Source organism: Butyrivibrio sp. VCB2006 (assembly GCF_000420945.1).
Lineage (GTDB): Bacteria > Bacillota > Clostridia > Lachnospirales > Lachnospiraceae > Butyrivibrio.
This window is the reverse complement of sequence record NZ_ATVX01000004.1, coordinates 173,015-230,685: the sequence shown is the minus strand read 5'-3', so window position 1 is coordinate 230,685 and position 57,671 is coordinate 173,015. Positions and strand designations below refer to the sequence as shown.

The 57,671-nt window shown below is 40.6% G+C and carries 49 protein-coding genes (1 of these 49 cut by a window edge); 43 read left to right on the top strand and 6 right to left on the bottom strand.

Going from position 1 to position 57,671, the window contains the following annotated elements; all coding sequences use genetic code 11:
• On the bottom strand, nucleotides 1-539 hold the 5' portion of the coding sequence (locus tag G613_RS0105295) for an ArsR/SmtB family transcription factor (RefSeq protein ID WP_029231667.1). It extends 379 nt beyond the left edge of the window; 539 of the gene's 918 nt are visible here — the first part of the coding sequence; the start codon lies at nucleotides 537-539; its stop codon lies beyond the left edge, outside the window.
• 214 nt (nucleotides 540-753) lie between these two features.
• Here G613_RS0105295 and G613_RS0105290 point away from each other — a divergent pair, with 214 nt between their 5' ends.
• Nucleotides 754-1,623: a hypothetical protein gene (locus G613_RS0105290; RefSeq protein WP_029231666.1), complete on the top strand. Its 870-nt coding sequence runs from the start codon at nucleotides 754-756 to the stop codon at nucleotides 1,621-1,623.
• 650 nt (nucleotides 1,624-2,273) lie between these two features.
• Here the strand turns inward: G613_RS0105290 and G613_RS0105285 are convergent.
• The gene (locus G613_RS0105285) at nucleotides 2,274-3,569 is read right to left on the bottom strand and encodes an adenylosuccinate synthase (protein WP_029231665.1); all 1,296 of its coding nucleotides are present in this window, start codon (nucleotides 3,567-3,569) and stop codon (nucleotides 2,274-2,276) included.
• Between the two features lie 280 nt (nucleotides 3,570-3,849).
• Here G613_RS0105285 and G613_RS0105280 point away from each other — a divergent pair, with 280 nt between their 5' ends.
• From G613_RS0105280 to G613_RS0105160, 25 genes are all read left to right on the top strand, one after another.
• Nucleotides 3,850-5,565 carry a methyl-accepting chemotaxis protein gene (locus tag G613_RS0105280; RefSeq protein ID WP_029231664.1) on the top strand — a complete coding sequence of 572 codons (1,716 nt, stop codon included), beginning with the start codon at nucleotides 3,850-3,852 and terminating at the stop codon, nucleotides 5,563-5,565.
• Between the two features lie 143 nt (nucleotides 5,566-5,708).
• Nucleotides 5,709-7,820, top strand: coding sequence for a SpoIIE family protein phosphatase (locus G613_RS18500; protein ID WP_029231663.1), 2,112 nt, complete (start codon nucleotides 5,709-5,711; stop codon nucleotides 7,818-7,820).
• Between the two features lie 146 nt (nucleotides 7,821-7,966).
• Nucleotides 7,967-8,191, top strand: a complete 225-nt coding sequence (locus tag G613_RS0105270; protein ID WP_029231662.1) for a hypothetical protein — start codon at nucleotides 7,967-7,969, stop codon at nucleotides 8,189-8,191.
• Between the two features lie 47 nt (nucleotides 8,192-8,238).
• Complete coding sequence (locus G613_RS0105265) at nucleotides 8,239-8,427, top strand: hypothetical protein (protein ID WP_196805037.1); 189 nt, start codon at nucleotides 8,239-8,241, stop codon at nucleotides 8,425-8,427.
• Nucleotides 8,428-8,551: 124 nt separating this feature from the next.
• Entirely contained in the window at nucleotides 8,552-8,956 is a 405-nt protein-coding gene (locus G613_RS0105260) for an ATP-binding protein (protein WP_029231660.1), read from the top strand.
• Nucleotides 8,957-8,976: 20 nt separating this feature from the next.
• A complete protein-coding gene (locus tag G613_RS0105255) occupies nucleotides 8,977-9,453 on the top strand; it encodes a hypothetical protein (RefSeq protein WP_029231659.1) in 477 nt (158 codons plus the stop codon).
• Nucleotides 9,454-9,475: 22 nt separating this feature from the next.
• Nucleotides 9,476-9,844 (top strand): hypothetical protein, encoded by a 369-nt coding sequence (locus tag G613_RS0105250; RefSeq protein WP_029231658.1) that lies wholly within the window; start codon nucleotides 9,476-9,478, stop codon nucleotides 9,842-9,844.
• 98 nt (nucleotides 9,845-9,942) lie between these two features.
• The gene (locus tag G613_RS0105245; protein WP_029231657.1) at nucleotides 9,943-10,242 is read left to right on the top strand and encodes an STAS domain-containing protein; all 300 of its coding nucleotides are present in this window, start codon (nucleotides 9,943-9,945) and stop codon (nucleotides 10,240-10,242) included.
• Between the two features lie 41 nt (nucleotides 10,243-10,283).
• Nucleotides 10,284-10,907, top strand: coding sequence for a hypothetical protein (locus G613_RS0105240; protein WP_029231656.1), 624 nt, complete (start codon nucleotides 10,284-10,286; stop codon nucleotides 10,905-10,907).
• 6 nt (nucleotides 10,908-10,913) lie between these two features.
• Entirely contained in the window at nucleotides 10,914-11,330 is a 417-nt protein-coding gene (locus G613_RS0105235; protein ID WP_029231655.1) for a hypothetical protein, read from the top strand.
• Nucleotides 11,331-11,349: 19 nt separating this feature from the next.
• Nucleotides 11,350-13,527, top strand: a complete 2,178-nt coding sequence (locus tag G613_RS0105230) for an NHLP family bacteriocin export ABC transporter peptidase/permease/ATPase subunit (protein ID WP_196805036.1) — start codon at nucleotides 11,350-11,352, stop codon at nucleotides 13,525-13,527.
• Nucleotides 13,528-13,540: 13 nt separating this feature from the next.
• Entirely contained in the window at nucleotides 13,541-15,718 is a 2,178-nt protein-coding gene (locus G613_RS0105225) for an ATP-binding cassette domain-containing protein (RefSeq protein ID WP_029231653.1), read from the top strand.
• A gap of 400 nt (nucleotides 15,719-16,118) precedes the next feature.
• Nucleotides 16,119-16,877, top strand: a complete 759-nt coding sequence (locus G613_RS0105220) for a YveK family protein (protein ID WP_029231652.1) — start codon at nucleotides 16,119-16,121, stop codon at nucleotides 16,875-16,877.
• Entirely contained in the window at nucleotides 16,874-17,704 is an 831-nt protein-coding gene (locus G613_RS0105215; RefSeq protein WP_029231651.1) for a class B sortase, read from the top strand. Before G613_RS0105220 ends, G613_RS0105215 begins: the two co-directional genes overlap by 4 nt.
• Before the next feature lie 7 nt (nucleotides 17,705-17,711).
• Nucleotides 17,712-18,725: an LCP family protein gene (locus G613_RS0105210; RefSeq protein WP_196805035.1), complete on the top strand. Its 1,014-nt coding sequence runs from the start codon at nucleotides 17,712-17,714 to the stop codon at nucleotides 18,723-18,725.
• Nucleotides 18,726-18,791: 66 nt separating this feature from the next.
• Nucleotides 18,792-19,529 (top strand): hypothetical protein, encoded by a 738-nt coding sequence (locus G613_RS0105205; RefSeq protein WP_029231649.1) that lies wholly within the window; start codon nucleotides 18,792-18,794, stop codon nucleotides 19,527-19,529.
• Nucleotides 19,522-20,370, top strand: coding sequence for a tyrosine-protein phosphatase (locus G613_RS0105200; RefSeq protein ID WP_029231648.1), 849 nt, complete (start codon nucleotides 19,522-19,524; stop codon nucleotides 20,368-20,370). Before G613_RS0105205 ends, G613_RS0105200 begins: the two co-directional genes overlap by 8 nt.
• Nucleotides 20,351-21,079 carry a CpsD/CapB family tyrosine-protein kinase gene (locus G613_RS0105195; RefSeq protein ID WP_029231647.1) on the top strand — a complete coding sequence of 243 codons (729 nt, stop codon included), beginning with the start codon at nucleotides 20,351-20,353 and terminating at the stop codon, nucleotides 21,077-21,079. Before G613_RS0105200 ends, G613_RS0105195 begins: the two co-directional genes overlap by 20 nt.
• A gap of 32 nt (nucleotides 21,080-21,111) precedes the next feature.
• Nucleotides 21,112-21,573: a PssD/Cps14F family polysaccharide biosynthesis glycosyltransferase gene (gene pssD / locus G613_RS0105190; protein WP_330361444.1), complete on the top strand. Its 462-nt coding sequence runs from the start codon at nucleotides 21,112-21,114 to the stop codon at nucleotides 21,571-21,573.
• 19 nt (nucleotides 21,574-21,592) lie between these two features.
• On the top strand, nucleotides 21,593-22,084 hold the full coding sequence (locus tag G613_RS0105185) for a glycosyltransferase (RefSeq protein ID WP_029231645.1): 492 nt from the start codon (nucleotides 21,593-21,595) through the stop codon (nucleotides 22,082-22,084).
• A gap of 32 nt (nucleotides 22,085-22,116) precedes the next feature.
• On the top strand, nucleotides 22,117-23,223 hold the full coding sequence (locus tag G613_RS0105180; RefSeq protein WP_029231644.1) for a glycosyltransferase family 1 protein: 1,107 nt from the start codon (nucleotides 22,117-22,119) through the stop codon (nucleotides 23,221-23,223).
• 32 nt (nucleotides 23,224-23,255) lie between these two features.
• Nucleotides 23,256-24,569 (top strand): O-antigen ligase family protein, encoded by a 1,314-nt coding sequence (locus G613_RS0105175; protein WP_029231643.1) that lies wholly within the window; start codon nucleotides 23,256-23,258, stop codon nucleotides 24,567-24,569.
• Nucleotides 24,570-24,588: 19 nt separating this feature from the next.
• Nucleotides 24,589-25,722, top strand: coding sequence for a Coenzyme F420 hydrogenase/dehydrogenase, beta subunit C-terminal domain (locus G613_RS0105170; RefSeq protein ID WP_029231642.1), 1,134 nt, complete (start codon nucleotides 24,589-24,591; stop codon nucleotides 25,720-25,722).
• Complete coding sequence (locus tag G613_RS0105165; protein WP_029231641.1) at nucleotides 25,707-26,801, top strand: polysaccharide pyruvyl transferase family protein; 1,095 nt, start codon at nucleotides 25,707-25,709, stop codon at nucleotides 26,799-26,801. Before G613_RS0105170 ends, G613_RS0105165 begins: the two co-directional genes overlap by 16 nt.
• Nucleotides 26,802-26,825: 24 nt before the next feature.
• Entirely contained in the window at nucleotides 26,826-28,304 is a 1,479-nt protein-coding gene (locus G613_RS0105160; protein WP_029231640.1) for a flippase, read from the top strand.
• A gap of 70 nt (nucleotides 28,305-28,374) precedes the next feature.
• Here G613_RS0105160 and G613_RS0105155 read toward each other — a convergent pair whose 3' ends face one another.
• A complete protein-coding gene (locus G613_RS0105155) occupies nucleotides 28,375-28,647 on the bottom strand; it encodes a hypothetical protein (protein ID WP_155828037.1) in 273 nt (90 codons plus the stop codon).
• 224 nt (nucleotides 28,648-28,871) lie between these two features.
• Between G613_RS0105155 and G613_RS0105150 the strand changes: the two genes are divergently transcribed.
• On the top strand, nucleotides 28,872-29,360 hold the full coding sequence (locus tag G613_RS0105150; protein ID WP_029231638.1) for an RNA polymerase sigma factor: 489 nt from the start codon (nucleotides 28,872-28,874) through the stop codon (nucleotides 29,358-29,360).
• Nucleotides 29,361-29,492: 132 nt separating this feature from the next.
• Here the strand turns inward: G613_RS0105150 and G613_RS0105145 are convergent, their stop codons facing one another.
• Nucleotides 29,493-30,386 carry an HAD family hydrolase gene (locus tag G613_RS0105145; protein WP_029231637.1) on the bottom strand — a complete coding sequence of 298 codons (894 nt, stop codon included), beginning with the start codon at nucleotides 30,384-30,386 and terminating at the stop codon, nucleotides 29,493-29,495.
• 164 nt (nucleotides 30,387-30,550) lie between these two features.
• Here G613_RS0105145 and G613_RS0105140 point away from each other — a divergent pair, with 164 nt between their 5' ends.
• Nucleotides 30,551-32,137 (top strand): hypothetical protein, encoded by a 1,587-nt coding sequence (locus G613_RS0105140; RefSeq protein WP_029231636.1) that lies wholly within the window; start codon nucleotides 30,551-30,553, stop codon nucleotides 32,135-32,137.
• On the opposite strand, the gene G613_RS0105135 is transcribed toward G613_RS0105140, so the two are convergent.
• A complete protein-coding gene (locus tag G613_RS0105135; RefSeq protein WP_029231635.1) occupies nucleotides 32,134-33,021 on the bottom strand; it encodes a LysR family transcriptional regulator in 888 nt (295 codons plus the stop codon). The two genes, G613_RS0105140 and G613_RS0105135, sit on opposite strands and share 4 nt — an antisense overlap.
• Nucleotides 33,022-33,221: 200 nt before the next feature.
• On the opposite strand from G613_RS0105135, the gene G613_RS0105130 reads away from it, so the two are divergent.
• The 6 genes from G613_RS0105130 to G613_RS0105105 all read left to right on the top strand — a co-directional run bounded on the left by G613_RS0105130 (nucleotide 33,222) and on the right by G613_RS0105105 (nucleotide 47,242).
• The gene (locus tag G613_RS0105130; protein ID WP_029231634.1) at nucleotides 33,222-33,707 is read left to right on the top strand and encodes a hypothetical protein; all 486 of its coding nucleotides are present in this window, start codon (nucleotides 33,222-33,224) and stop codon (nucleotides 33,705-33,707) included.
• 35 nt (nucleotides 33,708-33,742) lie between these two features.
• Nucleotides 33,743-34,330: a TetR/AcrR family transcriptional regulator gene (locus tag G613_RS0105125; protein WP_029231633.1), complete on the top strand. Its 588-nt coding sequence runs from the start codon at nucleotides 33,743-33,745 to the stop codon at nucleotides 34,328-34,330.
• Between the two features lie 106 nt (nucleotides 34,331-34,436).
• Nucleotides 34,437-38,243 carry a phosphoribosylformylglycinamidine synthase gene (locus tag G613_RS0105120; protein ID WP_029231632.1) on the top strand — a complete coding sequence of 1,269 codons (3,807 nt, stop codon included), beginning with the start codon at nucleotides 34,437-34,439 and terminating at the stop codon, nucleotides 38,241-38,243.
• Between the two features lie 191 nt (nucleotides 38,244-38,434).
• A complete protein-coding gene (locus G613_RS0105115; RefSeq protein ID WP_029231631.1) occupies nucleotides 38,435-39,640 on the top strand; it encodes a carbamoyl phosphate synthase small subunit in 1,206 nt (401 codons plus the stop codon).
• 3 nt (nucleotides 39,641-39,643) lie between these two features.
• Entirely contained in the window at nucleotides 39,644-42,985 is a 3,342-nt protein-coding gene (gene carB, locus G613_RS0105110) for a carbamoyl-phosphate synthase large subunit (RefSeq protein ID WP_029231630.1), read from the top strand.
• Nucleotides 42,986-44,092: 1,107 nt separating this feature from the next.
• Nucleotides 44,093-47,242: a hypothetical protein gene (locus tag G613_RS0105105; protein WP_029231629.1), complete on the top strand. Its 3,150-nt coding sequence runs from the start codon at nucleotides 44,093-44,095 to the stop codon at nucleotides 47,240-47,242.
• A 59-nt stretch (nucleotides 47,243-47,301) separates the two neighbouring features.
• On the opposite strand, the gene G613_RS0105100 is transcribed toward G613_RS0105105, so the two are convergent.
• Entirely contained in the window at nucleotides 47,302-47,730 is a 429-nt protein-coding gene (locus G613_RS0105100; protein ID WP_029231628.1) for a hypothetical protein, read from the bottom strand.
• 175 nt (nucleotides 47,731-47,905) lie between these two features.
• Between G613_RS0105100 and G613_RS0105095 the strand changes: the two genes are divergently transcribed.
• From G613_RS0105095 to G613_RS0105055, 9 genes are all read left to right on the top strand, one after another.
• Complete coding sequence (locus tag G613_RS0105095) at nucleotides 47,906-48,577, top strand: hypothetical protein (protein ID WP_029231627.1); 672 nt, start codon at nucleotides 47,906-47,908, stop codon at nucleotides 48,575-48,577.
• Nucleotides 48,578-48,607: 30 nt separating this feature from the next.
• On the top strand, nucleotides 48,608-49,267 hold the full coding sequence (locus tag G613_RS0105090; protein WP_029231626.1) for a DUF1961 family protein: 660 nt from the start codon (nucleotides 48,608-48,610) through the stop codon (nucleotides 49,265-49,267).
• A gap of 49 nt (nucleotides 49,268-49,316) precedes the next feature.
• Nucleotides 49,317-49,751, top strand: a complete 435-nt coding sequence (locus G613_RS0105085) for a type II 3-dehydroquinate dehydratase (RefSeq protein ID WP_029231625.1) — start codon at nucleotides 49,317-49,319, stop codon at nucleotides 49,749-49,751.
• Between the two features lie 109 nt (nucleotides 49,752-49,860).
• Entirely contained in the window at nucleotides 49,861-51,228 is a 1,368-nt protein-coding gene (locus G613_RS0105080) for a sensor domain-containing diguanylate cyclase (RefSeq protein ID WP_029231624.1), read from the top strand.
• A 39-nt stretch (nucleotides 51,229-51,267) separates the two neighbouring features.
• On the top strand, nucleotides 51,268-52,926 hold the full coding sequence (locus G613_RS0105075) for a sensor domain-containing phosphodiesterase (protein ID WP_029231623.1): 1,659 nt from the start codon (nucleotides 51,268-51,270) through the stop codon (nucleotides 52,924-52,926).
• A 12-nt stretch (nucleotides 52,927-52,938) separates the two neighbouring features.
• Nucleotides 52,939-53,679 (top strand): hypothetical protein, encoded by a 741-nt coding sequence (locus tag G613_RS0105070; RefSeq protein ID WP_029231622.1) that lies wholly within the window; start codon nucleotides 52,939-52,941, stop codon nucleotides 53,677-53,679.
• A 301-nt stretch (nucleotides 53,680-53,980) separates the two neighbouring features.
• Nucleotides 53,981-56,794 (top strand): glycoside hydrolase family 3 protein, encoded by a 2,814-nt coding sequence (locus G613_RS0105065; protein ID WP_029231621.1) that lies wholly within the window; start codon nucleotides 53,981-53,983, stop codon nucleotides 56,792-56,794.
• A gap of 146 nt (nucleotides 56,795-56,940) precedes the next feature.
• Nucleotides 56,941-57,063 (top strand): hypothetical protein, encoded by a 123-nt coding sequence (locus tag G613_RS19985; RefSeq protein ID WP_278246495.1) that lies wholly within the window; start codon nucleotides 56,941-56,943, stop codon nucleotides 57,061-57,063.
• A 320-nt stretch (nucleotides 57,064-57,383) separates the two neighbouring features.
• Entirely contained in the window at nucleotides 57,384-57,629 is a 246-nt protein-coding gene (locus tag G613_RS0105055; protein ID WP_029231620.1) for a hypothetical protein, read from the top strand.
• The last annotated feature ends 42 nt before the right edge of the window (nucleotides 57,630-57,671 follow it).

Sequence of the window (57,671 nt, the reverse complement as noted above, 5' to 3'; positions counted from 1 at the left end):
TCGCTGCTAAGCTCAGCTGAAATGCAGATTTCATCAATGGTCTGGCCGGCAGGAATGAAGTTTGGAATTCCATATTCCACAAATCCCTTGGTGAACCAGAGAATATCAGCATCAAAACGATCCTGATGAGCAAAATACCTTGTGTCATCAACTTCGCCGATCAGTTTTTTGTTGGAGGCAAGTCCGCAGGTTGGATAAACCTCATAGTCACTAAAGTGACCAACTTTGATCTCTGTACTGAATACATTTGTATTGACCGGAGCATCCTGAATGTCGATCAGGATCTTATCCAGATTAACAGAGCAGAACTTCTGATTGCCATGTCCTGCACCTTCAGCGGAAACAGTAACTATGCCGCATTCCTCAAGCTTACGGATATGACTTGTGAGAGCACCGTTAGTAATCTTGAGCTTTTTGGCAAGCTCGTTCATATTCATACCGCTTTCATTAAGGAGAATATTGATGATTTCGATTCTTATGTCTGATCCTAAAGCTTTGAAGAGCTCCAGACCTTCGTCCAGGCTTTTGATATGAAGCATAGCGTGACCTCTTTTCGGTTGAAGTAAGATAAGAATGTTTATAATAATTTAAATTATTTCATGTATTATTATAATATTCATGCCATGACTGTGCAATTAGGTTTAACGTAAAACTGCATCATTTTATGGGCTTCTGATGTATAATAGTTAGCGGCGCCTGCGATAAGGCATGCTAACTATTTGTGAAGCGATAGTCTGTTGGAGGAGAAAGAACGTGTATAAGAAGTATGAAGCTTTATCACCTGAGGAATTTGCGAAAGTTTTTAAAAAGAAATATTTTAGTTGCGTTATCATTTACGCTCTTGTTATGTTTGCATTCATAGCTGCGGGGCTTGCGATAGTCTTTTCCAATCCATATTCCTGGCTGGTAGAGCACTTTACAGGGACCCTGGTGACTATACTTCTGATTTGTACTTTTGTGCTTATTATCAGGATAAGCTTGGTGGCATATAGTCTTCAGAACATAATTGTTTCTCAGTGTGATCCACAGAAATTCATAGATGTGATTGAAATACTTGAGAAGAACTTCACGTTCAGAAATATCAGAAAGTCTCACTATATTTTTTACATCCCGGCTTTGATAGATTTGGAAAAGTATGATGAGGCCACGGATTATATTACGAAAATAACTACCCATAAAGATAGTGCATATAGGAGACTTACGCTTGTCTATTTTAAGGCGGTTATCGCATACAGGCTGGAGAAGTTCGATGAATTTAAGGCCTACCATCAGGAGTTTAAAGATATATATGGTGTTGGAAAAATGGCTGGTTTTCAGCAGAAAAATGCCAATATGTATCTGGAACTGTTGGAATGCATGCAGAATATTCTCGATGAGAATTATGACAAGCCTGTGACTGTTTATCAGAAATACATGGAAAAAGATAAAACAAAGCGCGCACAGATCACATATAGCAATGGAATTGCCAAGATCATGGATAAAAAGGGCGACCTTGCCGGTGCGCTTATCTACTATGATAAGGTTGTGACTCTTGGTGCTGATGCTAAGCTTCCTATTATCTCAAGAGCAAAGGAAAGACATCAGGAACTGGTGGAAATTGTGAACGGTAAGAAAGAAGGATAATGTCCCAGGAACAGCAGAATTTGCAGCTATGAATCTGCCTATATCAAAAGGTTTTGGATGGAGGTATAGTAGGATGCTTAAAACACACTACCTAAATTGAGAAAACTACAGTATAGGTAGAGCAGTACCGAAAATTATGTTGGTATAAGAATATAGTTCTGGTAACATAATGAAATTGAGCTGAGATTATGCTCATATGAGAAAAAATCGTAGCTAACATAAAGAAATTGCGTTGAAATTATGTTAAAAACAAGGAAGTCTCTCAGCTAGCATAAAATGCTTATTAAGTATTTATGCTAGCTGGATAAAAAGATGTATCTAACATAAATAGTCTAACAAAGTCTTATGTTAGCAGAAGAGAAGGCTCCAATTAACATAAATGAACTTACAAATTATTATGCTGGCGAGGCAAAAATCGAAAACCAACATAAAATGTTCCACTCGCCATGCGTGCCAAATCGAATTTTCTCGGAATAATGCGTGTGTGAAAATGCGCAGTTCTCGGACGAGGAGATAATTTACAAAAAGAAAAAACTAAGGATGGTCGACTGTTTTGAACAACGCTGAAAGGAGACCATCCTTAGTTTTTGATTTTTTAGTAAATTACGACGTAGACGAAAACAAGCATTTTCATGCGCATATTATCTAAGTTACTTAGAAAGCTTGCTCTCTCTGTAGATGATATCGCTACGGGCAGGACCGTTACTTACCATTGTGATAGGGTACCCAATCTGTTCCTCGATGAACTCGATATAGTTACGGCACTTCTCAGGAAGATCTTCGTACTTCTTGATGCCGCGGATCTCGCACTTCCATCCCGGAAGAGTCTTGTAAACCGGCTTAGCCTTGTCAAGAAGGTGTGTTACAGGGAACTCTGTTGTAACTTCACCGTCGATGTCATAACCAACACATACAGGAATCTCATCAAGGTAGCCCAGGACGTCAAGTACTGTGAAAGCTACATCTGTTGTGCCCTGAAGTCTGCAGCCGTACTTACTGGCTACGCAGTCATACCAGCCAACACGTCTTGGTCTACCTGTGGTTGCGCCATACTCACCACCATCGCCACCGCGTCTACGAAGCTCCTCAGCTTCATCTCCAAACAGCTCAGATACAAATGCACCAGCTCCAACAGCAGAAGAATAAGCCTTGGATACTGTAACAACCTGCTTGATCTCATAAGGAGGAATTCCTGCACCGATTGCACCATAAGCTGCCAGGGGTGAAGAAGATGTAACCATAGGATAGATTCCGTGGTCAGGATCCTTCATGGTTCCAAGCTGACCCTCAAGGAGAATTGTCTTGCCTTCCTTGATAGCCTGATCAAGATAAAGAGCTACATTGCCGATGTAAGGCTTAACCTGCTCTCTCCATTCAACGATCTGGTTGAAAAGAGCGTCCTGATCGATAGGATCTGAGTGATATAAGTTTACAAGGAGAACGTCCTTGATTTCTGCAACACGTGCAATCTTCTCCTTGATAGCTGCATCATCCTGAAAGAACTCGTTGATCTGCCAGCCAATCTTGGAGTATTTGTCTGAATAGAAAGGAGCGATACCTGACTTGGTAGAACCAAAGCTCTTACCAGCAAGTCTTGCTTCCTCAAGTGTATCGAAGAGTACGTGATAAGGCATCATAACCTGTACTCTGTCAGAGATCATGATCTGTGGAGCAGGAACTCCCTTAGATGTGATCTCGTTAAGCTCGTTCATGAACTTAGTAATATCGAATGCTACTCCGTTACCAATGATATTCATAATGTTCTGATGGAATACACCAGATGGCATTGTGTGGAGTGCAAATTTGCCATAATCATTAACTATTGTGTGGCCTGCATTGGCACCACCCTGAAAGCGGATAACAACGTCTGCCTGATCGGACAGAGTATCTGTGATCTTACCCTTTCCTTCATCTCCCCAGTTAGCACCTACTACTGCTTTTACCATTTTTCATTCCCTCTCTGAATCTAATATTGATACCTTAAACATGATATCAATTAATTATCCATAAGTAAAATCAATATTTTTTATATTTGGCATAAGTGCGGCTTATTTCTCGAAATTTTATATAAATTTATACATATTTATGACATTTTGTTGAAAAATTGCATAAAATATAATGTATAAGTAGTCGATATAACATTTGCGATGACGCTAGATTTCATAAAAGATTGCTATAGGGAAACTTAATCCTGTGGCTGATAATTTTATGTCTAAGGAGGATAATATGGCAGACGCAGCAAAGAAAAAAGACTCTTTTAGCAAGGAGTCATTTAGAAAACTACCGGTAGCTGACAAGTTCAAAAAAGTATTTGGTAATTTCAGGACTAATCTTATTATGATTTTTGCTGCGATTGTCCTGATTGATATTCTGGCTCTTTTCAATCTGTACAATATTTATAACGTTTATTATGAGCAGAATACTCAGCAGGGTGAGGTCAGAATCACAATTCAGGCTCTTGCCAAGTACTATTTGTGGGCTCTGGCTGCTACTGATGCAGATGACAGAAACGAGCAGTTCGCAGGAGTAGAGGAAAAACTCCAGGAACTTAATGATGGTCTCGGAACCCTCAGTAAGGTTTATAAGGGTGACCTGACAACTGTATATCAGCATATCGAGGATATAGATGATGCAGATGAGGAGTTAAAAGAGCTGGCAATGGCCGGGGCTACCAATGCCGAACTCTATCCTGTTTATGTAAATAAGATAAACGAAGCCATCAAGGTAGTAGTTAAGGACTTCAAGGAGATTGGTATTGAAGCCAAGGCTCAGGCGAAGAAAGCTTATACATTTGCTATTATTACTGTACTCTTAATGACAGTTATCTCCATGTTGATCGTTATCAACGCTATTCTTTATATGGTCAAGGCAAGAGAAGCGCTTGTAAACAGTATCCTTGGACCTATTCAGGAAATTTCCAAGGCTGCTGGTGATATGGCAAAGGGTAAGATTGAAGTTAAAGTTCATACTGATTCAGAGGATGAGCTTGGAAAACTTGCTGATGATATTACTTATTCTACAGATGTTATAGAAAACATCGTAAAAGATATTGATGAGACCCTTAAGCGTATGTCCGGCGGTGATTTCTCCACAGGAACCAAGAACGACAAGCTGTATATTGGAGATTATGCGGCAATAAAGAGTGCTCTTTCAGATATTTCAGATAATCTTTCAAGCACATTGGCTGAGGTAAGAAATTCTTCACAGCAGGTATCACAGGGTGCCATCAATATGTCTCAGGGAGCTAATGACCTGGCTGAAGGCTCCACAGATCAGGCAGCAGCAGTTCAGGAACTTACAGCTTCCGTAAACTCAGTTACAGAGCAGACCAAGCAGCTTGCTGAGGTTGCTGAAAAGAGTAAACAGATGGCCGTATCTGTACGCGACAACGCAGAGACCAGTGCAAGAAAGATGCATCTTGTTACTGATGCTATGACAAGAATCACAGAAGCTTCCGCAGAGATTGAGCAGGTTACAAACTCCATCGAAGCTATTGCCAAGCAGACATCCCTACTTGCTCTTAATGCTTCTATTGAGGCTGCAAGAGCAGGCGAAACAGGAAAAGGCTTTGCGGTTGTTGCTGATCAGATTGGTAAGCTTGCAGATCAGAGTAGCGAGGCAGCCAAAAATACTCATCAGCTCATTGCAGACACTATGGATGAGATCAATAATGGTAACTCTGTTGTGGCAGAGACTACAGAAGCTCTCGATGAAATGCAGCATAGCGTAGAAGAAATCACAGAGATGATCATTCAGACAGGTGATCTTGCAGCACAGCAGTCAGAGAGCATGGATGAGATTGATAAGGGTATCGAGATGATATCCAATGTTGTTCAGAACAACTCCGCAACAGCTGAAGAATCAAGCGCTGTATCTCAGGAACTATCAGAACAGTCAGAGTCCCTGAATAACCTGATTGGACAGTTCACAATCAGCGAATAATTTCGCTAATAACGTATAAAAAGTCCTTTGCGTAGGCATTAGCCCTGCGTGAGGGGCTTTTTTCATTGTAAAAGTGCATATTATTCGATAAAATTATAGATAACATATGTGTTTCTGCTTAAATGGTATGAGGGGACTATTTAATGAAGAAAAAAATAATGAAGATAATGCTGGCCATTTCTTCAATTCTTTTGATTCTATTTGGAGTGGTAACTCTAAGGCTGCTACTTGGCATCAGAGATATCACCATAAACAATTCTGAAAAGACAGGCAGTCAGGTGGAAGAGTACTCTGATAAGGCAATGCGGGATCAGATAACTGAACGCCTTCAGACTACAACTCTTGGATGTGCCTATGTGCTGGATGAAATGTTTGGAGATTTCCAAGGCACTATATCTATGGTAGCTCAGTCAGCTACAGATATTTACACAAACCCGGATAAATATGGAAAAGCCACTGTGGTTATACCGGATAAATCGGATATTGGAACAATGATGGGACAGTTTGTTTATGCTGAGGGCGTTGATCCTGAGGATGAGGATATACAGGCTGAACTATCAATGATAGGGAATCTCCAATGGGTGCTGGTTTCCATGTACAGTCAGTATTCTGAACTTGGAGCTTCTTATATAGGAACGGAGACCGGCATAGTTCTTTTAGCAGGAAATGTCATACCGGAGAGGTGGGATAAAGACGGAAACTACGTTTATCTGGATCCTCGGACAAGACCCTGGTATATAGACACCAAGGCTTCCAGAGAGCCAACTTTTACCGATATTCAACAGGACTACGACACAGGCAAACTGGCTATTATGTGTGGAGCCCCGGTTTATAAGGGAAAAGAGCTGGTGGCCATAGCGGGAGCCGGCATATATCTTGAAGGCGTTGAGGATATGATGATGAATGCCAGGATCAGTGATGAAGGTAGTTCCTGTATCATAGACAGATACGGCAAGATCATTTTTTCCTCCATGGATGAAGGACAGCTTAAGAACCAGACGGATCTTAATGATTCCGCTGATAAAGACCTGGTATCTCTAGCCCAAAAGGCAACAGAGGGAGAAAGCGGGTTAGAGCTTATAACTATAGACGGGGAAAGCTGCTATCTTGCATATTCTCCGATAGAAAAAGTTGGCTGGTCTCTTATCTCTATTATTCCCGAAAAAACTGTACTGGAACCCTCCGATAGCCTTATGTCAGCTTTACAGGATAGCAGAAACTCTGAAAGTGCGCAGATACAGAAATTGATGGCATACGCAATGATAATGCTACTGGCAACAATCATTGTCCTGGCAATCATTGCGGTTATTACTTCAAATATACTAAGCAAACAGATTGTTAAGCCAATAGCTCTTTTAACGGAGAAGGTTCATAAGCTTGAAGGAGATCAACTGGACTTTCAGTGGAATGAGAGCACCGGAGATGAAGTTCAGGAGCTGGCAACCAGTTTTGGCATGATGACTGACAGAATGAAGCAGTACATAAGTGATATTCAGACTGCTACAGCGGAAAAAGAGAGAATCGGAGCCGAACTTAATCTTGCAACGCAGATTCAGGCAAGTATGCTTCCACACAATTTTCCTCCTTTCCCGGATAGGAATGAGTTTGATTTATATGCAATTATGGATCCTGCCAGAGAAGTAGGCGGCGATTTCTATGATTTCTTCCTTATAGATGAAGATCATCTGGGACTGGTTATGGCAGATGTTTCCGGTAAGGGAATTCCGGCAGCTCTTTTCATGATGGCATCCAAGATCATTCTTCAGAGCTGCGCGATGCTGGGTAAATCCGCTGCTGAAACTTTAAATAAGACCAATGAGGCTCTTACTTACGATAATCAGACGGAAATGTTTGTGACGGTATGGTTTGGAATTTTGGAGATTTCTACTGGTAAGTTATCCTGTGCCAACGCAGGACATGAGTACCCTGCGATTATGCGTGCCGGTGGAGAGTTTGAACTATACAAGGACAAACACGGCTTTGTAATTGGCGGAATGGAAGGCATTAAGTACAAGGAGTATGAGATTACTCTTGGCCACGGCGACAAACTGTTTCTGTACACGGATGGAGTTCCGGAAGCTACCAATGCCCAGGTTAAGATGTATGGAACTGAACGCATGATAGCGGCTCTTAACAAGGTCAGCAGTGCTTCTCCGGAGCAGATACTTAGCAGCGTTCGGGAAGATGTAAATGCCTTTGTGGGAGATGCTGAGCAGTTTGATGACCTTACAATGCTGTGCTTTGAGTATAAGTAAGGCTCTAATTTAGATAAAAAATTAGAATAATTTAAGAAATTGACTGACAAATATAACGTATAATTGTTGTGTAATATTTTTGCCATAGGAGAATCAGCTTCGTATAAATACATATAAAGAATTTCAAGACAGGAGGTACGAAGATCATGATGGATGAAAGAGATCTCGAGATGGTAGTTGGTGGGACCAAAGCTCATTCGGATGAAAAAGCCATCTTTACTACTAAAAAGGAAGAGTTTGAGGCAGCCTGGGATGGCCTTGGAATGGAGAAAAAAGGCTATACAGGAAATATGAGAGCTGAAATATTCGATGACTGGGAAGCTGCTGAATACAAGCCTTCTGCAGTTAAGTTCCTTGCAAAGTACAAGTAATAGAGACCTTTTTATTAGAGGTGTTGCCTATGGAAGAGATGAATATTATGAATGATAAAGATCTTGAAAATGTAACCGGTGGCGTTGGAGCTACAAGACGGGGAAAAGAAAACGCAAATGACGCTGAACGTACAACAACAGCACACTGCCCGTTTTGCAATAAGAATACAACATTTATAGTGTATTCCGGATCACGAGGAAAGTGCAAAGAGTGCGGTAACGTATCGCAAATATGACATAAATCTTGGGGGCATAATTGAAAAGGGATAAGTTAAGTAGTAGAGATGAAAGCTAAAGTCTGACACTTGCAGGCGAAAATATCTGCAAGTGTCATCTTCGCATGCTGATAAGGGAAAAACAATGGAAAAACTGTTTTTGGAAGCGACAAAAGAAAACTTGCTGCAGGTAAATGCGTTTATCGAGGAAAACCTTGAGAAAATTGGTTGCCCTATGAAAGCCATGATGCAGATAAACGTTGCGGTGGAGGAGATTTATATTAATATTGCAAGCTATGCTTATGGTGACAAGACAGGAAACGCAGAGATTATCTTTGATAAGGTGGAAGAGGGCACGGTTTCCATAACCTTCATAGATAGTGGCGTTCCCTATGATCCGCTTGCCAAGGACGATCCAGATATTACCTTATCTGCGGAGGAACGCGGAATTGGCGGACTTGGAATTTTTATGGTCAAAAAGAGCATGGATGATGTGCAGTACAAATACGAGGATGGAAAAAATATCCTGACATTGATCAAAAAGATCTGATCATTATCGAGGTTTACGAAATGAGAGTGTCCTTTGACCTGGACGAGGTTCTGTTTGTCAGCCCTGACTATATGGAGACGGAACCGGAGCTGAGATTTCCTCTAAACAGAATGTTTCCGGAAAGACTCAGAAAAGGAACTGTATATTTGATAAATGAGCTTCAAAGGCGAGGCTTTGAAGTATGGGTATACACTTCCTCTTTTCGCACGGATGTGTACATCAGGTCATTGTTTAGAAGATATGGAATTCATTTTGATGACATAGTAAATGGCTACAGACATAAGGCCGAGGTGCAGAAGGATAGGGCTATCACACTTCCGCAGAAGATGCCAAGCCATTATCACATATCGCTACATATAGATGATGAGGATGCCATCATAGCAAATGGCAAGACTTATGGATTTAAGGTTTTGAGAATCTGCGAGCCTGACGAACACTGGACTGACAAGATTTTGGAAGAAGCAGAGCGAATCAGGAAACTGGAAGAATCAAAGTGACAGTTATTAAGGAGCTCTTTTGATGGAAAATACAAATGAACTGACACCTGAATATTTGGAGCAAAGGCTTTTATATGTGGAGTCTATATTTGAAAAATACGGTGCCAAACCACTTGACATAAATGCCAAGAATCGTGCAAAGTTCGACCAGAGAAGAGCATTTTTATATGAGGGAAATTACTATCGTACAGGACTCATGGAGTTTGATGAGGGCACCATCCCATATATAGTTATCAGTTGTATTGATGACGAGAAGTTCGCAGATGTGGGTGCGATGGAGGATATCGATGCCTTTTCCGCTGTTCTAAGTGATGAAGAGATAGAAAAACAGGTACGATACGCCTTTGGAATTGAGCCATATCCGGAAGAATACGGAATGGAGAATGAATAAATTGCGAATTATATAGTATTTTAGGGGCTTACGGTTTTAAGTCATCTAAAATATGTTATATAATATAATTATTAACAGTGCTACAGGAGGGAAAACACATGTTAAACATTACAAAAACATTAGCAGAAAAAGATCTTAATATCAGCCTTGAAGGAAGACTTGATACAATGACAGCTCCGGATCTTGAGACTCAGCTCACAGCTAGCCTTGGCGGCGTTGAAAATCTTGTATTTGATCTTGCTAAGCTCGAGTACATTTCATCTGCAGGACTTCGTGTTCTTTTGTCTGCACAGAAGACAATGAACAAGCAGGGCACCATGGTTGTAAGAAACGCAACAGAAGAAGTTAAGGAAATCTTTGAGGTTACCGGTTTTTCTGACATTCTTACTATCGAGTAATGTGTCGGTACAATTAAATAAAATATGCGGGGAGATTTATTATGGAATCTGAAAAGATGCTGATTACTAACAAGAATTTCAAGCTTTATGATGCGCTTGGAAAGATTGATAATTACCTGGATGATTTTGAGCTGGGACCTAAGGATACTCTTCACATGAGACTTCTTATGGAAGAGACTCTTGGAATGCTCGGAGCAATGACAGGAGATTATCATGCTCTTTTGTGGATGGAAAAAGAGGGCAATTCATGCGAGATCAAGCTTGTGGCCAAGACAGAGATGGATGTGGACAAGAAGAAAGAACTTCTTTCTGTTTCAAAATCCGGAGAAAATGCTCTGGCAAAGGGCTTCATGGGCAAGATCGGTGAGATTATTGAAAACGGAATTTTGAACTATGAGAACATTATGAAGCTGCAGCAGGTTTATGGCGGTGGCTATGTTGACTATGCTGCGCTTGGTGGAAATCCATCAGATTCAATGTTTGTTTGGAGTCTTGATCAGTACAGAGATGCTCTGGACGAGGCAAGAGTAGATGATATTGCAGCCGGACATGCATGGGATGAACTTGAGAAGTCCATTGTGGCAAGTGTTGCAAAGGATGTTGTTGTCGGGGTCAAGATGGATCAGGTAGAACTTACCATCAAGGCAGATCTGGCCGGAAGATAAAAGTCTATGAACAACAAATTATTTAGAGAAAAGAGCGTGCAGAAGTTATCTTCACCGGAGAATCTCAGTGAATATCTTCGAGTGACTACACCGTCCATGTGGGTTATCCTTATGGGAACCATGGTATGCATTCTGGGGCTCTATATCTGGAGCTATTTCATGACCATTGACAGCTATGCCTATGGTGATGGAATGGTTAAGAATGGCGTTTTGACCGTTACTTACCGGGATGATAAGACTGCCTCCTATGTCAGAGATGATATGGATGTGATTGTTGGTGGTGTGAGTCTGCCGATAGACAGTGTGGGCAAGAATGATAAAGGGGAGACCATTACCATTTCTCATACTGATTTTCCGGACGGAGAATATGAAGCTAAGGCAAGCTTTAGGCAGACCAAAATAATAAGTATGCTCTTTAACTAAAGAAACTGAGGTGGCGTACATGAACGCCAAAGCTACATTAAAGAAGCCTTCCGTGGGGAAAATGGTTAAGGTCCCTGTTGTGATGCAGATGGAAGCTCTGGAGTGCGGAGCTGCATGTCTGGACATGATCCTTGCCTATTACGGAAAGTGGATACCCCTTGAAAAGGTTAGATATGACTGCGGGGTATCCAGAGATGGCTCCAATGCCAAAAACATATTACAAGCCGCCAGAGCCTACGGGCTTACGGCCAGTGGATACCGCTTTGAACCGGAAAACCTGGTTAAAAGCGGCTCTTTTCCGTGCATAATACATTGGGAGTTTAACCATTTTGTTGTATTAAACGGATTCAAGAATGGATATGCCTACATCAACGATCCTGCAAGAGGCACCGTTAAGATGTCTATGAAGGAGTTTGATGAAGGTTTTACAGGAATTGTCCTGTGCTTCGAACCGGGTGAGAACTTTGAACCAAGCGGCAAGAAGCTTCGGACAATCGATTATGTGCGCTTAAGACTTAAAGGCGCATCTTTAGCAATTGTCTTTGTATTATTCTCAACTTTTGTAGCATATCTTTTTAATACGCTAAATCCGGCATTTAGCAGGTTCTTTATGGACAGGTTACTGACTGGCGAAAATAGGGAACTTCTAATGCCGTTCATTGTGCTGCTGGCATTTGTCACAGCGCTGAATATCATAAGTAGTGCCATATCTGAAATCTATTCTCTTAAAATCGACGGTAAGCTTTCAATTCTGACTAACAGTACCTATATATGGAAGGTACTTCATCTTCCCATGAACTTTTTTAGCCAGAGGTTATCGGGAGATATTCTGCAGAGAAAAAACTCTCAGATTTCTAAGACCCTGGTAGATACGGTAGCTCCGCTTCTTCTTAATGTGGTCATGATGGTCTTTTACCTTGTGTTCATGATAAGGTACAGCCCGGTCCTGACTTTGATTGGTATTGCCACAATACTTATCAACAGCTTCCTTGGAAAAATTATTTCGCAAAAGAGACTTAATATCACAAGGCTGAGTCTTCGTGATGCTGCAAAGCTTGAATCCACAACACTCTCCGGAGTTATGATGATTGAAACCATCAAAAGTAGCGGAGCAGAAGCGGGATTTTTTAAGAAGTGGGCAGGCTATCAGGCAGCAGTTAATAAAGAAAAGATAGAGTATTCTCATATAAATATCTGGCTTGGAAGTATTCCGAATTTTATTAACACCATAGCAGGATACCTGGTGCTCATCATAGGCGTTGGCCTTGTTATGAAGGGACAGTTTACACTTGGTATGGTCCTTAGCTTCCAGATGTACCTGAATTATTTCACAGCACCGGCCATGGGAATTATCGGTGCCGGCCAGGCCATCGAGGAAATGCGTTCCAAGATGGAAAGGTATGAGGACGTAATGCAGTATCCTGACGATGAAATCTTTGATGTGGCCAGAATAGGTGAGAATGAAGAATATGAAAAGCTAAGGGGAGATATCCATATTAAGGACGTGACCTTTGGCTATAGCAGACTGGCTAAGCCAGTAATTGAGAACTTCAATCTGGATATAAAAGAGGGCAGCAAGGTTGCCATAGTAGGTGCATCAGGCTGCGGTAAGAGTACCTTTGCCAAGCTCCTTTCAGGTCTTTATAAGCCCTGGAGCGGCGAGATTTTGTTCGGGGATAAGACATTGAAGGAAATAGACAGAAATGTTTTCACCGGATCAGTTGCGGTAGTAGACCAGGATATCACTCTTTTCGAGGATACCATTGACCAGAACATCAAGCTTTGGGACAACAGCATTGAGGATTTTGAGGTTATTTTGGCAGCAAGAGATGCCGGAATACACGATGAGATTATTGAAAGAAGCGAAGGCTATAAAGCCCATGTTGCAGAAAACGGAGGAAATTTCTCCGGTGGACAGAAACAGCGTCTTGAAATAGCAAGAGTACTGGCCCAGGATCCATCTATCATCATATTGGATGAGGCAACCAGTGCTTTGGATGCAGTAACGGAGATGAAAGTTATTGAAGCAATCAAGAAAAGAGGTATCACCTGCATTGTTATTGCTCACAGGCTTTCAACAATAAGGGACTGTGACAATATTATAGTTCTTGATAATGGCGTTATTGTAGAGCAGGGGACGCATGAAGAGTTGATGGAAAAGGGTAGTTACTATAAAGAACTTGTTACTAATGAGTAAAAGAGGTTTGTAAGTGGGCTGGTTTGATGAACAGATTAGGCAGAGAATAAAGACTGATCAGGATGTTTTCGAAGATGCTATCTTTGGCATGGCTTCTTCTGTTATTGGTGTGAAAGCTGCCAAGGAAATAAATGACAGTCGTATAGTTACCAAAGCTGCCATCGAAGAGATAATTAAATACTTCGGCTTTAAACCAAATGCAGATTCTTTTAACGAACTTTCTGAGAATCTGGATATCGCAGCCATTTTGCGTCCTTACGGCATTATGTACCGGGAAGCAACCCTTGATCATGAATGGATAAAAGAGGCCTATGGACCCATGATTGCAAGGTTAAAGTCCGATGGCTCAGTAGTAGCTCTTTTGCCAAGCTGTTATAAGGGCTATTACTACTATGATTATAAGCTGGGAAAAAAGGTAAAGATAAACAGGCAGAATATTAAGGATATAACATCTGAGGTGGTCTGCTTTTATAAGCCCCTCCCTAATAAGAAACTGGGGATTCATGATCTTATAGTATATATGCATAGCTGTATTGATTTATCAGACGTGATAGGCTATGCGCTTCTTATGCTTTTTGTTACCTTTATAGGCCTTATCACTACGGCTTTGGTGGAATTCGTTTCGGGATTTGTGGTTGAGACAAAGAGCTTTACGATGCTGATTGGAACTGCTGTATTTATGGTGGCTCTTGAGTTTTCTCTTTTGCTGATAACGGCCTGCGCTGATTTGTACATGGAACGAATAGAGATAAAAACAGGAATAAGCGTAGAGTCGGCGGTAATGAACAGGGTTCTTAATCTTCCGGCCGTATTCTTTAGGCAGTATTCCTCCGGAGAATTGTCTTCAAGGATAAACTCTGTCACGGAGCTATGCGACCTTATAATAAGTAACCTTGTTACATCTCCGATAACACTGGTATTTTCACTTATATACCTTCTGGAAATCAGGACGTTTGCTCCGGGGCTAGTTGTGCCGGCGCTGGTGATAAGTTTGTTTTCACTTGTATTTTCTATTATTACTATTTTTATTCAGGCAGGTCTTACTCAGAAAATATTGCAGCATTCAGCCAAAGAAGATGGCGTGACCTATGCCTTCATTAATGGCATTCAGAAGATTAAGCTTGCAGGAGCTGAGAAAAGAGCTTTTGCAAAATGGGCAAATTCCTATAATAAGAGCGCAAATCTACTCTACAGTCCGCCTACTATAATAAAGCTTAACAAGACTATAAATATGGCCATAAGCCTTATCGGAACTATGGTAGTTTATATTGTCGCTGTAAATACCGGTGTCACCGAATCAGAGTACATGGCATTTAGCACAGCCTTCGGACTTCTAAGCGGTGCCTTTGCTGCTATTTCATCTGTGGCTCTTCAGACTGCCAATATAAAGCCAATCCTCAAACTGGCAGAGCCGATTCTTAACGAGATTCCTGAGTCCAGCGAAGGAAAGGTTGTTGTTAATAAGGTAACCGGAAACATTGAACTTTCCAATATATGGTTTAAGTATGATGATAACGGCCCTGAGATATTGAAGGGAATATCCACTAGAATCAAGGCTGGCGAATATGTAGCAATTGTAGGTAAGACCGGCTGCGGAAAGAGTACGCTCCTTAGACTCCTTCTTGGTTTTGAAAAGCCAAACAAAGGTGCAATCTATTACGATGGAAGAGATACCTCCAAGATTGATATGACGAGCCTACGTAGGAAGATTGGAACCGTCACTCAGAACGGAGCTCTTTTCCAGGGTGACCTGTATTCAAATATAGTAATAACAAATCCGCTTCTGACTGTGGATGATGCCTGGGAGGCCGCTGAAATTGCAGGTATAGCCGACGATATCAGAGATATGCCTATGGGTATGAATACTTATGTATCGGAAGGTCAGGGCGGTATTTCCGGAGGACAGAAGCAGCGCATTATGATTGCAAGAGCTGTCGCTCCAAAGCCCAAGATTCTCATGCTGGACGAGGCTACAAGTGCTCTTGATAACATCACTCAAAAGAAGGTATCGGAGTCACTGGATAAGCTTAAATGTACCAGGATTGTTATAGCCCACAGACTTTCTACTATTAAGAACTGCGACAGGATTCTTGTTATTGATGACGGAAGGATAGTAGAAGAGGGCAAATATGAGGATTTGATCTCCAGAAATGGACATTTTGCAGAGCTTGTTAAGAGACAACAGCTATAATTTAAAAACTTTAACGCTAATTGTCAGACTATAATATGGTTTTCACAACTATATTTGTAAAAAAATACAATATTGAGTCATCTAATAGTTCGAAAAACTGTTAGATGACTCTTTTTTGTTACTGTAAAGTGTTAGCTTTTAGGCTTAATTATGGGAAAATTTAAGATTTTACTGTGGTGAAATTGTATAAATATAATTGGCTAAAAAACATAAACAATGCTGTGATAATGGGACTACAAATACGAAATAATATCAATATTTACAAAAAAGTGATGAATATATATACAGAAAAAAGAAAATAAGAATAAACAAATTATAAAAAAACTATAAATTATCACTTGAAAATATTAATTTTCATATTATCATTAGGATGTTGAAATTTTGAATTGGAGAAAAAAGTATGTCTGAAAATAGCGTTGTTAGCGTATTCGAAGAGGAAGAAGATATAGACCTTATTGAATTGTTCTTTGTACTTTGGAGAAAAATATGGGTGATACTTGCCTGTGGATTGGCAGGGGCAGCTGTTGCATTATTATGCACGATATTTTTAATTAAGCCTTTATATCAATCTTCTTCTATGATTTATATTTTTTCTAAAACTACTACCCTTACATCTGCAATAGATCTTCAGCTAGGCAAACAGCTGACTGTGGATTTTGAAATTTTGGGAAAAAGTAGACCTGTTTTAGAAAAAGTTATTTCTGATCTTAAGTTGGATACTGATTATGAATCACTTCTTAAAACCATTACAGTGGAGAATCCAACAGATTCAAGAATCCTTAAGATTACTGTTAAAAATCAGGATCCACAACTCGCATGTGATATAGCAAATAGTATGGCAGAGAATCTTGCTGCACGAGTTGCAGAGGTAACTAACACTGATAAGCCTTCTTCTGTAGAAGAAGCAGTTACATCGCCTAATCCTGTAAGCCCAAGCAAAGTAAAGAATACCGTTTTAGGTGGAGCTTGTGGTTGTATTTTTGCTATTGCTGTAATTCTTGTATTTTATTTTAGTGATATGTCAGTGAACAATGAGGATGATGTTAGAAAATACCTTGGACTTGGAACACTTGCTGCAGTTCCATACGAAAAGAGTATTTCAGAAGGTCATGAATCAAAATCCTCTAAAAAGAAAAAAGAAAAGAAGAGAAAAACATGAGCAGCAGAAAAAAATATATATTTTTCTTAACTACACTTGTTTTAGTTGTTGGTGTTGGAATTGGTAGTTATGCAGTTACTGATTCCAGAAACAGTAAAAAAGAGATGGAAGAACTTGCCAGCATTGCTTATAGCACTGAAAAAAATGCTAAGGAGTATATTGCTGAGAATGATTCAACGGTTACGACAAAGGTTTCATCGGGAACTGTTACCAAAGATAATGCCAGTGCTTACAAAACTTCTCTTGATGTAGAAGGTTTGCAGAAGGCTAATCCTGATATTGCTGCCTGGATTACAGTTCCGGGAACTTTAATTGATTATCCCATAGCACAGCACCCAACAGATGACCTTTATTATCTGAGCCATGGCCCGGAGGGACTGAAATCTTCTCATGGGTGTCCATATATAGAAATATGTGATTCGAATTCTTTTCAAGATAACATCACTGTTGTATATGGCCACAATATGAATGATGGTTCCATGTTTGCAGGGCTTCATAAATTTGAGGATAGCAAGTTTTTAAAAGACCATAGGGAAATAACAGTAACTACTGTTGATCATGTAATGACTTATAAGATTTTTGCTGCGGTCATGTACAGTGATGCATATATACCATATTATTTCGATGACACCAAGAAGGCAGACAGAACAGCTTTTGTTAAGTCACTAGAAACGGATATTGTAAAAAAGCGAAGCATTATCTTAAACGATGAAAAGGTTACGGATGCTAACAAGATTATTGTATTAAGTACTTGTGACAAGAAGCTTCGCAGTAATAGATTCCTTGTCGTAGCGGTTTTAAAACAAATCGATGGGGTGGATGTTTGAAATAAATATGGGAAGTAATAAACATGCGGTTAAATATGTTGTTTTGCTAGTAGCGTCTCTGCTTATTGCATTGATGGCAGGTGAGACAATAGCTAACAATAAAAAAGCTAATGGTGTAAAAAGAGCTGCAGAAAGCTCTGGCGTAGAAGCCTCTGTGGCAGGTGTAAGTCGAGAATTTGCTAAAGATAGCTTTGATGGAAGTGTTTTTTATGAAGGCTTCAGATATGAAGTGAATACACATGTAGACACAATACTTTTTCTTGGAATAGATAGTAGCAAACAGGAGAGAGACGGCGTTGGAATTACAGAGGGTGGTAGAAGTGATACCATAATCCTTTTTTTATTAGATAATGACAACAATACGGTTACACCTCTTGAAATCAATAGAGACACCATGGTTGATGTAGACATTTACGACAATGATGGAAAGTTTCTTGCAAGAGGAAGCGAGCAGTTAACTATGCAGTATTCTTATGGCGATACTCCAGCGAAAGCCTGCAACCTTACCAAGGAAAAAGTGTCCGATCTGTTGGGACGAACTCGAATAGATGGTGTTATTTCGCTGACTATGGACGGAATTGAACCGATAGTAGATTCTATTGGAGGCGTGACACTTCAGCTGCAGACGGATGAAACTGATCTTGATCCTTCCTATACAGAAGGAGCGGTTATTCATTTAGATGGAGTTGCAGCTAAGGCGTTTGTACATAACCGTGATATTGAGGTTAGAGGAAGTAACATTTCCAGAATGACGAGACAGACGCAATTCATGCTTGCATTGTTCCAGACAATAAAGGGACAGGGAGATTCCATAGTAGAAATTATGGAAAATGCCGCAGGAGATTATCTGTATGAAGATGTTGATGCAGATAGCGTCAGCCGACTTACAAATTATGAGTATTCAGGAGAAGTAATTACTTTACCTGGAGAAAATGTGACAGATGGGATTCACGACGAATTCTATGTTGATGATAAAAAACTCACAGAAACGGTGCTAAAGCTATTCTATTTGAAAGAATAAGGAATTGTTTAGTGGGTTCGGATTTATCCTATATAACAATATGTATCTTACAACAAGGAGAGGGATATGAAAAAGAAAGTATTAGCAAGTGCTGCGGCAGCAGTAGTAATTATGGCAAATGCATTATTTACTGTAGAAGCATTTGCGCAAAGTGTTACAACAACAATTGAAATTGCAGGTGTTGGACGATCTGCAGAAGAAGCTGAGACAGCTGGGGCACAGGTCCTTGGTGCAACTAGAAATGCTGTGTCTGGAGAGGGAATTACTACCAGTAAGATTAAGGATAAGGCGATAGTTAATACTCTTAGCAAGACTGAGACTGTAGTACAGATTATCAACAACGTTTTGGCGTCTGCTACAAATAATGAGACTAGTTCAAAGGTTTCATCAGGAAATACAACTAAGACTGCTACAGCCCTTAAAGCGGAAGAGGTTTCTGTTATTCAGAGTATGGACTTAAATGTGGCTACCGGAACAGATGTATCTGAAGAAAAGCCATTGTATGTAGCATTTAGTTTCGCAGGATTGAATTCTAAATCTGAAGTATATGTACTTCATTTTCATAATGGATTATGGGAAGTTGTAGAATCAACAGTTACAGATGGAAAGATAGTTGCCAAGTTTACAAGCTTTTCACCAGTAGCCATTGTTGCAAAGACAAATACTTTAAATGGAGCTGTTCTTGGAACTGAGAGAAAGACATCTCCAAGAACTGGTGATAGTATTTGGCTTTTAGTTATTGCTGGAGCAGCACTAGTTGCAATTGCTGCAGCTGCTCTTCAAAAAAAGTTTTTCCATGATTGACTGGAAAAGCACAGCCATTCAAACGGCTGATATCCATTGTCATATCATTCCTTTTGTTGATGATGGGGCTGAAGACTATGAGGATGCAGAGAACCTGATTAGAGAAGAGTATTCCCAAGGCGTAAGGGTTATCGTTTTAACTGCTCATTATAGAAACGGGGCCTTTGATACACCCATAAATAAGGTGGCAAAGAAATATAAGGATTTGAAAAAGTGGATTTCAACAACTGATATGAGTGATATGGTTCTTTTACTTAGCCGCGAATATCATTGTGATGAGAGACTAGAAGCGCTGCTTGATGGCTATTCTAGTGGACAAGAAGAAATAGTATTTGAAAATAAAAGATATGTTCCAAAAGAAGAAATAGTTCCTTTTGGTAAACATAAGTGCATTTTATTGGAATTTTCATCTAATAAAATGCAGGATAGTGAGTTTGAAATATTTATCAAAAAAGCTTCGCAGGCAGGACTTATACCTATAGTAGCGCATGTTGAGCGCTATCCTGCCGTGCAGGACAGGCCTACAATTGTTTACAGGATGAAAAAACATGGAGCTTTGGTTCAGGTAAATTGCGAGTCACTTTTATCAAAAGCAAAAACCAAGGAATGCGAGATCGCTCAAGGACTTGTTAGACATAAGATGGTGGATTTGATTTCTTCAGATTGTCATGATTTGGAGAATCGTCCTCCTAAAATGAAAAAATGCTACTTGTTTCTGAAAAAGAAATATGGAGTAAGTACTGCAGATGAGCTTATGCGTAATAAAGCAATTTCGCTTATCTATGGTGAAGAAGTAGGCAATTGTAAGGAGTTAGTTTTAAATGTTAGAAATAAAGCTTGAAAAAATGGAACTTCCTTTTGCTATGGCGGAGGAAATTAAGAACTTAAGATCTAGTATCAGGTTTAGCGGTGAAAACATAAAGTCACTGTTATTTACAAGCAGTACACCCAATGAAGGAAAGAGCACTATCGCGCTTGAAACAGTAAGAGCCTTTGCTGATCTTGGAAAAAAAGCACTTTATATCGATTGCGACCTTCGTAAGTCGATTCTTAAAGTTAAGATTACAAAGGGCTCTATAAGAAGTGGTCTTACACATTATTTGACAGGACAATGTGGACTTGAAGATATCATTTACAGGAATGTAGCCAAGGATGATGATGTAGAGTTTGATATTATTCCTGCAGGCCCATTGAGCAGTAGCCCTACAGAGTTAATCGCATCCGGAAAATTTGAAGAAATGTTAAAAAAACTTCGAGATGAATATGATGTGATTATTATTGATTCTCCGCCACTTGCATCGGTTGGAGATGCGGCAATTATAGGTTCATTTGTGGATGGCTCTATTCTTGTGGTTGAAGCTGGAAGTGTTGATTATAGACTTATTCAGAAAACAAGGGATAAGCTTTTTGCTTCCGGATCAAGGATTCTTGGGGTAGTACTGAATAAGGTTGATAACTCCAAAAAGAAATATGGATATTATAAACACGGCTATGGCTATGGATATGGCTATTCTAATAGGTATGGATCTCAGGATTCATATAGAAACTGATTAGTAAAGATTTGCGTGGGAGGAGTGCAAGGATGGAAAAAAAGTTGAAAATTTGTTTTGTTGGTTCGTCAGGTGGTCATTTGGCACATCTTTATATGCTAAAGCAGTACTGGCAGGATAAGGATCGCTTCTGGGTTACTTTTGACAAAGAAGATGCTAGAAGTCTTTTAAAAGGTGAAAAGATGTATTCGGCATATTTCCCTTCAAACAGAAGCATCAAGGCATTGGTTATAAATACTATTAGAGCAATAAAGATATTACGTAAAGAACGACCAACATTAATTGTCACTTCCGGAGCAGCACCTGCAATCCCATTTTTCTGGATTGGTAAACTGTATGGAGCGAGGACTATCTACATAGAAGTCTTCGATAGAATTGATAAACCAACAATCTCTGGAAGATTGTGTTATCCGGTAACAGATAAATTCCTGGTTGAGTGGGAAGAAATGAAGCAGGTTTATCCCAAGGCTATAAATTTGGGAAGCATATTTTAATTAGTTGTGAGGCAAACAGATGATATTTGTAACAGTAGGTACACATGAACAGCAGTTTAACAGACTTGTAGAATATATGGATAAGTGGGCAGAGAGCCATGGCGAGGAAGTGGTGATCCAAACTGGCTTTAGTACATATATACCCAAGAAAGCTACATGGAAAAAGCTTTTTAGCTATAGCGAAATGAAAGAAAATGTTGCAAAAGCACGTATAGTCGTAACTCATGGTGGACCTTCAAGCTTTATTATGCCTCTTCAGACTGGCAAAATTCCGGTGGTTGTGCCTAGAAGAAAATCATTTGGCGAGCACGTTAATGATCACCAATTTGATTTTTGCAAACAGGTAGCAAAAAGACAAGGAAATATTATTTTTGTTGAGAATATCAAAGAATTGGATAAAACCTTGGCTAACTATGATGAAATTGTTGCTGGATTAAAGAATGGAATTAAAAGCAATAATGATGCTTTTTGCTCAGAGTTTGAGAGAATTGTTCAGGAAATAATAGCCTGAATCATCTTTCGTAGAAAGTGGATAAGTGAAATATGTCAAATGAAACAAAAAAAGTAAAGGTTGTCCATATCACCAAAGATTTAATAGTAAGTGGTATCGGAACTGTACTGATGAATTATACCTGTAATTTAGATAAAGAACGTTTTAAAACAACTATTATTGCAGGCACTCCTATTGCAGATTCTTATAGAGATTTGTGCCGTGAGAACGGGATAGAAATCAAAGAAATACCTGCCAAAGGTAGTTCGTCCTTGAAATGTTATATGGCTATGTGGAAAATCCTTAAAAAAGGAAAATATGATATAGTTCATATTCATGGTAATAGCGCAACAATAACAATAGAGTTGCTTTTAGCAAAAGCAGCAGGAATCAAGGTAAGAATTGCTCATTGTCACAATAGTACATGTGATCATGTAAAGGTACATGAGATTTTATCGCCGATTTTTAAAAGGGTGTACACAAAAGGATATGCTTGTAGCGATTTGGCAGGCAAATGGATGTTTGGAAATAGTTCCTACCAGGTTCTTACGAATGGATTTGAAATAAACAAGTTTTTATTCAATCAGGAAATGAGAAAATCTATAAGGCGTGAGCTAAATATAGAGGATAAGTTCGTAATTGGTAATGTGGCTAGATTTAATAATCAAAAAAACCACATTTTTTTATTGGATATTTTTAAAGAGGTAGCAAAAAAGAATCCGGATGCATTCCTGTTTCTTGTGGGAGCGGGGCCATTACTTGAACAGATTCAGCAATTAATACAGGAGCATCCTTACAAGGATAGAATATTGTATTATGGTGAATCAGATTATGTAGAAATTTTATATAATGCTATGGATATGTTTGTGTTACCTAGCAAATATGAAGGACTTGGGATTGTTTTCGTAGAAGCTCAGATTAATGGACTTAGGTGTGTTACATCAGATCAGGTTCCTAGTGAGGTTAATATAAATAATCAGACTAAATTTATTTCATTTGATAAGGATGCTGAGTCCTGGGCTTCAGAGGTGGTTCCATACCCGGATGATGATAGACAGAAGATGTCTGAACTGGCATATTCTAGTGCTAAAAATTATGATATAGCTGATCGTGTAGAAAAGCTAGAGAGAGATTATCTGGAACTAACAAGCCTGGCGTGAGTTGTTTTTTTGTGTTTTAGTGAGGAAGTATTGTGACAATATTTGGCGTTATATGGGCATTAATTATGCTGTATTGTTTCAAAAAGGCGGATATTAAGTATATGTTTTTTGCCACATTGATTTTTATGACATTTCAATGTGCAAATGTATTGTACCTTCATGGTAGCTCCGGAGTAGGGCCACAAGTATTAACTTCAATTTGTTTTATAGCGAAGTTTTTTATTTCTTCGAAGTTTAAATTTACAAGAATTCGTAAAGATAAGTCTCTTCTAGCTAGTTTATCACTAGTAGCTCTAGCTATTTTGATTATAGTAAGCGGATATAAAAATAGTAATCTTAGTGAAACATTATTAGTTATTTTTCAGCTTTTCGTTTATATGATTGCCTTTCTGTTAATGAGAAGGACAGCGAAAAGTATTGGAAAAGAGAATTTATATAAGCTAGTAAGAACAATAATAATTTTCGTTGTTGCTGTTGGAGTGATTCAATGGTCAATTACAAGGTTTGTGCCAGCAGCCAAAATCCTCTTGAAGTATATTTTTTACAGTGATAACTCTACTGACGTATATTTCAACCATAATGATGCATATCATAATGGCAGAATATATTCTACATTTATGGAACCGTCATATATGGCAGCATTTGCTGTTGGGGCATTTTATTACTTGGTTTGCTTTTGGAACAGGCTTAAAGAAAACATCGCTCTATTAATTATGCTTGTTATAATAATTGTTGCTTCGCTAAGCTCAACGGCGTATGGAGCATTTATAATTACAGGGCTTATTTTTATTGTCAGTACAAAAGAGCTTAAGCTTAAATGGAAAGTTTTGATTGTTTCCTTTGCTGCAGTATTGGCATTTGTTTTCTTTACTATGTTTTATGATGTCTTAGATGTTGTTATTTTTTCGAAGGCTTCATCTGCTTCCGGAGTTACACGTGCAAGATGGAATCTGGAGGCACTTGATGCATATAATACGTCACCTATTTTCGGCGTTGGTTATAAGGCCATTAGAGGAAGCAGTATTATTTACACAATAATGGGAGAATTGGGAATACTTGGACTGATTTCATTTGTTTCTTTTAACATTGCTTCTGTTTGGAGAGTAGTGTTTAGAGGAATACGGGCTAAGAAGTATTCTTTGGGGTATTACGGCGTATTATATGCTGCAATTTCTTCTGTAACTTGCTTGGTTATTGCTTGCCCTGATTTGGATTTATGTTCCTATTGGTTTTGGCTGTATTTGGTATCTTGCTATAACGGCCTTGAATTGATCAAGTACAGGACTAATAAAATAGTGATGTTTGATTCGTTTAGTCAAAGCAACGCTTCATTAAGTTTACAATGATGTTTTAAGTAGAGGTTATATGAAAGGTTCTATTATTTGCGAAACAACATGTTGCGGTTGTGCTGCATGCATGTCGATTTGTCCAAAATCAGCTATTTCTATGGCAGAGAATGAAAAAGGATTTTTAAATCCTGTAGTTGATGAAACGCTATGTGTAGATTGTGGTTTATGTCAGAAAGTATGCAATAGCAAGATTGAAAAAGAAAACGTTAGTAATGCATATATATTAAAAATAAAAGATTCTGTGCAGCATTTGATGAGCCAGTCAGGTGGTGCGTTTACTGCAGTTTCCAATGCGATTCTTGATGATGATGGAATGGTATTTGGTGTTGTTGCAGATGAGAATTTTGAAGGTGTGTATGGTTGCGCCAAGAGTAGAGAAGAGAGAGAGGCAATGCATGGCTCTAAATACATGCAGGCCAGAGTTAATTATACATACAGAGAGGTAGAAAAAGCTCTGGAAAGTCATAAAGTTCTTTTTTCGGGTACGCCTTGTCAGGTTGGGGCTCTAAAAAAGTATCTTAAGAATAAAAAAGTATGTACAGACAATTTGTATACAGTTGATATTGTTTGTCATGGTGTTCCTTCTGTGCTGATATTCCGCGGAATATTGAATGAAGCCCGAAAGAAAGTTGGAAAAATACATCAGGTAATTTGGAGAGACAAATTATACTCCGGATGGGGGGCTAATACCAGCAGTTTTTATGGTATTGATAAGTATTCTACTGGACATTTTTATAAGATATTTTGGTCAAATTTATGCCTTAGAGATTCTTGCTTTCAGTGTCAGTATGCTTCACTAGGTAGGTGCTCTGATATAACAATAGGTGATGCCTGGGGAGTAAAAAAGCAGGATCCGAGTTTTGCTGACAGTAGAGGAGTGTCACTAGTGCTTATAAATTCTGCTAAGGGTGTGGAATTATTCGAGAAGTTTAAAGAAAATGTCGTTTTTAAGAGTGTTGATATAAATGATTACATTCAGCCCAATATGAAGGGGCCTTCAAAAGCCAATAGAAGTGTAACAGAATTTTGGAATGATTATTTTAGTAAGGACTTCTCGTTTATTCTCAAAAAGTACGGAGAGAATAATCTTCTATTGAATTATAAATATGTGTTAAAAAAAGGGATTAATGCTATATGCAAAAGAAAATAGGTATTATTACTTTTCACAATAGTGTTAACTATGGTGCTGCGCTTCAGACATACGCATTATATAAGACATTATCTAATGATGGGTATGATGTTGAGGTTATAGACTATGTTAATGAGAAAATTGACGGAGAGCTTAAGTCAAAGGGTGAAGTAATTAATAAGAGTATAAAAGGGTATGTAAAAGCCGCTATTAAAAAATATCACGGTAAGCGTAAATTTATCGCCTTTTCAGATTTTAATGAATCAAGGATAAAACTTTCTGATGAAAGGAACATACCAAGAAGCAATGTAGAATTGATTGCCAATAAATATGATGTATTTATTACTGGCAGTGATCAGGTATGGAACTTAGGGATAACAGGTGGAGACTTATCTTATTACCTTGATTTTGTGCCTGAAAAAGCATCGCGTATAGCGTATGCAGCATCTGCAGGAGATACCATTGGAACAGAAATATCAAAAGTGCTTCCGATAATTAGTAAGTTTAATGCTATATCAGTCAGAGAAAAGTCATTAAAGGATTATCTGGGTGAAAATTTTAATCTAGATACAACTGTATGCTGTGATCCGACTTTGTTGGCCGAGAAATCCATCTTTTCCGAAATAAAAAGCAAAAGACTAATTAAGAAAAAGTATGTGTTCTGTTTCTTGATGGCGGACAAACCTGGAATAATGGATGCCGCAAGGGCTATAGCGAAAGAAAAGGGGCTGGTTTTAATTGATAACAAAAAGAGTTTTGAATTCTTTTTGCATAGTAGCCCTGAAGATTATCTTTCGTGGATTTGCAACGCAGAATATGTTTTAACAGATTCTTTCCATGGCACAGTTTTTTCACTTATATTTAATAAGCAGTTTATTTCAGATAAATATGATGCTGATGGAAATGTTAAAAAAAGAATTCAGGATTTGCTTGGTGATTTATCATTAGAGGATCATTTTAAGAATATCAACTTGGAAAATATAGAATGTATTAAGAAAATTCTGTATGCGCCAATTGATTACGAAAAAGTTGAAAAAGAAAGAAAAGAACTTGCAAGTAAGTCTCATGACTGGCTGATGGATTCTATTAAGAATTGTTAAACTAGCAAGTTTGAGTGATTTTTTATGAGTCAAAAAAAGAGTATTAAAAAGAATTTTGTATGGCAGGTAGGTATAGAAATTACCAATATGCTACTTCCACTGGTTACATCGCCTATTCTGGCTAGAAGAATGGGAGCTGAGACGCTTGGTATCTATTCTTATGTATATACTGTCTCATATTATTTTTTGACATTTGCATTGCTGGGAATGTTTCAGTATGGAACCAGAGAAATTGCTACAGTCAGGGATAATAGAGAATTACTAAACAAAAAGTTTAGTGAGTTGTTTTGCTTTCAGTTTCTTCATGCTGGGATGGTGATTATAGCTTATCTTGCGTATTCTTTTTTGTTCTCAAAATATATTGGGCTTATGCTGATACAGACTATTTATTTGGTAGGAGCCTCACTTATTCTTATTAACTATGTTTTTACGGGATTAGAAGAGTTTAATATTATTGCAGTAAAAACAATGATAATAAGAATCATCGGTGTAGTACTTATTTTTGCATTTGTACGAACCAAAGAAGATTTACCACTATATACACTTATTATGGCGGGTGAACCTTTAGCAGGTGCACTTGTATACATTGCACTTGCCAGAAACAGGGTAAAACTTGTAAAGGTGAATATCAAAGATGTCTTTAAGCATACAAAAGGCTTGTACATGATATTCATTCCTATTATGGCAACATTCCTGTATACTACCATGGACAAACTTATGCTTGGACATATGAGTGTAATGTCTGAACTTGGATATTATTCTAATGCTGAGAAGGCACTTATTGCTCGAAATCTGGCTGTGGCATTAAGCGTTGTTTTAGTTCCAAGAATGTCAAACCTTGCGGGAGATTCAAATTCAAAAGCATTTAATGAACTGTTAGACAAATCTATCGAAGTAATTCTTTTGCTCACTATTGCTTTTGGCTTTGGAACAGCCGGTGTTTCGTCAGCATTTTCTGTAGTGTTCTGGGGCAAGGATTTTTCTCCATGTAGTATTCTGATTCAGGTTATGAGTTTTACACTACCGGCATATGGTTTAACTTATGTTATTAATAACCAGTATCTTGTTCCACTACGAAAAGAAAAGATATATATAGGAGCTACAGTATTTGGGGTATTAGTTAATTTTATGCTTAACTGGCTATTGATTCCTATCTACGGTGCTTTAGGAGCGGCTATAGCTACATTGGCAACTCAGTTTATTGTTTTGATATGTGAGTGTGTGGCAATTAGAAAGAGTTATTCAGTACTTAGATCACTTAGAAGTGCAATTCCATATTTATTTATCGCTATGGTAATGTATGCTGTGATTAAGTCCATGGATAGCATGGTTACTTATAGTATTCTTTCACTGTTATTAGAAGTGTTGATTGGTGGCCTTTTATTTTTTGTCTTATGTGTTGTATACTGGATTGCTTTTAAGAAGACTATGTATTTGAATATTATTACTGGTGCATTAGCGCGTGTTAAGAGAAAAAATACAATAATAGCGGAAAGAACATGAGCTTATTACGGAGAAATATGTAATTAAATATAAGCGGCGGCCTGCTTGAGCAGACCGCCGCTTAGCAATTTCATTTGCGAAGCTCTTTATAGATTTCATCCACGTCATAATTAGGAGCATAGTTGATTGCTACATCATATATTGGGCGTACAGTTTCTATATCTTCCTCAACTTCATCAGCAATAGTTTCGAGAGATTTACCCTTTACAATTTTCTTGCAAATTGTCCTTATGAGTCGTTTATAATCACCTTCGTTTAGAGAATCTTCTTTGAGCGCTTTCATATGTCCAGCTTGATCATATTCGTATAGACTATACGTAATAACCGCCTTCCTTTCCTTCACCAAGAAATCTTTGAGAATATCGTTCTCAATACAGTAGTCGACAGCTAGCGGCACTGCATCGGCTGAATGCCGACTTGTATACACTAAACTATTTGATAGTGGTTGTAAATACTTTTGGAATAACATTAAGAAAAGATTAAGAAATTTGTGTGTGAAGAAGTACTATTATTTGTTGTATAATTAATTTCGATGACGTTGTTTGTGACTAGCCTAGGGGGGACATGATGGGAACTAAACTTACTAACGAGGAGATTTACGAGAAGTATCACGACAAGGTTTTTGCTTACATCAGGAATCATGTTAATCAGATAGAGGATGCTGAGGATCTGTGTTCTGATGTATTTGTTAAGATTTATAGCAAAATTGATACCTTCGATGAGAAGAAGGCCAGTATTTCAACCTGGATTTATGCAATGACCAGTAATACGGTTATTGATTTTTACAGAACGAATCATATTCATTCGGAGATTCCGGAGGATCTGGCTGAGGATAAGAGTCTGATTGAGGATGAAGTCCTTAATAATGAGAATCTGGAAGAGCTTGCCAAGGCGCTTAGGGCGCTGCCTCAGGAGCAGATGGATATCATTGTTCTTAGATACTATAGGGGGCTGACACTGCAGGAAGTGGCAGAGCAGATGAACCTTTCCTATGGTATTACCAAACTTCGCCACAGAGAGGCTCTTGGAAGACTCAAGGATTTGCTTGGAGAGTGACAACTGACAACTAAGGAAAAACTACAAAAAAGGATGCCTAAGTTTAAAGAATATATCCGAAGATACGGAGTTTATTTTTTAACATAGGCATCCTTTTACAATATTTATATATCCATTTCAGGATTATTTATCTTAGTAGTTCACTCCAAGAGCCTTGAGCTCTTTTTCTGTCTGAGAATAATTTTTGTAAACGATTCCCTTCCAGCCAAGCTTAACTGCGGTCTCGATATTTACCGGAGTATCATCGATAAATACGGTGCGCTCTGGAGTTAAGTTGTATCGCTGCTCCAGAAGGTGATAGATTTCAGGCTGTGGCTTAACAACGTGGTCTCTATAGCTGAGAATTCCGCCATCTGTTTCATCGAGGAAAGCCATGGCATCAGGGCAGCCTTCAAGAGCCTGTCTTGAGAAGTTTGAAAGGTACAAAACTTTATAGCCTGCTGCCTTGAGGGCTTTGATCCAAGGGATTGTCTTTTCTCTCTTGAGGATGATTCCGTCGATATTTACGAAGGCATCCTTGAGCTGTTCTCCAATTTCAGGATCGTTTTCTACAAATCTTTCTACGATCTCATCGTTGGTAAGATTTCCCTTGTCGTATTCAACCCAGTCATCACTTCCAACAGAAGCCTTTGCCATTCTCTCTATCATGGCATCATCGTAGCCCTTGGCTTTAAGAAAATCATTCCAGGCAAAATCAGTAAGTACGTTGCCGATATCAAATACAACAGTATTGATCTTGCCTTCAGGAATTACATTGCCAAATTTGTCGTGCTGCTTGTTGGAAGAGCCTGCATCAAGAGATGCGATATTGTGTCTTCCTGTAATTGCGCCGAGACCCCAGAGAAGGAGCCACAGCATAATTGGAACTGCAACGATTGCTCCGGCAAGGCCCATGAACATATCCTTGGAATCAGGACCGCCAAAGAGGGCAACTCCCAAAAACGCGATTATAAGTCCTGCGATGATCACAAGTCCAACGATTGCCAGAACTCTTTTGTATAAAGGTGTTTTTTCATTATTATTCATATAAATCTTCCTATCTAAACTAAGCATATTTCCCTACTTCTACATACAGAGTAAAAGTATACACAAAGAACTTCAACTTTTCAATTTATAAGTTTGTATTAGTGATAAATGGATTTTTTTATTATAATAATTTGCGGGAAAAACTAAGAAAGAATATTTGAATTATGAGTAAAGTGATTGAAGTTTTAAAAAAGATAGCCTCCAAGATAACCTACAGCAAAGTCATAATGTTTCTGATACTGTGTTTCTTTGCTGCATTGGGGATTAGTTATTTAAATGACTATTTTTTAAAGGACTATATTCAGGCCAAAAAAGCTGAGAAGGCCGAACCTGTTTACGAAGAAGAATACGGTGACAAGACAATGGTTATTCACGAGAACTACCTTATAAATAATCAGGGCAAAATTGTGGATGTCAGAGACATTGCCGGTAGAGATCAGACATACACAGGATACACCAATGAGATACAGTCTGATTACTTCCAGGATAAGGCTCTTGTATATGACGGCAAGGATAAGGTATATCTTTTTAACTCTGATCTTGAATATGAGGTTGTAGCCGAAAAGGCCTGCAGAGCCGGAATGTCTTTATCCGGAAATAAAGTCTTCTATATTATTAAGAAGCCTTCCGAGGCAGATAATGAAGTCTATATCTATGATGTTGAAACCAAAGAAACCAACATGGTATGGAAGGGCGCATCTGAGGCTGTATTATCACCGGAGGGAAATTATCTTTTGTATTATGTTAATAAAGAAGATTGTCTGTATTCAGTTAACTTTGAAACCGGAAAAAGCAAAGTGGTAACTAAGAATCAATATATTATGCCCCTGTCTATCAGTGATGAGGGAAAGTACATTTTCGGATATAGAGGCGATGGAAACGGAAAAATAGAGATTTGCTATATTGAGAAGGATGATATCTGGGGATTTGGGTATTCCATGTCTCAGTATGACTACAACTTCGTGGTGATGAGTAAGCAGCAAAAAGACATATTCTGCAGCATGAGAAGCAAGGATTACTATTTTAACGGAGAAACCGGGTATTTCCACAAAGATTTCCTGGACGGATGGAATGCCTATATTCCTTTTGACTATACTGTCAGGAAGGTTGGCGGTCAGGAGATAATGATTCTTTCCAATGAAGGTTTTGATGATTTTGTGTACAAATATAAAGGCAGAATGCGCTGCATAACAGAAACCAAGGAAAGGGTTTACCTGTTCGATCAATATGGTACCTATCTCTTTAGCGGATATGAAGACGGCGTCTTTACTGCCTATGCTATTGACGGTAATTACAAGATTGATAAGGCCATAGTGACTTATGTAGAAGGAAAAGATGGCGAGCTTGAAACAAAGATTGTCCATGACAAGTCATTTCTATCAGACTATAATATACGAACCATGAGAACCAATGAAAAGCACAATATGTTCTATTTCGTGACAACGGATTTTAAGCTGTATTGCTACGATGGTAACAATGATGAAACGAAGTTTATTTGCAATATGGAAGATTCAGGTGCTTCTGTCCACAATCATCTGGAGTATTCCAAATTTGAAGATATCCTGTACTTCGTGGATGGCGATGATCTCTTTTCCTATGACCCTGAAACGGAAAAGATTACTCTTGTTACCGGAGACTGTTACATGATATCCGGCGGAGATCACAAGACAGACCTGGTGCAGTTTTGCACCGAGGAAATGGAAGAGAATCTGTATGTGGTTAATGGACAGATCTTTAAACCTACTAATTAAATAGTATGTATTAACTCCAAAAGCCGTGATGCCGCAATTGACAAAGGCCTGGTCTCATCTGTGATAACGCAGATCTGTCTCTTGGGAATCAGGGAGTTAAAGCGAAGTTCGAACAACATTCCGCTATCCAAGTACTCTTTTGCAAAGTCCTTAACAACGCAGCCTACGCCTAGGTTTCTTAGGGCGAACTGGACTATCATGTCGCTGGTTGAAAGCTCGAACTCAGGCTGAATGTCAACGTCATGGGAACTAAGGAAGTTATTGATATAGTTTCTGGTGCTGGAGTTTGCCTCTAAAAGAATAAGCGGCATCTTTTTAAGATCGCTGAAATCCAGAGTTTTGTTCTTGTACTGAATAAAGCGGCGGCCGGCTACAAAGGTATCTTCTATATTAGAAACAGGAAAATAGTTGTAGCCCTCTTTTTCTGCAAAGGGAGTGGATATAACACCGAAGTCAATTTTGTCATCATCCAGATACTGCAGGGTTTCAGGAGTTGGGCCGTTAGTTACGGTAACCTTGATGCCGGGATACAGCTCATGGAACTTCTCAAGGAATGGCAAAAGAAAAAATCTAAGAGTCATGTCACTGGCACCAATCCTGACTTCTCCTGCGCCAAGGTGCTGAATCTGCCTGAGGCGCTGAATGCCAAGATCAATCTGTTCGTAGCCTCTTTCTACATATCTATATAGAAGATCTCCCTCACTTGTGAGCTTCATGCCACGGGATGTCCTTTGGAAAAGAGTGCATTCCAAAGAGCGTTCAAGCTGATGGATAGATTGTGTGACAGCAGGCTGGGAGATAGACAGCTCTTTTGCCGCCAAAGTAATGCTCCCAAGTTTTCCTACATAATAAAATACCTTGTAATACTCCAGATTTTCGACCATTGCTCCTCCAAAAGGCAGGTAAAAAATATACTAAGCCTGGCAAACTTTCATAATTAAAGAATATACTAATTTCAAGAAAAATGTATATATTTTATTCTGTACAATTGGCTGCGTCCATGCTATTATTTATCAAGAACTGAAAAAGATAAGTGACACACGAGTTTGAAAACGGCTACAAGCCAGAATAGGAGCGGCTTTCAATGAGTTTTGAAAATGACAACAATGTCAATGAGAACAGTGTTGAGGATATCGTTTCAAGATACAGACCCGAGGTTTCCAAGTTAGTTCCATATTTGAGATGGCTTAAAGATAACGCCAAAGTAGAGGTGGCTTCCAGTTACAGTAACAGCGACCTCAAATCAATGCCGTTTCCGGTTTATGATTCTAATCTGCTTGCCTTTGTTAAGGCGGCACAGTCTACAAATTTGCTTGATCGCAACTATGTTTATGTTTATTCCAGAAATCATTTGAATACTGCCAAGGATGAGCTGTTGTTCATTCATGACGCCGAGATTAAAGATATGGAGGATCTTGCCGGAATCTTATCCAAGTATATTTTATCCGGTATGACCAAAGGAACTGTTTGGGCTGAGGGAGTCCGCAACGGTGTTCTCTATAATGTAGTTGCTAAAATGGATGAGCTTTGCAGAGTTTGGGGACACGAATCTGACAAGCCGCTAGCGTGAGCTTCACATAATTTTTTGACTGGGAGAAAAAAGTAATGGGAGAGAAGTCCACACAGAAGAGGAAATACATTCTGGAGAAGGCCAGAACAGTTTTTTCCGAAAAAGGTTATAAGAATGTAACTATGAAGGACATTGTAGATGCCTGTGACATCAGCCGCGGGGGTCTTTATCTCTATTTTTCCAGTACTGCAGAAATTTTCATGGCAGTTCTTGCCGATGAACATGATGAGGATGATGAAGAGGCAGTTGTAGCAGCCCTTTCCGGCGATGCTTCTGCAGGTGATATGCTTGCTCTTTTCCTCAAGGAGCAGAAAAAAGAAATCCTCAGAAAAAAGAACAATCTTACTGTAGCCACTTATGAATATTTTTCCGTTCATAAAGTTTCTGCAAAAGATAATCCACTTAAGAATCAATTTGATACAGCGGTTACCATTATTCAGAAATTAATTGAAAATGGAATCGAGAATGATGAGTTTTATTGCGAGAACCCTCTTGGTTGTGCCCGCAATTTAATGTACGTGGTGGAAGGACTCAAGATCATGAGTAAGACTTGTTCTATTACAGAAGAAGCCATTGATAGAGAATTAATGTATGTGTTAGAGGGATTAGTCCCCGAAGACTAAGGTGCTTAATAAATGTTATTAAGCACTTTCTTATTATACTAAAATGTCAAAAAAGTATGATGCTGACTAGTCAGTTCATAGATATAAAAAAGAAAGAGGAGAAGTTATGAGCACTGTAAGACGAATCTACGTAGAAAAGAAAGAACCTTACGCAGGAAAGGCAAGAGAACTCAGACATGAGATCTCAGGATACCTTGGAATCAAGACCGTTGAAAAGGTTAGAATTTTCATCCGCTACGATGTGGAAAACGTATCTGATGAAGTATTTGAGAAGGCTGTTGGTACTGTTTTTTCTGAGCCACCGGTTGACATTCTATATAGAGAAAACATCGAAATTCCAGAGGGAGCAAGAGTGTTTAGCATCGAGGCGCTTCCTGGACAGTTCGATCAGAGAGCAGATTCAGCCGAGCAGTGCGTTCGCTTTATAAAGGGTGACGAAGAGCCTGTTATCAAGACTGCAGTTACCTATATGCTTATCGGCAATATTTCAGACGAAGAGCTTGAGAAGATCAAGGACTATACAATGAACCCTGTTGATTCACGTATAGCTTCAGATGATAAGCCACAGACTCTTGTTGAAACCTATGATGATCCTGAAGATGTCAAAATCTTTGATGGCTTCAAGGATATGGCAGAGGATAAGCTAAGAGAGTTGTACAACAGTCTTGGACTTGCCATGACCTTCAACGATTTCAAATGGATTCAGCAGTATTTTGCAGGTGACGAGAAGCGTGATCCTTCAATGACAGAGATCAGAGTTCTTGATACGTACTGGTCAGATCACTGCCGTCATACTACTTTTGGAACTGAGCTTAAAGACATCTCTTTTGAAGAGGGCTTCTATGCTGAGCCAATCAAGGCTTCCTTCGAAGACTACCTTGCAAGCAGAGATGCGCTTTACACAACTGATGATAAGAAAAAAGAGAAATTCATTTCCCTCATGGACATCGCTCTTATGGGAATGAAGAAGCTTAAAAAAGACGGAAAGCTCACAGACATGGAAGAGTCTGAAGAGAACAACGCTTGTACAGTAGTTGTTCCGGTTGAAGTTGACTACGGCAATGGTCCTGTTACTGAGAACTGGCTTGTATTCTTCAAGAACGAGACTCACAACCATCCTACTGAGATTGAGCCTTTCGGTGGCGCTGCTACATGTCTTGGCGGTGCGATCAGAGATCCGCTTTCAGGAAGAGGCTATGTATACCAGGCTATGCGTGTAACCGGCGCTGCAGATCCTACAGTTCCTGTTGCAGAGACCATGAAGGGTAAGCTCTCTCAGAAAAAACTTGTACGTGGCGCTGCAAGCGGCTATTCATCATACGGTAACCAGATTGGTCTTGCTACCGGCTATGTAAAAGAAGTTTATCACCCAGGCTACGTTGCCAAGAGAATGGAGATTGGTGCAGTTATGGGTGCTGCTCCACAGGAGCATGTAATCAGAGAAAGCGCTGATCCGGGAGACATCATTATCCTACTTGGCGGCAGAACAGGTCGTGATGGCTGCGGTGGAGCAACAGGTTCTTCCAAGGCTCATGACAGCAAGTCACTTACAAGCTGCGGTGCAGAGGTACAGAAGGGTAATGCTCCTACAGAGCGTAAGCTGCAGAGACTCTTTAGAAGACCTGAAGTAAGTGAGCTTATCAAGAAGTGTAACGACTTTGGTGCAGGCGGAGTTTCAGTAGCTATCGGTGAGCTTGCTCCGGGACTTGATATTAACCTTGACCTTGTTCCTAAAAAGTACGCTGGTCTTGATGGTACAGAGCTTGCTATCTCTGAGTCACAGGAGAGAATGGCAGTTGTTGTAGCACCTAAGGATGCTGACAAGTTCCTTGACTATGCTGCAGAGGAAAACCTTGAGGCAGTTAAGGTTGCTGTTGTTACAGAGGAGCCAAGACTTGTCCTTAACTGGAGAGGCAGCAAGATTGTAGACATAAAGAGATCTTTCCTTGATACAAACGGAGCTCATCAGGAGACTACAGTTAAGGTAGAAGCTCCTGTAGCAGATGATAATTATTTTAACAAGATTGCAAGCAAGGATGTTGAGAAGGCTCTGGAAAGCGGCGATGTTAAGGAAGCTTTACGTGCAGAACTTTCAGACCTTAATGTATGCTCACAGAAGGGCCTTGTAGAAATGTTCGACTCCTCTATCGGAGCCGGATCAGTTCTCATGCCTTATGGTGGTAAGTACCAGCTTACGGAGACACAGGCTATGGTTGCTAAGCTTCCTGTTCTTGGTGGCAAGACAGATACAGTAACTATGATGAGCTATGGTTTTGATCCATATCTTTCAAGCTGGAGCCCATACCACGGCGCTGCCTATGCTGTAACCGAGTCTGTTGCAAGAATCGTGGCAACAGGTGGTGATTACAGAAAGCTTCACTTCACTTTCCAGGAGTACTTCAAGAGAATGACTGAGGATCCAACAAGATGGAGCCAGCCACTTACAGCACTTCTTGGTGCATACGATGCTCAGATGAAGTTCGGCATCGCTTCAATCGGTGGCAAGGACTCAATGTCAGGATCCTTCAATGAGATAAACGTTCCGCCTACACTGGTTTCTTTTGCCGTAGATGTTGCTAAGCTTTCTGATGTAGTAACACCTGAGCTTAAGAAGGCCGGAAACAAGCTGGTTCAGTTCAAGATTGCCAAAGATAAATACGACCTTCCTGATTATGACAAGGTAATGAAGCTCTACGGCGAGATCACAGAGCTCATGAGAAAGGGCGCAATCGTATCTGCCTACGCTGAGGATTGCTACGGTATTGCAGCAGCTCTTTGCAAGATGGCATTCGGTAACGGAATGGGCGTTAAGATTGCAGATTCAGTAGAGGCAAAAGAGCTCTTTACAAACGACATTGCTGATATCGTTGCTGAGGTTGCAGTAGATAAGCTTGCCGACGCACTTAAGGTAGAGGGTGCAAGAGAAATCGGTGAAGTTACTGATGACAAGACATTTACAGTATCCGGTGTATCTTTTGCCATGGAAGAAGCACTTGATGCTTGGAAGAACAAGCTCGAGAAGGTATTCCACTCAACAGTTAACGAGGAAAAGACACCTGTACAGTCAGATCTGTACAAGGCAGAGAGCGTATATGTTTGCAAGCACAAGGTTGCAAAGCCTACAGTATTCATCCCTGTATTCCCTGGAACAAACTGTGAGTATGACAGTGCTCAGGCTTTCCAGAGAGCAGGTGCTGATGTAAACATCAAGATATTCAGAAACAGAAACGCACAGGATATTGAAGAGTCTGTAGCAGAGTTCAAGAAAGCCATTGAGAATGCTCAGATCATCATGTTCCCAGGCGGATTCTCAGCAGGTGATGAGCCAGACGGAAGTGCTAAGTTCTTCGCAACAGCTTTCCAGAACGAAGAAATCAAGGCAGCAGTAGATGACCTTCTCCACAACAGAGACGGTCTTGCTCTTGGCATCTGTAACGGATTCCAGGCTATGATCAAGCTTGGTCTTGTGCCAAACGGCAAGATCACAGGCCAGACTGCAGATTCACCTACACTGACCTTCAATACAATCGGAAGACATATCTCCAAGATGGCTACAATCAAGGTTGTTTCCAACAACTCACCTTGGCTGTCTAAGGCTACTCTTGGCGGAGTATATACAAACCCTGCTTCTCACGGTGAGGGAAGATTTGTTGCACCTGCAGACGTCCTTGACAAGCTCTTTGCAAATGGTCAGATTGCTACCCAGTACTGCGACCTTGAGGGCAATGTAACCATGGACGATGAGTGGAACATCAACGGATCCTACAGAGCAGTTGAGGGTATCCTTTCGCCTGATGGAAGATGCTTTGGTAAGATGGCTCACTCAGAGCGTAGAGGCGACGGCGTAGCTATTAACATCTACGGTGAGCAGGATCTTAAGATCTTTGAGAGTGGTGTAGAGTACTTTGAGTGATAAAGGGATGCAAAGTCATGTGTGAATGTGCTTGCACAAATTCACATATGACCTTGCAGACCGAACATACATGAGGAAAAAGATATACGAATGAAATGAGTATATCGATTTCCGAATGAATGTAGGATTGCGAGAACGAAGTGGAGCAATCCGTATATCACTCAATAAGTAGTATATTTACGGAGGAGTTTATGAAAGCAAGATTAATACTGGAAGACGGAACGGTCTTCACGGGAAAGCATATAGGGGCTGACAAGGATGTGGTGAGCGAGATCGTCTTCAACACATCCATGGCAGGATACACGGAGGTGTTTACAGACCCATCCTATGCGGGACAGGCAGTTTGTATGACATATCCGCTGATCGGCAATTACGGGGTATGCCTTGATGATATGGAATCAGACAGACCCTGGGTTGATGCGATCATAGTTAGAGAGCTGTCTCATGTGGCTTCAAACTTCAGATGCGACATGACAGTTCAGGAGTTCATGGACAAGTACGAGATTCCCGGAATTGAGGGAATAGACACAAGAGCTCTTGTAAGACTCCTTCGAGACAAGGGTACCATGAACGGGTATCTTACAACCAATGAGAACATAACCTATGACCAGGTAAAAGATAAGCTCCATGCCTACACAACAGGAGATGTTGTAAGCAAGGTTTCCTGCAAGGAAAAGAAGTTCTTAAAGGGCGTAAGTGACCTGGCAGAAAACGGTCCTATCTCAGGAAGCGCAGTCTTTAACAAAGAGGACTATGAGGCATCACTTAGAGGTGATTTAGCTAAGAGAGAAAAGAGACCAGCAATCGTAAAAGAGCTAAATGGAACAGGCCTTAAGGTTGCCCTTCTTGATCTTGGTGCCAAGAAGAACATAGCAGATTCCCTTGCTGCAAGAGGGTGCGATGTAACAATCTATCCTTTTGATACCAGCGCAGAGGAAATCTTAAGGGATAAGCCTGACGGAATCATGCTTTCCAACGGCCCCGGAGATCCCAAGGACTGCAAGGGGGTTATCGAGGAAATCAAAAAGCTCTATTCTTCAGATACGCCAATCTTTGCAATATGCCTTGGACATCAGCTTATGGCCCTTGCTACAGGAGCGGATACCTACAAGCTCAAGTACGGACACAGAGGTGGAAATCACCCGGTAAAAGACCTGACGAATGGCAGAGTATATATTTCATCCCAGAACCATGGCTATGTAGTAGACATGGACAAACTAGATAAAAGCATAGCTGAGCCTGCTTTCATAAATGTAAATGACGGAACCAACGAGGGCCTTGCGTATGTGGGCAAGAACATTTTCACAGTTCAGTTCCACCCGGAAGCATGCCCGGGACCACAGGACAGCAGCTACTTGTTTGATAGATTCGTAGATATGATTCGCAAGGAGAAATAAGAAATGCCCAAGAATAAAGACGTTAAAAAGGTTCTGGTAATCGGTTCAGGACCTATTGTAATAGGACAGGCGGCAGAGTTCGATTATGCCGGAACTCAGGCCTGCAGATCACTTAAGGAAGAAGGCGTAGAGGTTGTACTTGTAAACTCTAACCCTGCTACCATCATGACTGACAAGAACATAGCTGATGAAGTTTACATTGAGCCTCTGACAGTTAAGGTTCTTGAGCAGATAATAGAAAAAGAAAAACCGGATTCAATCCTTCCAACCCTTGGAGGCCAGGCTGGTCTTAACCTTGGAATGGAGCTGGATGAATCAGGATTTTTAAAAACTCACAATGTTAAGCTTCTCGGAACAACCGCTGAGACCATCAGAAAAGCTGAGGACAGACAGGAATTCAAGGATACGATGGAAAAACTGGGACAGCCTGTTGCAGCATCCCTCGTTGTTCACAATGTACTTGATGGTGTTACTTTTGCCAATAAGATTGGTTACCCGGTAGTACTCAGACCTGCCTATACCCTTGGAGGTTCAGGCGGCGGTATTGCCTATAACCAGGCTCAGTGCGAAGAAATCCTTGAAAACGGTCTTAGACTTTCAAGAGCTAACGAAGTTCTTGTAGAGCGTTGTATTGCAGGTTGGAAGGAAATCGAGTACGAGGTAATGAGAGACAGCCTCGGCAACTGCATTACAGTTTGTAACATGGAAAACATCGATCCTGTAGGTGTTCATACAGGAGATTCAATAGTAGTTGCTCCTTCTCAGACTCTTTCTGACAAGGAATACCAGATGCTTAGAAGCGCAGCTCTTTCAATTATCGACGAGCTTAAGATCACAGGTGGCTGTAACGTTCAGTTTGCCCTTCACCCTACAAGCTTTGAGTACTGCGTAATTGAGGTTAACCCACGAGTTAGCCGTTCATCAGCTCTTGCAAGTAAGGCTACAGGTTATCCTATCGCCAAGGTTGCTGCCAAGATTGCCCTTGGCTACACTCTTGATGAGATCAAGAACGCCATTACCGGCAAGACCTATGCAAGCTTTGAGCCAACTCTTGATTACTGCGTAGTTAAGTTCCCAAGGCTTCCATTCGATAAGTTCATTACAGCCAAAAGAACTCTCACTACCCAGATGAAAGCTACCGGTGAGGTCATGAGTATCTGCACCAATTTTGAGGGTGCTATGATGAAGGCCATCCGAAGCCTTGAGCAGCACGTTGATTGCCTTACAAGCTATGACTTCTCAGACCTTGATGATGATGAGCTTGTAGAGAGACTTAAGGTTGTTGATGACCAGAGAATCTGGGTTATCGCTGAGGCTCTTCGCCGCGGTATCAGCCACGACGAAATCCATGACATCACCATGATCGACCACTGGTTTATTGATAAGCTCCACACTTTGGTCAAGATGGAACTTAAGCTTCTTCGCTGCGGCGAGAAGAATACCGCAGGTAAGACAGGAAACCTTGAGGATGCCAAGAAGGTAATCAGCTTTGATACTATGCTTGAGGCAAAGCGCCTTGAGTACCCTGATACAGTTATCTCAAGGCTTACAAGATTCCCTGTTCCTGTGTTAAAAGAGCTGAGGGATTTCTACAACATACATGCAACCTTCAAGATTGTTGATACCTGCGCAGCTGAGTTTGCAGCAGAAACACCTTACTACTACTCAGTTTACAACGGTCCTGATTCAGAGGATGAAGCTGCACTTAAGAATCAAAAGCAAGGAAAGTCATGCGCTCGCGATGCTCGCCATGACACGTTCAGTCCAGATTCGTCAGAACCTCATCAGGACTTCTCAGCGAAAAAGATTCTTGTTCTCGGTTCAGGTCCTATCAGAATCGGTCAGGGTATCGAATTTGACTACTGCTCAGTTCATGCAACCTGGGCATTTAAGAATGAGGGTTACGAAACAATCATAATAAATAACAACCCTGAAACTGTAAGTACCGACTTCGACATTGCAGATAAGCTCTACTTTGAGCCACTTACAGCTGAGGATGTTGAGAATATCGTTCGCCTTGAAAAGCCCGACGGAGCTGTTGTTCAGTTTGGTGGTCAGACTGCGATTAAGCTTACTCAGGATCTTATGAAGATGGGTGTCAAGATCTACGGAACAGATGCCAAGGATGTTGATGCTGCAGAGGATAGAGAAATCTTTGATGAGATCCTTGAACAGACACAGATCAAACGTGCTCAGGGAGCTACAGTTTATACTGCAGAGGAAGCCAAAGAGGTTGCTAATCGCTTAGGATACCCAGTACTTGTAAGACCGTCTTACGTTCTTGGTGGACAGGGCATGCAGATAGCTCTTTCCGACGAAGAGATAGAAGAGTTCATGAACATCATCAACAGATATGCTCAGGATCATCCTATCCTTGTTGATAAGTATCTTCAGGGTGTTGAGACAGAGGTTGATGCTGTATGTGACGGAGAAGATATTGTAATTCCCGGTATCATGGAGCATATTGAGAGATCCGGTATCCACTCAGGCGACTCGATTTCTGTATATCCTGCCCAGTCTCTTTCTGACAAGGTAAAAGAGACAATTGCAGAATACACAAAGAGACTTGCTAAGGCCCTTCATGTAATCGGACTTATCAATGTTCAGTTCATAGCAGTAGGAGATGAGGTTTACATCATCGAGGCAAACCCAAGATCATCCCGTACTGTTCCTTATATCAGTAAGGTTACAGGTATTCCTATCGTAGACCTGGCAGCTCAGGTTATGATGGGCAAGAAACTGAAAGACCTTGGTTACAAACCTGGACTTCAGCCTGAAGTAGGTTACGTTGCAATCAAGATGCCGGTATTCTCATTTGAGAAGATCAGAGGAGCTGAGATCAGCCTTGGACCTGAGATGAAGAGTACAGGTGAGTGCCTTGGAATCAGTAAGAGTTTTGATGAAGCTCTGTACAAGGCCTTCCTTGGTGCAGGAGTTAAGCTTCCTAAGTACAAGCAGATGATCATCACAGTTAAGGATGCTGATAAGGGTGAAGTAATTGATATAGCAAGACGCTACAAGAAGCTTGGCTACATCATCTACGCCACAAGATCCACAGCAGATACCCTCAACGAAAACGGTGTATCCGCAAGAAAGATTAACCGCCTAAGCCAGGAATCACCTACAGTCATCGACCTTATCCTGGGCCACAAGATTGATCTTGTTATCGACACACCTACCCAGGGCCGAGACAAGACCCGTGACGGTTTCATCATCCGCAGAACTGCCATCGAAACCGGCGTAAACGTAATAACCGCCCTCGACACCGCAAGAGCCCTCGTAACGAGCCTTGAGAGCGCCAGCACAGAAGAGGCCCTTACCCTTGTGGACATCGCAAGACTATAAGGATATCTTCTTAGGACTAATAGTTTGCAGAGCGAGTTTACTTTTATATTTAAAATGCCATATAGGTGCGAACCTATATGGCATTTTTTATGATTAGCTTTATGACCTCTCTCAGAAGTTTATTCCATATTAGATGCATGTCAAGGCACGCAAGCTCTAAAGGCCTTGTCATTCATCTAATATGGAATAAAAGTTAATCAAGAGGTCAAAAGCAAATAATGCTGCCGCATTGGTCATGATTGGCATTACAGTGAATTATTTCAGTAATAACAAATAGATGTCTATGGTAGAAATAGTATTATCGAGAAAGTTTTCAGTAATAACAGAAAGATGTCTGAGATAGGAATGGTATTACAGGGAATATTTTTAGTAATAACAAATGGATATCTGATACAGAAATAGTATTACTGAGATTGATTTTGATAATACCAAGAAGGCAGGGAAGACCTGAATGGTATTACAGAGAGCAATTTTAGTAATAACAAATGAGCATTTGATACAGAAATAGTATTACTGAGATTGATTTCGGTAATACCAAGAAGGCAGAGAAAATCTGAATGGTATTACAGAGAATAATTTCAGTAATAACAAATATATATCTAAGACAGAAATAGTATGACAGAAGCTTATTTCTGTCATACCAAATATATATTTGAGGCAGAAATGGTATTACCTGAATCGATTTTTGCGATAGCAATATATGCTATTGACCTCTTGGGTGACTATTATTCCTTAAAAGATGCATATCAAGGCCTTTAGAGCAGGCGTGCCTTGATATGCATCTTTTGAGGAATATACTCCAAGGAAGAGGTCATATAGCAGACTGTGGAAGGTAACCTTTTTTTGTGCACTAGTGAGTGTAAAAACGTTATTCAGGTGTATAATTATATGTAAAGAAAATTTTTAGAGTTTTCAGAAAAATGTTATAAAAATCAATCATATTGCCTACAATTGGGAGGGAATATGATTAAGTTTATGATTGTTTGCTAAGTATAATTTCCATATAGAGAGAATAAATTAGGGGAAGTGTCCGATAAATAAAATGAGTCATTAATAATTTCCGATTTATCGGTTTGAATAATCAGATTTGAAAGAGAGGGAGATACGATGAAGAACGGAAAAGTTTTATCAGCAATCACAATAGGCATTACGGCTATGATGGCATTGCAGACCCCGATATCTGCATATGCTGCAGAACCTGGTGCATTGGATCCGGCTCCTGCAGATCCGCCACAGGAAACTCAAAGCCAGGAAACTGCTGAAGAGACTTATGTAGAAGTTACTACAGAAGCCCAGGATGCAGCTGATACTGCTGAGAGAGCGTGCGTTGTGGACGATGTTCAGGCTCAGCCTGAAGAGAACAATTCAGGTTCTGAAGAGCAGGCTCCTTCTGCACCAGAAGAAAATACAAATACTGAAACAACCCAGACCTCAGAGCAGGGGAGCTCAGAGCAGAACGGTGGTCAGGAAAGCTCCGCTGAGCAGCAGTATACCGGACCAATTGCAGAAAAGGCAGTTACAGATGCAGCTAGTCTTATCCTTGACGGCAAGGAGAAAACCGGCGTAGAAAGTGCTACAGAAATTGTTTCAACACAGGAAACGGTAGCGCTTGAGAATGCTGCTGATGCTCTTATAAATGACAAAAAAGATGACCAGGGCAATGTTATTCAGGAGTCCGCAGTATCTCATTATGAAGATGCAGCTCAGGATATAGCAAACGCCAAGCAGGATCTGGAGCAGGCGGAGGAAATCAATAAAGCTGCAGATGCTTCATATAAAGAGGCTAACGAAGCTGTAAAAGAAGCTGCTGATAAGCTCGAGGGTGATTTCGGACTTCAGAAGACAGCAGACAACATTGAAGGCACAGTAAATGATGCCAGCACCAAAGCACATGAACTTGTTGATAGGATTATAAACGCCAAGAACGAGCAAGAGGCTAAAAAGGCATTAGAAGACCTGGATACACTTCTTGCAGGCAGCACTCAGACACTTACAGGTCAGACGACTCAGTATGAGACACTTAGTGGCCAGTATCAGGATGCAGTTAATAAATTGGAACAGGCTCAGCAGAATCTTGCTAATCAGGAGGCAGCCTTTGGTACAGAATTAGGTCAGGCTAGTTCCAAGACCAAGGCGGCGCAGGAAGAAGTTGAACAGGCTCAGAAGCTGGTAAATGAGCTGGCGGATGCTCTTAAGGATGCCGATGATGCAGTTCCTGATCAGGCTAATCAGGGAGCTGAAAACCTCAGTGCTACCAGAGATGAAAAGGGCACTGATTGGGACGGCTGGTTTGGTGGTAATGGCTCCAAAGATTTCGAAACATCCCGTGAAGGCATGAAGAGGGTAATCATTGACTACTACATGCCTGTAATCAAGGGAATAGATATTATTACAGATGATGAGGCCTATGCACCTAAGTTTGAAACTAAGCAAGCTCTTAATTCAGATTATGAGAGCAGATATACAAGCCTTACTTACTGGTACTATGATGAAAACGGAACACCTCAGCAGGATGTTAAATACTTTAACTGGGATTCAATAGCCAAGACCGATTATGATAATCAGAATCTTAAGGCTAATCAGTCTCAGGGTGAGGCAACTGCCGGAATTGTATTCTATGAAAAGACTGAAGCAGAGGTGAATCCGAGCAAGGCTATAAATGATATAGCAGCTTCCCGAATCCAGGAGCTTAATCACGCTGATTATCAGCTTAATGATGACTTTATCTGGGGCTCTGAAAAGAATATCAAGAAGGCCTCGGATCAGAAGCTTAACAGACTGTATTCCTATACTGATGAAAATGGAGAGACCAAGTATATTACTCAGGCCGAGCTGTTCGGCACGTATCCGGGGCTTAAGAACGTAACATATCTTGCATCAGATAAGAATAACCTTCTTGATAATGCCAAGAATTCACCAGATCATGTTTACGTCAGCACCCTCAAGAACTTGAAATTCACCTATGTGGAAGAGGACAATGTTCTCATTACGCCAACGGGATCATACAAGAACCTTCAGGAAGTGACAACAACCAACTTTGTCACACAGAATCAGAATGGTCTTTATAAAAATGCTGATTGCTATATCATCGGTGACACTCAGAAGGTTTCAGATGCTCTTAAGGGCGAGAACGGTTATTCCTTCGTATATGAAAATGTAATACAGGCTTATGGAATTGATGATTCTGTAATTGACAAGCTTATTGCTGATAACAAGGCAATGAACGATTACATTACAGTTAATTCCACATCGAATCTTACTGCGATTAAGGCACAGTATGATGCTTATGACAATGTAGTTAAGGCTGCGGATGAAGCAGCCAAGAATGCAGTGGATCAGGTAGAGAAACTGGATAAGGCTATTAATGAGCTTGGAACCGCCAGCAGTAATTTCCGTAAGATGCTATCGGCAAAAGACCTGTTGGGACTTGAGAATGTGAGTGTTGCGCAATACCTTGGCCTTACAGATCTGTCTGAAGAAGATGCAGCTGCTCTTGATAACCTGGATATCAATGGACTTAAGGCTAAGCTTCAGGAACTCAAAGAAAAAGCTGATCAAAAGGTAGAAAATGCCAAGACCTTGTATGAACAGGTTAAAGCTCAGAAGGATAAAGCTCAGGAAGAGCTTGATAATGCAATTGACAGGATTAATAAAGCCGGCGGAAACGTTGGCGGAGGCCTGAATACAGAACCCGACCCTGAAGGCGGAACCGGAGGACAGGGTGGCGGAACTGCCGGAGAAGGTGCAGTACGAGGAACTGCGGTAACTCCTACAGGCACTGCAACAGGCGCTGTAGCACCAACAGCAGCAACCGCAGCTACTCAGACCGCAGCTACTCAGACCGCAGCAGGCCAGACTATAGCTCCTGATGCAGCTACAACAATAGCAGATGCTCCGGCGGCACAGGCAGGCACATTTGTTGCCACTGCAGCACAGGGTGGAAACGGAGAATTCTCAGAAACACTGGTGCTGGATGATGGAACAGAGCAGATTGCAGATGAACAGGCACCTACAGCGGCAACACCGGGTAATGCACCTATTCTTCAGGAAAACGACGATACTCAGGTTATTACACCGGAGGCAGAAGTAGCAAACATTATAGATGACAATGTGGCAAAGGCTGATACAATACCTGATGCCACACAGCATATGAACTGGTGGTGGCTCCTGATCATTGCAGTACTTGGAGCAACAGGTAAGAAGATGTATGATGAGCACATGAAGAAAAAAGAAGAGAAGGAAAGAACAACAGATTAAAAGATAAGTAAAATAAATGGGTTTCCGCGGAAAATAAATTCTGCGGAAACCCATATTTTTTATTCCTCGGAAATAAGCTTAAGTGCTTCAGACTGCGTAAGGTGCTTGCAGTTGTAGGCCGTATCCTCAATAAAAATCTGAGGATTTTCGCCTTCCTTATCGTAAAGGCTAAGCTTAATACCTTCATCAATTGATATCACTTTAACCTTGCCAATGTTCTTGGCAGTTGCATCTTTTATAGTGTAGGTGGAAAAGCCCTTGGAGAAGCCATCCTGATAGAAGATAAGCTCATTGTCTTTTTTCTCATACAGAGCAATGAAAATCTTGCTGTCATCGTTTGCTGTTCCCTGATAAGCATCGATGAACTCCGCATCCTTAACATAAGCGGAAGCTTTGTCTGCTGCCTGGGCCTTAACCGGTGAGATCACGGATAAGCTACACAGTATCGTCATGACTACGCCTGCTACTAACAAAATACTCTTTTTCATAATTATGTCCTCACTTTCTAGTTATCATCACAGGTATTTATACGAAACAAAACAGGCTTGTGATAATTTTTAAAGAAAAATAGGCTACATCACTTACAGTTATATTATAATATGAGGTAGGTACAGGATACCACACTAATTTTTGTGTATCTTTAGTTAGGTACTGAGGAGAATTATGAAAAAGAAAAAGCTTATTGCTGCTACAATGTTGCTGGCTATCACATTAAGCCAGGTGGGTTGTAGCAATGTTTTTAGTGACTATATAGATGATGAAACAGCAAGTAGCATAGCTTCTCTCGGCAAATCTTTTGCAGTAGAAAAAGGAACTGAAATGGTTTCTGACATTGTGGAGAACTCTACTGCTTTGATTTCACAGATGATTGAAGAGTCGAAAAGCCCGGATGATGCGGACTCATCTGACTCTGTTACAGGCATTCTTTCATCCACAGCAGACATAGGACTTATGGATGCAGACGGTAAGGATACGAACTATATTTTTACCTATGGTGATGTGGCATTTGCAGCAATTCACTGGGATGACCATTGGAAGATAATTGATTCTTATCTGATTGAAAATTCCAGTGATATGGTCATAATCTGTCAGGCGCTTATTGATGTCCATCCTATTCACGGGGCTGATATGGAGAACTATCGAACTGCGGATGATATGGCCTATGAGTGGCTTCAGCACAATTTGGCTTATGAATTCTTGCCGGAGGGAAACGCCTGGAGAGAGAAATCCAAGGATGTGGATTTCAACCCGGATGATCAGGGCAAGACATTTATAGAGATATATGAAGAAAGAACAGGCAAAGAGTTCAACTTCAAAGAAATAATGGGGAAATAAGATTTTACCAATAGTATTTGGGGGAATACCATGTCTAAGGTTATCTATGAGAATCCATTAAACAACGAAGCATGCCTTCAGGATTTTGCACTGGAGGGAAGAGCCAATATCTCTTTTTCCAAAGGTGTAATGAGACTGGAAAGCGAGTTGGGACCTGATGTGGGACAAAGGGCCAACTTTGTTTTGTGGTGCAAACAGCCGTTTCCGTCTGACGTGCTGATTGAATGGGAATTTCGTCCGGTAAAAGAGCCGGGGCTTGCCATGCTGTTTTTTGCAGCAAAGGGAAGGAACGGGGCACCCATATTTGATGGATCACTCAGCCCCAGAACCGGGGAATATAGTCAGTACCACAGCGGGGATATCAACGCTTTTCATGTTTCTTACTTTAGGAGAAAAGAGGACAATGAAAGGGCCTTTCACACCTGCAATCTGAGAAAGAGCTATGGCTTTAACCTGGTGGCCCAGGGGGCAGATCCCATTCCGGATGCCAGCGAAGATTCTCCCTGGTATTCAATTTCTGTCATCAAGAAATCCGGTAAGATTCAGTTCTTTATCAATCATCTTCAGATATTTGAATTTGACGATGACGGAATATCTTATGGAGATATTCTGACAGGAGGCTGCATCGGCTTCAGGCAGTTATCACCTATGATTGCAGAGTATAGAAATCTTAGGGTGACCTGGATATAAGATGAGTTTACGCAAAAGAGAGTTTAAAGCATAAATGGAGGAGCGAGCTATGAAAATTCTAGTAATCAACGGGCCAAACCTTAATTTCCTTGGCATTAGGGAAAAGGCTGTCTATGGAAATCAGGATTATGATTATCTGTGCAATATGATCAGGGAAAAGGCTGCCAAGGATGGGGATGAAGTAGAAACCTATCAGTCCAATCACGAGGGCGCCATTATAGACAGAATTCAGGAAGCTTACAGCGATGGAACCCAGGGAATAGTTATAAATCCCGGAGCCTACACTCATTATAGCTATGCCATCCATGACGCTCTTAAGAGCATAGAAAATATAACCAAGGTTGAGGTACACATTTCAGATATCCAGTCCAGAGAGGAGTTTAGAAAAATCTCAGTAACAGCTCCTGCCTGTGATAAACAGATCTACGGACATGGCCTTGAAGGGTATCTTGAAGCCATGGATTTTATCCATTCTATTAAATAATCGGGTCAATTATTAACAGAGTCTAAAGTGGGATAATCGAAGTAAAAATATGATATAATTACTGTATATGGCGCATTATTGTTCTTTAAAACGATTTTGTGAGGATAAGATGACTAAACAAAAAAGTATCTCTTTAGGCCTTATTACACTCGTTATTACGCTGGTTATCACAATGGCTTTGGCAGGCTATTATATTAACAGTACATCAAGCTCCAGAAAAGAAAGAGCCAATTTTATCGCGAATTCAATTGGTGACAGAATCGAAGCTGAGATAGATAACAGAGAGTACATAGCCAGAGTCTTTGAAATTCAGCTAAGAAGCAGCCGTGGAGAGCTAAATCAGGAGAACTTTTTTGACATTTCCGATGCGCTTTTTGATGATTATCTGGACGTATACGATATTTCTCTGGCGCCCAATGGGGTAGTGGAGTATGTATACCCCGCCGATTCATCCCTGAAAAAGGGTGCAAACTTTTTTGAAGACGCACGCTTTGGCGTATATGCTGACTACAGTAAGATGTCCAAGGTTTCTGTGATTATTGCCCCTGCCACTCTTAATGACAATGAATCGGGAATAATCATAACCAAACCTATCTTCCTTGAGGATGAGAGCTTTTGGGGCTTTGCTACAGTTACAGTTGATGAAAAGCTCTTTATGACCGACGTCAATCTTCCCGGTCTTGCAGATGGGGGTTACGAGTACAAACTAATAGGTAATAACTCTATAACCGGAGAAAACAGGATTATTGTGGAAAGTACATCTAAATCCCTGGCGGAACCGGTAGAAGCTATGATCAGTACTGTTGGAGGTGCTTTCTGGACTCTTTACCTTGAGCCTTCCCAGTCCTGGGTCAGATGGCCTGAAGTACTGAGCGCAGCAGCAATTGCACTTATCATAAGCGCCCTGACTGCAATGTTCATGTACGCATATATGAATATGAAATCCAACGCCAAGGAGCTTGAGGTACTTTCTTACAGGGATGCACTTACAAACCTGTATAATCCCAGAAGCTATCATGAGCATATGGACGAGCTTAGTGCGAAAAAGCTTCCTTTCGGAATTATCTATATGGATCTTAATGACTTCAAGATGGTCAATGATACATATGGCCATGATACCGGAGATGCTCTTCTAAATATTACAGCCAAGAGACTTAAGAACAGTATCAGGGAAAAAGACAGAGCATTCAGAATTGGCGGAGACGAATTCGTGGTTGTTATCCACGGAACTCATGATAAAAAATTCTATGAGGGCGTTATATCAAGAATGAGGCAGAATGTTGCCAGAGACGTTGTTATCGGAGATATAACCCTTAAGGTTTCCATCAGTGCAGGATATGCTAGATGTCCTGAGGACGGAAGCAAGCTTGAGGATGTAATCAAGAAAGCCGATGATGCAATGTATTACAACAAGAGGCTCTTAAAAGCCAGACGTGCCCAGGAAAACGGGCAGGGGACAGCTAATGACATCAGGTAATAAGGTTGTTTGGGGGAATGACCTTAAAGAGGGAAAACAATGGCTAGGGGAACTTACGACACGATTAACAGGATTTTTGATACCTTCGCTGTAACATCCAGAAGCCGATACGTCTACGTTTATGACATGGAAAAGAATATTTCCAGATGGTCACTGAACGCAGTAGATTATTTTGGTCTGACTGGAGAGTATATTTATAATGCGTCCACTGTCTGGGACAATCGTATTCATCCTGATGACAGAGACAATTATAACGAGTACATTGAAGCCAGCTTTGCTGGGAAAAAAGTTAATCCTAACATTGAATACAGAGCCAAGAACAAAAACGGTGAGTACGTGGTCTGCTCCTGCAGAGGCGTTGTGATAAAAGACTACGCAGGTAAACCTGTTTTTTACGCCTGCTCCATCATCAACAAAGGAATTGTTGATAACAATGATCCAATCACTCTTTTACCAAATCATTATGAGATGCTTAATCACATGAGGCAGCTCAAGCTTGGCAAAAAAGAGTATGCCATCCTGATGATTAATTTCATCGATTTTGGTGATATCAACCGAAGATATGGTTATGCTATCGGTAACAATATTCTTAGGGCCACTGCCAAGAAACTGATAGATGAATCTACTGATAAGGGCAAGGTCTACAGAGGAGAGGGCACCACACTGGCCCTTATTACAGAGTCCATGACTATCGATGAGATCAAGAAGTTCTATGGACGTATGCGTAGTTTTACAAGAGAAGCTCTTGCAATAAATGGCAAGAAAGTCGGCGCTGAAATTGGCGGAGGAGTTATTCTTGCCGCAGATTTTGAGGTTGATGAGCACTCCATATACACCAGTGCCAAGTATGCCCTTAATTTCTCCAAGACGCAAAGACATGGAAACCTTATTATCTTCCATAATGATGAGCTTGATAACAAAAAGGGCAACATCGATATGGTAGATGCTGTAAGAAACAGCGTAATAAATGGTATGGACGGCTTCTATCTTGAGTACCAGCCTATGGTATCTTCCGTGGACGGAAGACTGGTGGGAATGGAAGTATTTGTACGTTGGCAAAAGGAGCCTTTCGGATCCGTATCTCCAGCAGAGTTTGTGCCGTGGCTTGAACAGGATCAGGTCTTTTACAATCTGGGGAACTGGATTTTGGAAAACGCCCTTAAGGACGCTTTGGAAATAAGAAAGCAGATCAAAGATTTTTACCTGTGCGTAAATCTTGCATTTATGCAGCTTGAAAGATCGGAGTTTAGAACCACGCTGATCGATATCCTTAGAAAGACAGGTTATCCTTCAACAGGCCTTTGTCTGGAGCTTACACAGGGGGCGAGACAGCTTTCAATGGAGCATCTTCAGAGCCAGGTTGAATTCCTGAAAGCCTGCGGAGTGAGGATTGGACTGGATGTTACAGATTTTGCATCTTTGGATCTTTTAAGGCATCTTCCGATCGATTTTGTGAGCATAGTGCCTTCTCTTACAGAAGGAATAGATAAGAATACCACAAACAAGTACATGATAGAGACTATTACAGCCTTTACTCATAGACTTCACATCAGAACCTGCTTTACAGGAATTGAAGATGAGGAAACAGCCCAGATAGCCAAGCAGTTCCCGGTATCAGATCTAATGGGATACTACTATGGAAGGCCTTGTAAGATAGATGCTTTCAAGGGACTGGAGTTGTATAAAAGCGCTACATAAAGGACATATTAGATGAGTAGAACCTTCAGGTACATTCAAAATGATGACGTTCTAAAGTCTTTTAAAGAGTTCAGGGATACCTTGCTCTCAGAAAGGCCTGTTATCATTGCGCGCCATGGGGACTACTCTCTTTTTATGGAAAAGAAATCCGATAATGAGCTTGGGCTTCGCATCATGAACGATGAAAAGAAGTCCGTAGTAGGTGTTAGAACCTATGATGTAAATAAAACTACAGATGCTCTGGTTTCAAGGGGCGTAAGGCATGCATGTCAAAAAATGTCCGAACTAAGTGATGAGGATGTAAACACCAAACGTTTCCAGATTTGGAAGTGGTATCTTCTCGATTATCAGAAAAACCATGAAAAAGAAGGTAAGCAGATTCTGAATAAAGAGCTGACCTGGGATGAAGAGTGGATAAAAAAAGAGACAGATCTCATGGATATGGAAAAATTCCTTCATGGCGCTTACCTGAATATGGGAAATACTCTGGCTCTTATTGATAAATATATCAGTGATCCTAGTCATAAAGAACTTTTTAGGAAGTTTGCAGTCAATGACATCATGGAAATGACAAGGGAGGACACCAAAGAGAAATCTCTGGAAGATGCTGAACTCAGAAATCAGCAGCAGGAGGAGCTAAAGCATCACACTTACCAGTTTACTGTAAGCGTAGAAGCCACCGACAGAGAGCACGCCCGCCAGGCACTTCTCCACCACCTTGCAGGAGATGAACGTATCTCGGTACAGAAGTAAGAGCGTAATGATATAAAACGCGAAAATGCGCAGTTCTCGGACGAGGAGATAATTAACAAAACGAAAAAACAGATCAGGGTCGACTTCTTTGAATAACATGAAAGGAGACCATGATCTGCTTTTTAGTTTTAGTTAATTACGACGCAGACGAAAACAAGTATTTTCGCGTTATGTCTTTGACAAAGAATGTGATTGCAGACATAATTATGACCATGAATTAATTATGCTTGGAAAAGAAGCGTTCTTAAAGTATGGAATGAACGGATTCGGTGGAAACATTCAGCACTAACAGGAGAATATTATGAAAAAAACATGGGATATCGAGAAGTTTAAGGCTACTGCAAGAAAGGCCGCAGCAGAGGGAATAGTCCTTCTTAAGAATGATAATAAGGCACTTCCTCTTGAGAAAGGCACTAAAGTAGCGGTTTTTGGCCGCAGCCAGATGAACTATTACAAATCAGGCACAGGTTCAGGCGGTATGGTCAACGTAGACTATGTGGTTGGAATCTATGAGGCCCTTGCTGATAGCGGCCTTTACAAGGTCAATGACAAGGTCAGAGGAGCCTACGAGAAATTTGTAGAGGAAAATCCTTTTGATCACGGCGCAGGCTGGGCAGCAGAGCCATGGTTCCAGAAGGAAATGCCCCTTACCGATGCTTTGGTAAAAGAGGCTGCAAAAGAGTCTGAGGCTGCTGTATTTATCATCGGAAGAACAGCAGGTGAAGACCAGGACAATAAGAACGAGCAGGGAAGCTATCTTCTTACAGATGAAGAGACTGCTGCACTTAAAAAGGTTACAAAGGCCTTTGACAGGACAATAGTTCTTTTGAATGTGGGCAACATCATCGATATGAAGTGGGTAAAAGAGATTGGCCCACAGGCAGTTGCCTATGTATGGCAGGGGGGCCAGGAAGGCGGAAACGCAGTTCTTGACGTACTTAGCGGTAAGGTGAATCCTTCAGGTAAGCTCTCTGATACCATTGCTGAGAACATCGGTGACTATGCTTCCACTGAGAATTTTGGTTCAGATAAAAAGAACTACCAGAAAGAGGATATCTATGTAGGATATCGCTATTTCGAGACATTTGCCAAGGATAAGGTTCTTTACCCATTTGGTTTTGGACTTTCCTATACAAGCTTTGATATAGCTCCCGGCGAGTTTGATTATGATAAGAAAGATGGAATTTCTCTGGAGGTTCATGTTGCCAATACAGGTGATGTGGCCGGAAAAGAGGTTGTACAGGTTTATGTAAAGGCTCCTCAGGGCAAGATCGGCAAGGCTTCAAGAACTCTTATCGGATTTGATAAGACAGATCTTTTGGCTGCAGGACAGTCTCAGAACATCAGATTTGAAATACCTAAATACTGGTTTGCATCCTATGACGACAGCGGTTTGACCGGACATAAATCAGCTTATGTGCTGGAAGAGGGCGTTTACACAGTATTTGCAGGAAGTGATGTAAGAAGCGCACAGGAAGTAGGAATATTCACAATTGATAAGACTGAAGTAGTTAAGCAGTGTGAAGAAGCCTACGCTCCTGTAGAGAGCTTTGAGCGACTTAAGCCTGTAGATAAGAAGGGGGTTCTTACAGAGGGAACTGAGAAGGTTCCTACAAGAACTCTTGATCCTAACAAGAAGAGAGCAGAAAGACTTCCTAAAGCTTCTCTTTATAAGTTCACAGGTGATAAGGGCTATAAGCTTAAGGATGTTGAGGCAGGAAAGGTTTCTCTGGAAGCATTTATTTCTCAGCTTTCTGATGAAGACCTTTGCGCAATTGTAAGAGGTGAGGGAATGTGCTCACCTAAGGTTACACCTGGTGTTGCCGGAGCTTACGGCGGAGTGACAGATAAGCTTCTTGGCTTTGGTATTCCTATTGCCAGCTGCGCTGACGGCCCTTCAGGAATCCGTATGGACTGCGGAACACATGCATTTTCACTTCCAAACGGAACATGCCTTGCTTGTACCTTTGATGAAAAAATAAATAAGGAGCTCTTTACATGGGAAGCTCTTGACCTTAGAAGACATAAGATTGATGCACTTCTTGGCCCAGGTATGAACATTCACAGAAGCCCTCTTAACGGACGTAACTTTGAGTATTTCTCAGAGGATCCGTTCCTTACAGGTAAGCTTGTTGCAGCACAGCTTCAGGGACTTCATACCTATGATGTAACCGGTGTTATCAAGCACTTTGCCGGAAATACTCAGGAGTTTAAGAGACATACAGTTAACAATATCGTTTCAGAGAGAGCGCTTCGTGAGATTTATCTTAAGGGCTTTGAGCTTGCAGTAAGAGAAGGAAATGCAAGAGCACTTATGAGCACCTACGGGCCTATGAATGGTCTTTGGACTGCAAGTAGCTACGATCTTCTCACAACTCTTCTTAGAGATGAGTGGGGCTTTGACGGAATCGTAATGACAGACTGGTGGGCTATGGGTAATGATGAAGCGAATGCTCCGGGAAGCTACCAGAACGTTGCAGCTCAGGTTCGTGCTCAGAATGACCTTAACATGGTTAATGCCAGTGCAGAGGCTAATTCAAACCACGATAACCTTGAAGAGGCACTTAAAGAAGGCAAACTTCTTAGATGCGAACTTGCAAGAAACGCAGGCAACATCTTAAGATTCCTTCTTAAGACTCCGGCTTACCAGCATATGCTTGGCAAAGAGTCTGCCCTGGATAAGGAACTTGAAGCAGCAGTATCAGCAGAAGATATGGCGCTTCAGGAAATGATAGATGTTCTGGCTGACAAGGATATAACAGAGCTTGATCCTAAGGACATCAAGATGGAAAAGAACGCTACTACAGTATTTGTCCTTACAGCACCTCGTAAGTGCACTATGGATTTTGAGCTTGTACTTAGAGCTGATAACCAGCCTGAGGTAGCGCAGCTTCCACTTACAATCTTCCAGGATAAGATGTTCCTTGGAACCTTTACACTTACAGGAATGGATAAAGAGTGGCAGACAATTAAGGTATCTCTTTTCCCAGCCTTTATAGGAAACTTCTATCTGAAGCTTTTCTGCCCGAATGGAGGACTTGAGATTAAGTCTGCAAGACTTATCAAGACCAAGGATCTTGAGGAAGAGTTCAAGAGGGGAATTACAGAATTATAAGATTAGTACTTTTTAGAGAATATATGGGGTTATGGGCTGCGGATGGCTATGCTATCCGCAGCCCAAATATTAAACGCGAATAAACGGAGGTATGGATACAATGCAGGATTGCTCCTGAGGTTGTTAAGGCTGGCGGAGATCTCTTTATGCCGGGCTGCAAGACAGATTATGACAGAGTACTTTCAGGACTTTCTGATGGTTCAATAGAAAGACATCAGATCAAACAAAATGCCACAAGAGTATACAGAATGGCAAATGAACTAAGCTGATGTTTACTGATAAATAGCAATATGTGAGAAGTATAAGCAAGAAATAGCCATGTGTTCACGAAATATCGATTGCACACATGGCTATTTGCGTATATTTGACGAGAGGCATGTCTCTCAAATCCTGTATTTATGCTATCGAAATAATATTTCATAAAAATTTAATGATTTACTCTGGCAAAGTAGTGGCTTTTCAATTTCGATTAGTATATAATGTTCCCATTGAATGAAATTTTGTTGTAAAGGTTATCGGTTGAGGGGCCATAGAGGCCTTTGCAAGTCAGTCATTCAATAATTTCTTATGAGACGGAGGAAATAAAATAATGAGAAGTTCCGCTAAGGCAAAAAGAGGCATGAGTCAGAGCTGCATCGAAATCATGTCAGACGTGGTAAAGGCAAAGGAGCAGAACCTATCATACGGCAAATTTAAGGCTCTTGATATGTTGGGAGCCGGCAGTATGCAGGACGAGTATTACGATTCAGAGTACCAGGTGTACACGGACAACATCGTTCGCAAGACTGAGCACACTGAAACCAAGAAAGCTGTTGCTTTCGTTAAAGTTAGATAAATTCTTTTTCTAACAACTGAATATGGGCAAAAAATAAGACCA

Excerpts from the sequence above, each read along its gene's own strand:
- G613_RS0105195 (WP_029231647.1), top strand. The coding sequence starts at position 20,351 with ATGTTAGAAATAAAGCTTGAAAAAATGGAACTTCCTTTTGCTATGGCG.
- G613_RS0105240 (WP_029231656.1), top strand. The coding sequence starts at position 10,284 with ATGGAATCTGAAAAGATGCTGATTACTAACAAGAATTTCAAGCTTTAT.
- G613_RS0105270 (WP_029231662.1), top strand. The coding sequence starts at position 7,967 with ATGATGGATGAAAGAGATCTCGAGATGGTAGTTGGTGGGACCAAAGCT.
- G613_RS0105280 (WP_029231664.1), top strand. The coding sequence starts at position 3,850 with ATGGCAGACGCAGCAAAGAAAAAAGACTCTTTTAGCAAGGAGTCATTT.
- G613_RS0105130 (WP_029231634.1), top strand. The coding sequence starts at position 33,222 with ATGAGTTTTGAAAATGACAACAATGTCAATGAGAACAGTGTTGAGGAT.
- G613_RS0105250 (WP_029231658.1), top strand. The coding sequence starts at position 9,476 with ATGGAAAATACAAATGAACTGACACCTGAATATTTGGAGCAAAGGCTT.
- G613_RS0105070 (WP_029231622.1), top strand. The coding sequence starts at position 52,939 with ATGAGTAGAACCTTCAGGTACATTCAAAATGATGACGTTCTAAAGTCT.
- G613_RS0105160 (WP_029231640.1), top strand. The coding sequence starts at position 26,826 with ATGAGTCAAAAAAAGAGTATTAAAAAGAATTTTGTATGGCAGGTAGGT.
- G613_RS19985 (WP_278246495.1), top strand. The coding sequence starts at position 56,941 with ATGCCGGGCTGCAAGACAGATTATGACAGAGTACTTTCAGGACTTTCT.
- G613_RS0105095 (WP_029231627.1), top strand. The coding sequence starts at position 47,906 with ATGAAAAAGAAAAAGCTTATTGCTGCTACAATGTTGCTGGCTATCACA.
- G613_RS0105285 (WP_029231665.1), bottom strand. The coding sequence starts at position 3,569 with ATGGTAAAAGCAGTAGTAGGTGCTAACTGGGGAGATGAAGGAAAGGGT.
- G613_RS0105265 (WP_196805037.1), top strand. The coding sequence starts at position 8,239 with ATGAATGATAAAGATCTTGAAAATGTAACCGGTGGCGTTGGAGCTACA.
- G613_RS0105210 (WP_196805035.1), top strand. The coding sequence starts at position 17,712 with ATGGGAAGTAATAAACATGCGGTTAAATATGTTGTTTTGCTAGTAGCG.
- G613_RS0105120 (WP_029231632.1), top strand. The coding sequence starts at position 34,437 with ATGAGCACTGTAAGACGAATCTACGTAGAAAAGAAAGAACCTTACGCA.
- G613_RS0105230 (WP_196805036.1), top strand. The coding sequence starts at position 11,350 with ATGAACGCCAAAGCTACATTAAAGAAGCCTTCCGTGGGGAAAATGGTT.
- G613_RS0105100 (WP_029231628.1), bottom strand. The coding sequence starts at position 47,730 with ATGAAAAAGAGTATTTTGTTAGTAGCAGGCGTAGTCATGACGATACTG.
- G613_RS0105205 (WP_029231649.1), top strand. The coding sequence starts at position 18,792 with ATGAAAAAGAAAGTATTAGCAAGTGCTGCGGCAGCAGTAGTAATTATG.
- G613_RS0105085 (WP_029231625.1), top strand. The coding sequence starts at position 49,317 with ATGAAAATTCTAGTAATCAACGGGCCAAACCTTAATTTCCTTGGCATT.
- G613_RS0105200 (WP_029231648.1), top strand. The coding sequence starts at position 19,522 with ATGATTGACTGGAAAAGCACAGCCATTCAAACGGCTGATATCCATTGT.
- G613_RS0105220 (WP_029231652.1), top strand. The coding sequence starts at position 16,119 with ATGTCTGAAAATAGCGTTGTTAGCGTATTCGAAGAGGAAGAAGATATA.
- G613_RS0105145 (WP_029231637.1), bottom strand. The coding sequence starts at position 30,386 with ATGAATAATAATGAAAAAACACCTTTATACAAAAGAGTTCTGGCAATC.
- G613_RS0105125 (WP_029231633.1), top strand. The coding sequence starts at position 33,743 with ATGGGAGAGAAGTCCACACAGAAGAGGAAATACATTCTGGAGAAGGCC.
- G613_RS0105135 (WP_029231635.1), bottom strand. The coding sequence starts at position 33,021 with ATGGTCGAAAATCTGGAGTATTACAAGGTATTTTATTATGTAGGAAAA.
- G613_RS0105185 (WP_029231645.1), top strand. The coding sequence starts at position 21,593 with ATGATATTTGTAACAGTAGGTACACATGAACAGCAGTTTAACAGACTT.
- G613_RS0105235 (WP_029231655.1), top strand. The coding sequence starts at position 10,914 with ATGAACAACAAATTATTTAGAGAAAAGAGCGTGCAGAAGTTATCTTCA.
- G613_RS0105105 (WP_029231629.1), top strand. The coding sequence starts at position 44,093 with ATGAAGAACGGAAAAGTTTTATCAGCAATCACAATAGGCATTACGGCT.
- G613_RS0105260 (WP_029231660.1), top strand. The coding sequence starts at position 8,552 with ATGGAAAAACTGTTTTTGGAAGCGACAAAAGAAAACTTGCTGCAGGTA.
- G613_RS0105140 (WP_029231636.1), top strand. The coding sequence starts at position 30,551 with ATGAGTAAAGTGATTGAAGTTTTAAAAAAGATAGCCTCCAAGATAACC.
- G613_RS0105255 (WP_029231659.1), top strand. The coding sequence starts at position 8,977 with ATGAGAGTGTCCTTTGACCTGGACGAGGTTCTGTTTGTCAGCCCTGAC.
- G613_RS18500 (WP_029231663.1), top strand. The coding sequence starts at position 5,709 with ATGAAGAAAAAAATAATGAAGATAATGCTGGCCATTTCTTCAATTCTT.
- G613_RS0105150 (WP_029231638.1), top strand. The coding sequence starts at position 28,872 with ATGGGAACTAAACTTACTAACGAGGAGATTTACGAGAAGTATCACGAC.
- G613_RS0105080 (WP_029231624.1), top strand. The coding sequence starts at position 49,861 with ATGACTAAACAAAAAAGTATCTCTTTAGGCCTTATTACACTCGTTATT.
- G613_RS0105055 (WP_029231620.1), top strand. The coding sequence starts at position 57,384 with ATGAGAAGTTCCGCTAAGGCAAAAAGAGGCATGAGTCAGAGCTGCATC.
- carB (WP_029231630.1), top strand. The coding sequence starts at position 39,644 with ATGCCCAAGAATAAAGACGTTAAAAAGGTTCTGGTAATCGGTTCAGGA.
- G613_RS0105245 (WP_029231657.1), top strand. The coding sequence starts at position 9,943 with ATGTTAAACATTACAAAAACATTAGCAGAAAAAGATCTTAATATCAGC.
- G613_RS0105180 (WP_029231644.1), top strand. The coding sequence starts at position 22,117 with ATGTCAAATGAAACAAAAAAAGTAAAGGTTGTCCATATCACCAAAGAT.
- G613_RS0105115 (WP_029231631.1), top strand. The coding sequence starts at position 38,435 with ATGAAAGCAAGATTAATACTGGAAGACGGAACGGTCTTCACGGGAAAG.
- G613_RS0105165 (WP_029231641.1), top strand. The coding sequence starts at position 25,707 with ATGCAAAAGAAAATAGGTATTATTACTTTTCACAATAGTGTTAACTAT.
- G613_RS0105215 (WP_029231651.1), top strand. The coding sequence starts at position 16,874 with ATGAGCAGCAGAAAAAAATATATATTTTTCTTAACTACACTTGTTTTA.
- G613_RS0105065 (WP_029231621.1), top strand. The coding sequence starts at position 53,981 with ATGAAAAAAACATGGGATATCGAGAAGTTTAAGGCTACTGCAAGAAAG.
- G613_RS0105090 (WP_029231626.1), top strand. The coding sequence starts at position 48,608 with ATGTCTAAGGTTATCTATGAGAATCCATTAAACAACGAAGCATGCCTT.
- G613_RS0105075 (WP_029231623.1), top strand. The coding sequence starts at position 51,268 with ATGGCTAGGGGAACTTACGACACGATTAACAGGATTTTTGATACCTTC.
- G613_RS0105170 (WP_029231642.1), top strand. The coding sequence starts at position 24,589 with ATGAAAGGTTCTATTATTTGCGAAACAACATGTTGCGGTTGTGCTGCA.
- pssD (WP_330361444.1), top strand. The coding sequence starts at position 21,112 with ATGGAAAAAAAGTTGAAAATTTGTTTTGTTGGTTCGTCAGGTGGTCAT.